Annotated in this window: 41 protein-coding genes, 1 tRNA gene, 7 pseudogenes and 1 riboswitch (2 of these 50 cut by a window edge); of the genes and pseudogenes, 25 read left to right on the top strand and 24 right to left on the bottom strand. The window is 49.5% G+C overall.

All coding sequences use genetic code 11. The features are described from left to right. Positions 1-61: the beginning of an IS630 family transposase gene (locus E3U44_RS08090; RefSeq protein WP_134357485.1), read on the bottom strand. The gene continues 599 nt to the left of window position 1, outside the view; only the first 61 of its 660 coding nucleotides appear in the window; its start codon is at positions 59-61; its stop codon lies beyond the left edge, outside the window. Next, positions 40-351 (bottom strand): annotated as a pseudogene (locus E3U44_RS08085) (helix-turn-helix domain-containing protein); the annotation flags it as partial. The pseudogene E3U44_RS08085 and the gene E3U44_RS08090, both read right to left, overlap by 22 nt. Positions 352-1083: 732 nt before the next feature. Here E3U44_RS08085 and E3U44_RS08080 point away from each other — a divergent pair. The 5 genes from E3U44_RS08080 to E3U44_RS08060 all read left to right on the top strand — a co-directional run bounded on the left by E3U44_RS08080 (position 1084) and on the right by E3U44_RS08060 (position 8266). Next, positions 1084-1365, top strand: a complete 282-nt coding sequence (locus E3U44_RS08080) for a hypothetical protein (RefSeq protein WP_134357667.1) — start codon at positions 1084-1086, stop codon at positions 1363-1365. A 149-nt stretch (positions 1366-1514) separates the two neighbouring features. Then, positions 1515-2738, top strand: coding sequence for a glycosyltransferase (locus E3U44_RS08075; protein ID WP_134357666.1), 1224 nt, complete (start codon positions 1515-1517; stop codon positions 2736-2738). 48 nt (positions 2739-2786) lie between these two features. Then, positions 2787-3473, top strand: coding sequence for a DapH/DapD/GlmU-related protein (locus E3U44_RS08070; RefSeq protein ID WP_134357665.1), 687 nt, complete (start codon positions 2787-2789; stop codon positions 3471-3473). Between the two features lie 640 nt (positions 3474-4113). After that, positions 4114-5136: an efflux RND transporter periplasmic adaptor subunit gene (locus tag E3U44_RS08065; RefSeq protein ID WP_134357664.1), complete on the top strand. Its 1023-nt coding sequence runs from the start codon at positions 4114-4116 to the stop codon at positions 5134-5136. Positions 5137-5179: 43 nt separating this feature from the next. Further along, positions 5180-8266 (top strand): efflux RND transporter permease subunit, encoded by a 3087-nt coding sequence (locus E3U44_RS08060; protein WP_134357663.1) that lies wholly within the window; start codon positions 5180-5182, stop codon positions 8264-8266. A gap of 1196 nt (positions 8267-9462) precedes the next feature. Here the strand turns inward: E3U44_RS08060 and E3U44_RS20625 are convergent. Then, positions 9463-10371 (bottom strand): annotated as a pseudogene (locus E3U44_RS20625) (ThiF family adenylyltransferase); the annotation flags it as partial. 559 nt (positions 10372-10930) lie between these two features. Here E3U44_RS20625 and E3U44_RS08050 point away from each other — a divergent pair. Together E3U44_RS08050 and E3U44_RS08045 are read left to right on the top strand one after the other, a co-directional pair. After that, positions 10931-11680: a PEP-CTERM/exosortase system-associated acyltransferase gene (locus E3U44_RS08050; RefSeq protein ID WP_134357661.1), complete on the top strand. Its 750-nt coding sequence runs from the start codon at positions 10931-10933 to the stop codon at positions 11678-11680. Positions 11681-12164: 484 nt separating this feature from the next. Beyond that, positions 12165-13049, top strand: coding sequence for a PEP-CTERM/exosortase system-associated acyltransferase (locus tag E3U44_RS08045; RefSeq protein WP_240761777.1), 885 nt, complete (start codon positions 12165-12167; stop codon positions 13047-13049). A gap of 465 nt (positions 13050-13514) precedes the next feature. On the opposite strand, the gene E3U44_RS20335 is transcribed toward E3U44_RS08045, so the two are convergent. The 9 genes and pseudogenes from E3U44_RS20335 to E3U44_RS08000 form a co-directional block, all read right to left on the bottom strand. After that, entirely contained in the window at positions 13515-13646 is a 132-nt protein-coding gene (locus tag E3U44_RS20335) for a hypothetical protein (RefSeq protein ID WP_166805038.1), read from the bottom strand. A gap of 12 nt (positions 13647-13658) precedes the next feature. Beyond that, positions 13659-14002, bottom strand: a pseudogene (locus E3U44_RS08035) (transposase); the annotation flags it as partial. A gap of 14 nt (positions 14003-14016) precedes the next feature. Further along, the gene (locus tag E3U44_RS08030; protein ID WP_134357487.1) at positions 14017-14463 is read right to left on the bottom strand and encodes a helix-turn-helix domain-containing protein; all 447 of its coding nucleotides are present in this window, start codon (positions 14461-14463) and stop codon (positions 14017-14019) included. Between the two features lie 70 nt (positions 14464-14533). Continuing rightward, positions 14534-14833: a hypothetical protein gene (locus tag E3U44_RS08025; RefSeq protein WP_206054921.1), complete on the bottom strand. Its 300-nt coding sequence runs from the start codon at positions 14831-14833 to the stop codon at positions 14534-14536. Positions 14834-14957: 124 nt separating this feature from the next. Continuing rightward, positions 14958-16313: a PEP-CTERM-box response regulator transcription factor gene (gene prsR, locus E3U44_RS08020; RefSeq protein ID WP_134357657.1), complete on the bottom strand. Its 1356-nt coding sequence runs from the start codon at positions 16311-16313 to the stop codon at positions 14958-14960. Continuing rightward, complete coding sequence (prsK, locus tag E3U44_RS08015; RefSeq protein WP_134357656.1) at positions 16310-18388, bottom strand: XrtA/PEP-CTERM system histidine kinase PrsK; 2079 nt, start codon at positions 18386-18388, stop codon at positions 16310-16312. Before prsK ends, prsR begins: the two co-directional genes overlap by 4 nt. Before the next feature lie 24 nt (positions 18389-18412). Continuing rightward, positions 18413-19810 (bottom strand): TIGR03013 family XrtA/PEP-CTERM system glycosyltransferase, encoded by a 1398-nt coding sequence (locus tag E3U44_RS08010; RefSeq protein ID WP_134357655.1) that lies wholly within the window; start codon positions 19808-19810, stop codon positions 18413-18415. A gap of 362 nt (positions 19811-20172) precedes the next feature. After that, positions 20173-20550, bottom strand: coding sequence for an EF-hand domain-containing protein (locus E3U44_RS08005; protein WP_134357654.1), 378 nt, complete (start codon positions 20548-20550; stop codon positions 20173-20175). A 124-nt stretch (positions 20551-20674) separates the two neighbouring features. Next, positions 20675-22588, bottom strand: coding sequence for a sensor histidine kinase (locus E3U44_RS08000; protein ID WP_134357653.1), 1914 nt, complete (start codon positions 22586-22588; stop codon positions 20675-20677). Positions 22589-23066: 478 nt separating this feature from the next. On the opposite strand from E3U44_RS08000, the gene E3U44_RS19285 reads away from it, so the two are divergent. Then, positions 23067-23807, top strand: a complete 741-nt coding sequence (locus tag E3U44_RS19285) for a glycine zipper 2TM domain-containing protein (RefSeq protein WP_206054920.1) — start codon at positions 23067-23069, stop codon at positions 23805-23807. Between the two features lie 221 nt (positions 23808-24028). On the opposite strand, the gene E3U44_RS07990 is transcribed toward E3U44_RS19285, so the two are convergent. Next, positions 24029-24105 (bottom strand) — tRNA-Arg (locus E3U44_RS07990). 134 nt (positions 24106-24239) lie between these two features. Here E3U44_RS07990 and E3U44_RS07985 point away from each other — a divergent pair. Together E3U44_RS07985 and E3U44_RS07980 are read left to right on the top strand one after the other, a co-directional pair. Further along, the gene (locus E3U44_RS07985) at positions 24240-24818 is read left to right on the top strand and encodes a c-type cytochrome (protein WP_134357652.1); all 579 of its coding nucleotides are present in this window, start codon (positions 24240-24242) and stop codon (positions 24816-24818) included. Between the two features lie 28 nt (positions 24819-24846). Then, on the top strand, positions 24847-25503 hold the full coding sequence (locus E3U44_RS07980) for a TIGR04211 family SH3 domain-containing protein (RefSeq protein ID WP_240761812.1): 657 nt from the start codon (positions 24847-24849) through the stop codon (positions 25501-25503). Between the two features lie 25 nt (positions 25504-25528). On the opposite strand, the gene ilvD is transcribed toward E3U44_RS07980, so the two are convergent. The 4 genes from ilvD to ubiK form a co-directional block, all read right to left on the bottom strand. Beyond that, complete coding sequence (gene ilvD, locus E3U44_RS07975; RefSeq protein WP_134357651.1) at positions 25529-27391, bottom strand: dihydroxy-acid dehydratase; 1863 nt, start codon at positions 27389-27391, stop codon at positions 25529-25531. Between the two features lie 302 nt (positions 27392-27693). After that, positions 27694-29697, bottom strand: a complete 2004-nt coding sequence (locus E3U44_RS07970) for a UvrD-helicase domain-containing protein (protein ID WP_134357650.1) — start codon at positions 29695-29697, stop codon at positions 27694-27696. Further along, positions 29684-31201: a YifB family Mg chelatase-like AAA ATPase gene (locus E3U44_RS07965; protein WP_134357649.1), complete on the bottom strand. Its 1518-nt coding sequence runs from the start codon at positions 31199-31201 to the stop codon at positions 29684-29686. Before E3U44_RS07965 ends, E3U44_RS07970 begins: the two co-directional genes overlap by 14 nt. Positions 31202-31366: 165 nt before the next feature. Beyond that, on the bottom strand, positions 31367-31690 hold the full coding sequence (gene ubiK, locus E3U44_RS07960; RefSeq protein WP_134357648.1) for a ubiquinone biosynthesis accessory factor UbiK: 324 nt from the start codon (positions 31688-31690) through the stop codon (positions 31367-31369). A gap of 584 nt (positions 31691-32274) precedes the next feature. On the opposite strand from ubiK, the gene E3U44_RS07955 reads away from it, so the two are divergent. Further along, positions 32275-33030 carry a carbonic anhydrase gene (locus E3U44_RS07955; protein WP_134357647.1) on the top strand — a complete coding sequence of 252 codons (756 nt, stop codon included), beginning with the start codon at positions 32275-32277 and terminating at the stop codon, positions 33028-33030. Between the two features lie 1211 nt (positions 33031-34241). On the opposite strand, the gene E3U44_RS07950 is transcribed toward E3U44_RS07955, so the two are convergent. Then, entirely contained in the window at positions 34242-34535 is a 294-nt protein-coding gene (locus tag E3U44_RS07950; RefSeq protein WP_134357646.1) for a hypothetical protein, read from the bottom strand. Positions 34536-34933: 398 nt separating this feature from the next. Here E3U44_RS07950 and E3U44_RS07945 point away from each other — a divergent pair, with 398 nt between their 5' ends. The 7 genes and pseudogenes from E3U44_RS07945 to E3U44_RS07920 all read left to right on the top strand — a co-directional run bounded on the left by E3U44_RS07945 (position 34934) and on the right by E3U44_RS07920 (position 41443). Beyond that, positions 34934-35812 (top strand): DUF6733 family protein, encoded by an 879-nt coding sequence (locus tag E3U44_RS07945; protein ID WP_134357645.1) that lies wholly within the window; start codon positions 34934-34936, stop codon positions 35810-35812. A gap of 401 nt (positions 35813-36213) precedes the next feature. Continuing rightward, on the top strand, positions 36214-36498 hold the full coding sequence (locus E3U44_RS07940; protein WP_134357644.1) for a hypothetical protein: 285 nt from the start codon (positions 36214-36216) through the stop codon (positions 36496-36498). Beyond that, complete coding sequence (locus E3U44_RS07935) at positions 36495-38123, top strand: IS1634 family transposase (RefSeq protein WP_134357643.1); 1629 nt, start codon at positions 36495-36497, stop codon at positions 38121-38123. Before E3U44_RS07940 ends, E3U44_RS07935 begins: the two co-directional genes overlap by 4 nt. Then, positions 38120-38905, top strand: coding sequence for an IS701 family transposase (locus E3U44_RS07930; protein WP_134357642.1), 786 nt, complete (start codon positions 38120-38122; stop codon positions 38903-38905). Before E3U44_RS07935 ends, E3U44_RS07930 begins: the two co-directional genes overlap by 4 nt. Positions 38906-38951: 46 nt before the next feature. Continuing rightward, positions 38952-39374, top strand: a pseudogene (locus E3U44_RS20620) (ISAs1 family transposase). After that, a complete protein-coding gene (locus tag E3U44_RS20615; protein WP_420812609.1) occupies positions 39316-39777 on the top strand; it encodes an ISAs1 family transposase in 462 nt (153 codons plus the stop codon). The pseudogene E3U44_RS20620 and the gene E3U44_RS20615 overlap by 59 nt, the downstream one beginning before the upstream one ends. 667 nt (positions 39778-40444) lie before the next feature. Then, on the top strand, positions 40445-41443 hold the full coding sequence (locus E3U44_RS07920) for a hypothetical protein (protein ID WP_134357641.1): 999 nt from the start codon (positions 40445-40447) through the stop codon (positions 41441-41443). Between the two features lie 212 nt (positions 41444-41655). Here the strand turns inward: E3U44_RS07920 and E3U44_RS07915 are convergent. Further along, positions 41656-42099, bottom strand: a pseudogene (locus E3U44_RS07915) (IS1634 family transposase); the annotation flags it as partial. Between the two features lie 413 nt (positions 42100-42512). On the opposite strand from E3U44_RS07915, the pseudogene E3U44_RS07910 reads away from it, so the two are divergent. Together E3U44_RS07910 and argA are read left to right on the top strand one after the other, a co-directional pair. Further along, positions 42513-43607: pseudogene (locus E3U44_RS07910) on the top strand (IS481 family transposase). Between the two features lie 40 nt (positions 43608-43647). After that, positions 43648-44964: an amino-acid N-acetyltransferase gene (gene argA / locus E3U44_RS07905; protein ID WP_134357640.1), complete on the top strand. Its 1317-nt coding sequence runs from the start codon at positions 43648-43650 to the stop codon at positions 44962-44964. Between the two features lie 52 nt (positions 44965-45016). Here the strand turns inward: argA and gatB are convergent, their stop codons facing one another. Then, positions 45017-46456 (bottom strand): Asp-tRNA(Asn)/Glu-tRNA(Gln) amidotransferase subunit GatB, encoded by a 1440-nt coding sequence (gene gatB / locus E3U44_RS07900; RefSeq protein ID WP_134357639.1) that lies wholly within the window; start codon positions 46454-46456, stop codon positions 45017-45019. A 30-nt stretch (positions 46457-46486) separates the two neighbouring features. Beyond that, positions 46487-47878, bottom strand: coding sequence for a UDP-glucose dehydrogenase family protein (locus E3U44_RS07895; RefSeq protein WP_134357638.1), 1392 nt, complete (start codon positions 47876-47878; stop codon positions 46487-46489). 275 nt (positions 47879-48153) lie between these two features. Between E3U44_RS07895 and E3U44_RS07890 the strand changes: the two genes are divergently transcribed. Next, positions 48154-49149: an XrtA/PEP-CTERM system-associated ATPase gene (locus E3U44_RS07890; RefSeq protein ID WP_134357637.1), complete on the top strand. Its 996-nt coding sequence runs from the start codon at positions 48154-48156 to the stop codon at positions 49147-49149. Between the two features lie 4 nt (positions 49150-49153). Here E3U44_RS07890 and E3U44_RS07885 read toward each other — a convergent pair whose 3' ends face one another. Next, on the bottom strand, positions 49154-49819 hold the full coding sequence (locus E3U44_RS07885; protein ID WP_134357636.1) for a histidinol-phosphatase: 666 nt from the start codon (positions 49817-49819) through the stop codon (positions 49154-49156). A 142-nt stretch (positions 49820-49961) separates the two neighbouring features. On the opposite strand from E3U44_RS07885, the gene E3U44_RS07880 reads away from it, so the two are divergent. Next, positions 49962-50510, top strand: coding sequence for an RNA pyrophosphohydrolase (locus E3U44_RS07880; RefSeq protein ID WP_134357635.1), 549 nt, complete (start codon positions 49962-49964; stop codon positions 50508-50510). A gap of 744 nt (positions 50511-51254) precedes the next feature. Here E3U44_RS07880 and E3U44_RS07875 read toward each other — a convergent pair. Then, positions 51255-51803 carry an RNA pyrophosphohydrolase gene (locus tag E3U44_RS07875; RefSeq protein ID WP_134357634.1) on the bottom strand — a complete coding sequence of 183 codons (549 nt, stop codon included), beginning with the start codon at positions 51801-51803 and terminating at the stop codon, positions 51255-51257. A gap of 827 nt (positions 51804-52630) precedes the next feature. Between E3U44_RS07875 and E3U44_RS07870 the strand changes: the two genes are divergently transcribed. Both E3U44_RS07870 and E3U44_RS07865 read left to right on the top strand, forming a co-directional pair. Further along, on the top strand, positions 52631-54070 hold the full coding sequence (locus E3U44_RS07870) for an undecaprenyl-phosphate glucose phosphotransferase (RefSeq protein ID WP_134357633.1): 1440 nt from the start codon (positions 52631-52633) through the stop codon (positions 54068-54070). Positions 54071-54475: 405 nt separating this feature from the next. Beyond that, positions 54476-55672, top strand: coding sequence for a PqqD family peptide modification chaperone (locus E3U44_RS07865; protein WP_134357632.1), 1197 nt, complete (start codon positions 54476-54478; stop codon positions 55670-55672). A 30-nt stretch (positions 55673-55702) separates the two neighbouring features. Here the strand turns inward: E3U44_RS07865 and E3U44_RS19925 are convergent. Next, positions 55703-56274 (bottom strand): annotated as a pseudogene (locus tag E3U44_RS19925) (transposase); the annotation flags it as partial. A gap of 198 nt (positions 56275-56472) precedes the next feature. Further along, positions 56473-56563: riboswitch (cyclic di-GMP riboswitch) on the top strand. Positions 56564-56623: 60 nt separating this feature from the next. Between E3U44_RS19925 and E3U44_RS07855 the strand changes: the two are divergent. Then, on the top strand, positions 56624-57671 hold the 5' portion of the coding sequence (locus tag E3U44_RS07855; protein WP_134357630.1) for a fibronectin type III domain-containing protein. Its footprint extends 113 nt past the window's final position; the window shows 1048 of its 1161 coding nt (coding positions 1-1048); its start codon is at positions 56624-56626; its stop codon lies off the right edge, out of view.

The following is a 57671-nucleotide window of genomic DNA, read 5'->3' as shown; positions in this document are numbered from 1 at the left end:
TTTTTTTCGCGTGAGGTTCAGCCGCTTCAACGCGCGGTCCATAGCACTTCGGCTCATCGATACCCCAAAGTGGCGCTCATAGCGTTCACACAGCTGCACCAGCGTTAACTCCGGCCGCGCCTTGAGCCACGCTCGGATTTGAGCCCCCCCGGCTTCATCGACCTTCGGCTCCACCCAGCCCCCCATCGGCTCCGGAGCAATGCGCTCACGTTCCTGGTAGCGCTTCCACCACCGCTTGAAGGTCCTCACCGAAACCAAAAACCGTTTCGCCACCGCCTCCTGGCTCAGTTCTCCCTGCTCATAGCAGGTGATCAGTTTTTGACGTAAATCATTCGAGTAAGGGGCGGGCATTTTCACTTCCTCCTAGCTCACTGGGTATTCAATAGATAAAAAGCTAACCTCTCCCCCTTGTCGTGTCAACTTAAACGCGCATAGCAATAATAGCCTTCACTCCTTTCATTATATTCCATTCCCTCCTTTAGCAACAAAGTACAAAGACGAACACAGTATTCACACCTGCAATGGTTGAAGGTGGCCGACAAATACCACCCGGTCAAATCATCAAAGTACCGCTTGTAGGCTGAGCAGCGATACTTTTGACGGGCTGGCTACATCTGAGCAAAACTCTTTCGCTTGATGATCGCTTTCGAGTGGCGGTGCGGGCAATCAATGCCTTCGGGCAGTGTAACTCGCGGACTGTTTCATAGCATTTGCTGTCGTTAAGCAAATTCTGAAGCTTTATTAGGGAGTTATCGGTTGGCATCTATGCTCGTTAGAGGAATCGGCACGCTATAATAACTCAGTTGACTGGAATCCATATTAAGTCTCCTGTATTATTGCCATGAGCTAATGCCTTCCCATTGAACCGGGTACGGGGGCAGGAGAGCTTTTGCACAGGGCTAAAGGAGTAGGGTATGTTCTGGCATAGGGCCTGAATATCACTGGTGGCATTCCCCGGGGCAAATCGGTTCGGTGAGGGAAACAGCTCTAGCCGTGCCCTACGTGCCCTAGAAGATGGACCGGCTAGAGCACTGGTGCAAAACCCCCCCTTACCCTTCAATGAGGCGAACGAGGTGCGCCCTCATGCGGTCGCAGAACCGCCTTCAAGCGTCTCGCCGGCGGTGGAAAAATTTTTCCGATCTCACCGTCCCACCCCGCAGTCAGCTAGCCGGCGGCGCCGCGCCGGGTTCGGGTGTGGCTGGAACTCTTTATGATGTTACGTCAATATTGGCGAGCATGGTCAAACAGACCTCTGCCCACTACCCCAAACGGGAGACGCTACCAGTTTTTATGTCCAGTAACAACAAAGCACAGTTAATCATGGGACGATTTTACAATCTGAAGCTTCTTAAGTATGAACCATAAATTAGCTGTTAGCTAACAGTACCAATTATACCCTAGTTGTCTGACCGCTGTCAGATTTGCGGCTCATTTCAACAAGCAATAGGGAATTGCTGAAACAAGCGCCCCCCTATCAAGATACCCGTTCTTAGACTATAAAACTGCGTTCTCAAATGAACATAGCTGATCATCGTAAGCGTATTCTCTTTGTAGCCGAGGCGGTAACTTTAGCGCATGTTACCCGATTGGCGGAACTGGCCGGAGGTCTCGATCTCAAACGTTATGAGATTTTTTTTGCTTGTGATAATAGTTCCAAATATTTCCATCCCCAACCAACCTTTACCCATTTCAACATCCACAGCATTTCCCCGAAGCTCTTCAGGAAGGCTTTGGAAAAGGGTTCTCCCCTCTACAATTATGAAACCCTAAAAGGCTATGTGCAGGAGGATCTCCGTATTCTGGATAAAATCAAGCCGGATTTGGTAGTTGGTGACTTTCGGCTATCGCTGGCAGTCTCAGCACCCCAACGAAAAATCCCCTACGCTGCCGTCACTAACGCCTACTGGAGTCCCTACTATATAGAGAGGTGGGCACCATTTCCGGAACACCTTTTGGGCCGTATTTTGGGCGTGACTATAGCTAGTGCCCTGTTCAGGTTAGCGCAACCGATCGTATTTGCACGACACGCCAGAGCGATGAATCGACTGCGGGAAACCAACGGGCTGCCGCCACTAGGTGATTTACGCCACGTCTATACGCATGGCGATTATACATTGTATTTGGATGTGCCTTCGTTGGTACCTATCGTCAACGCACCTTCTAACCATTACTACCTGGGTCCGATCGTAAAAGCGCCATCGATAAGCCTACCAGACTGGTGGGATGAAGTACCGGCCGATCAACCCTGTGTTTATGTATCATTCGGCTCTTCCGGAGCAGTAGAAAAGCTATTGGAAGTAATCAAAGGTTTGTCAGAGATACGCCCCCCGCTTTTCTTGATGATATCAACAGCAGGGAGAACTGAAATAAATTTTACTTCGAAAAACATCCGGGCAGCATCATATATTCGGGGCTCAGACGCAGCACGGCTCTCTCAGTTAGTGATCAGCAATGGCGGCACTACGGCTGGCTACCAAGCGCTAGCTGAGGGGGTGCCCGTACTGGGAATTCCCTCGAATATGGATCAATATCTAGCGCAGATGGCCATTACTAAGGCAGGCGCAGGCAGACTGCTACGGGCTGGTAAAGTAAACGCACTTGCCGTGCGCAATGCGTCATCGGAAATACTCAACTCAACAGGTTATTACACTACCGCCCGCCGCCTCGCTGCCGAATTCACTCACTACGATGCGATAAAGAATTTTTGTGCATTTGTCGATAAAGTGCTGACCAAATAATACATAGAAAAAACTATTCCACCAAATTAAGAAGGAAGATTCTTCGTAATGCGCAAAATTACCGCTGGTCCAATCATGGTATTTTTAGGTCTACTCATCCTAGCGCTAGTTCCGGGAGTGGGAATCGTGAACCTGCTCTTCAACCGTTTACCTCTGGGTGATTTCCGCGGCATCGTCCTGTTTTTTGCAAGCATCTTTCTTGTTTATGCATTTGCTATCTTGCTCTACCGAATCTTTTTGCATTACATGCCAATCAAAGAAGGTTATATAGAAGAAGGCTCGCCCGAGGAGTTTAACTATCATGTCTACGTGCTATTCTACCTTATTCTATTTTATCCTCTAATCAGAAATTATTTCATACCAACACCTCTCATGCGCATACTGTATCTAGCTTTGGGCACTAAGCTCGGCAGCAATACCTATAGTGCTGGCGTGATTCTCGACCCGCCCTTGACCGAGGCGGGTACCAATACTATTATCGGCCACGATGCCGTTTTGTTTTCCCATGCCATTGAAAGTAGACGCCTGTCACATGCTAGGATTAAAATTGGTAATAATGTTACCATCGGTGCCAAATCGATCATCATGGCCGGCGTAACCATTGAGGACGGAGCTATCGTGGCGGCTGGTGCGGTAGTTAAGAAAAGCACCCATATCGGCCCTGGCGAGCTCTGGGGGGGTAATCCCGCCAAACGGCTACGTACTCAACAGAAGTTTGATACCTCCAGCATATAAGATAGAAACATTTATTCTAGTTTCTCTTAACCAAGCAGTGATAAATCAGGAAGGCGCCCAACATACTGCCTAGCGATGGAAGTGATGTTTCACGCTGTATTTAGCCGTCCTCGCTGACAACAAAAGGCCCGCTAGTTGATCTTTCAATAATCGGGCAGGACTCGCTGATGCAGCAATATCAAAAAATTTGACACTTATAGTCTGCTGCCATTCCACGTTTTTTGGATTAGGCGCTACGCCACCACACCTATCAGCAAAACCCAACGTACACTGTTATAGACAAACTCCTTAGCGACCGTTTAACATGCCCTTAAGTACGGACATCTGGCCGCTGCCTCAAAGCTTATAAACTCAATAATACGTTTTCAATCCCTTCGTTTTCCCCCCACGGGAGTAAGATTAAGTATCTATTCTTCTACCGAATTGAGAATTAGGAACAACCCCCGCAGCCCACCTTAAAGGTTTTTTGAACATAAACACCTTTTCAATCCTATTCCTATCAATCATGGCGGACGATAAACCCTTATATCCAATCTAGCACAGCAATGATTGGCATTGAACTTCCACTCTCAAAAAAATTAGTTACTGTGTACCAACATATCATCATTTACATCAACCCATGAAAGCAAGGCTATCCGAAATGCCTATTAAATATTTGCTGCTCCTATTAACTCTATTGCTCGGCAATATGCCGGAATTACAGGGAGCAACCAGAGAGTCGGTCACAGTAAAACCTTTAGTAGAATTGACAGAGTTTCCTGAGGTCACCGCACCAGCAGAAGTTATTACCCTAAACGATAGCCGCATCAGTGCTGAGGTGACCGCTGTTATCGTCGGTTTTTCTGCTGAGGTGGGCCAAATAGTAGATCCAGGAACCCCTTTAGTACAGCTTGAAAAAGCGGATCTAGAACTCGCACTCAAACGGGCTGAGGCGACGCTGGCATCACTTGAGGCCAGACAGGCTTTAGCCCAACGCCAGCTAACCCGCGCGCAATCCTTGGCCAACCAAAAGTTAATCACGGAAGAAATGCTTAATCAGCGCCAAACGGAGCTAAAGGTTAGCAAAGCTGAAATGGCGGTCCAGCGCATTACTGTAGAGCAGCTGCGGCTGGATCTTGAAAAGACGGTGATCCACGCTCCGTTCAAGGCCATCGTTGTGGAACAGCTAAGTCAAATAGGCGAGCTAGCGATGCCAGGTACTCCACTTATCCGCATTCTAGATGCAGAACGAATCTTGGTCTCCGCTAAACTACAACCCCGCGATACTCTCTCCTTACGCAATGCGGGTACCGTGGAGTTTGTAAATGGGAATGACCGCTACCCAGTTAAGCTCCACAGGATGATACCTGCCCTAGACCTCCGTCAGCGAAGTCAGGAAGTACGTCTACGCTTCATCGATATGCCGGCCCTTATTGGTACGACGGGGAATCTTATTTGGCGCCCTCAAGCTCCCCATCTACCTGCCGATCTGCTAGTTCGACGCGGCGGCATGATGGGGATCTTCGTATTAGCTAATGGACGGGCAAAATTTGTAGCTTTACCTGGTGCCCAGGAAGGCAAACCCGCTAAGATCGACCTGCCCAGGGATACGCCTGTCATCGTAGATGGTCGCTTTATTGTCCAAGATGGCGATACTGTTCGAGTCCAAAATCTTTCCGATTGAAATAGACTCTAGCTTGGCTTAGCAAGGAATATTCTCGACAAAAATGCTTGCCCGTTTCTTCCATAATCATGTATTGGCCAATCTGACCTTTACGCTAATACTCACTGCAGGTGCCCTTGCCTACATCCACCTGCCTAAGGAACAAAATCCGCCGGTGAATTTTAACTGGGTACACATCAGTACAGCCTTCCCAGGGGCCTCCGCGGAAGATGTGGAGAAACTGATTACCGAGCCGCTGGAAGAGGGGCTTCGCCAAGTCCAAGACATCCGGTTTTCCTCCAGTACTAGCCGAGAAGGTTTGTCGCTTATCCTGGTGCGATTTCAAGACATCGATAACCGTACCTATGATAAACGCCTCAATGACCTGCGCCGGGAAGTGCAGAATAAGGCGGATCAAGAACTGCCAAAAGCCGCTGAAGAACCTGAATTCTTCGAGCTAACCACGGCCAACATGTTTCCTGCCGCCATGATCTTGGTCAGTGGAGCTGCTGATGATGAGGTGTTGCGGCGCAATGCCCGGATCATCCGCGAAGACTTAGAGCGCATCCCTGGCATAGAAAACGTAGGTACAATAGGCCTGCGGGAACCGGAACTGCAGGTGGAGTTTTCGCCAGAGCGACTACGGGCCGTGGGGGTGACCCCTGCCGACTTAGCTGAGACGGTCGCTGCCTATTTTCAAGACATTGCTGCAGGAAACGTCCGCCAAGCCAATCAGCAATGGCTAGTGCGAGTAGTCGGCACCCACAGTGATCCCCATGATTTAGGTCAGTTCCCTCTCAAAACGGCTCATGGCCAGATTTCCATTGATAGCGTCGCGACTGTGAGCCGGGGGCGGGAGAAACCGGAAGAATTAGTCCGCCATCACGGCAAGCCGGGGGTATTGCTAATCATAGACAAGAAGAGCAGCACTGGCTCTCTGGAATTCATTAAAAACCTTAAAGCTTACATTACTTCCCATAATGAGATCAGCCGCGAGAGCGGTGTCAAACTGGTCTTGGTGGATGATCAGACGCCCCGCACCGAGGCCGCATTGCGGATCATGGAGAACAATGCGGCGTTAGGCTTAGTACTCGTAACACTAACCACCTGGGTATTTTTCGGATCACGCATCTCGTTTTTCATCGGAATCGGCATTCCCTTTACCCTGGCGGGGACCTTTTTGGTGCTTTATGTTCTGGGAGAAAGCCTTAATATCTCTGTATTTCTGGGGGTAGTCATTGCTCTCGGCATGCTGGTGGACGATGCGGTGGTGGTAGTCGAGGCTATTTATTATTGTTTGCAGCGGGGGGCAGCCCATATGGCTGCGGTGGTCCAGGGGCTTTCGGAAGTCACCGCTCCCGTGGTGACTTCGGTATTGACTACCATCGCCGCTTTCCTCCCTCTTATGCTAACCCCAGGGCTCCTAGGCAAATTTATGTTTGTCATTCCACTGGTAGTGACTGTGGCCCTGGCCGTCAGTCTGCTTGAGGCCTTCTGGATGTTACCAGTACATATCATGGGCTCGAAAATCGGTACCCACAACCCTTCTCCTCTACAACATTACCGGGTACGTTTCACTCACTATTTGCGGGTTAAGTATACTCAGGGCCTGATCCACCTCCTAAGACGACCTAAGCGTTCCCTGCTGGCCATACTATTGTTTATCGGCGCTTTCGGTGTATTGGCAAGCAACTGGGTACGGGCTGATTTCTTTGCAGCCGACCCCATTCGATTATTTTATGTGAACGTGGAAATGGCACCCAATACTCCCTTGGACGAGACTCTTCGTTTAATCGAAGTATTAGATACAAAGGTGAGAAGACATATCAAGCCAGAGGAATTGCGCCAAACCGTAGGCTATGCAGGCATGATGTTCACAGGCACAGAAGTCCTATCGGGCGACCAGTATGGCCAAGTCGTCGTCAGTTTAAAGCCACAGGAGGGACAACTACGCAGCGTCGACGAAACGATTGAAACCATGAGAAAAGACCTCGTTAATACACCGGGACCGGTGCGGGTTTCCTTTCTCCGCATCTCCGAGGGGCCTCCAGTTTCTAGACCAATCAGCATTAAGGTGCGCGGTGATGATTTAGAGAGGCTTCACCAAGCGGTAGCTGCCTTGGAATCGATTTTGCGTAACCTCCCCGGAGTGAAAGACATCACCAGCGATAACATTCCTGGCAAGCTGCAACTTAACTTGCATCTGGATGGGGATGCTATCAAGCGTTCCGGTTTAGACCCTGCTTCCGTCACCCATATTATCCGACTACTGTTTGATGGGGAGATTGTAGCCAGCACCCGCAAACAGGGTGAAAAACTGGAAGTACGCGTGCGCGCCAAGCGAACGTCAGTACCCGATATCGATACCGTACTCAGGCAACCAATTGCCTTACCCGATGGCGGCGAAATCGCCTTAGGTCAGCTAGTCAAGGTGGATAAAGGTCTAGGGCAGGTAGCGATTCGGCACTATAATTTTCGACGCACCATCACCTTGGAAGCCGACATTGACCGGAAAGTGACGGATATAGTGGCCGTTAATCGCCATATTCAACAAGAATGGGAAAACCTGCGCGCCCGTTTTCCCGGCATCGACCTGGATTTCTCCGGAGCATTTGAAGATATTCAAGAAAGTATACAGGCTCTCGCCCTGCTGTTCCTGTTAGGTATCGGGTTGATTTACATCATCCTAGGGACCCAGTTTCGCAGCTACTGGCAACCCCTGATGATTCTCGCCGCCGTGCCTATGGCTTTTACCGGTGTATTGTTTGGGTTAATAGTGACGAATAATCCGCTGAGCCTCTATACTCTTTATGGCGCTGTAGCTTTAACCGGCATTGCCATAAATGCAGCGATCGTGCTAATCGTAGCGGCCAATGACCGCTTAAATCAGGGTATGAGCGTATTGCATGCTGCAATTTATGCCGCCCGCCGGCGCCTGATTCCCATATTGATTACTAGCCTTAGCACCATCGCCGGTTTGTTTGCCCTCGCCATCGGTCTAGGTGGCCAATCATTGCTATGGGGGCCCATGGCCTCAGCTATCGTCTGGGGCTTAGGAATCTCCACCTTGTTAACTCTTTTTGTAATTCCTCTGTTATATCGAATGTTTATGACCAATAAGGACAAAGGCAAAGCGGTTGCTGGTACCTGAGAATATCTAGACCTCAATCTCACCTTCTCCCACCAGGGGAAAAAGAGCTATAATTCCTGAAATTGGTATAAGTATAATGCCGCCGAAACATACCCTCAGCTCACCATCAACCGCTCAATAGGCAACCGCACCGACCGGGCTTTGGGGGCAGACCCTGCCCCTATCCTTCCCATCACCATAGCCCGCTGACTGATTTCCGGTGAAATTAATTGTTCCAATTGAGACGAAAGCTTCTCAGCTAGGCGTAGGCTAGACTCATTTTTTGAAAACTCCACTCCATCTCGGATATAGGTGCTAAAAATGAGCGGTGTCATCTCCGGCTGAAGCCGTAAATTCAGCTGGGTAGCTGTAAGCCAAAAGCGCTGCCAGGCTCTTCCAGCGGCAATATAATCGTCAATGGATTGGGGCGTTTTTTTAGCAATAATCAGAAAATGGGCAGCGCAGGCAATACTGGGAATAAAATCAAGCTGTACCCGTGGCAATAGCGTCCCTCCCAGATAAGTGTTTAAAAACTTTACACGGCTCCAGCTTTTCATTGCCCAGCGCATAAGCTGTACCCCCACGGGATCGAGGCCCACGGCCTGGTCTGGAATGCGGTCCTCGCTGAACTGGGTATTCCATTCGATTACCTTTCGATGGACCTCATAAGCTTCGGGCGTTGTTAGCCGCAGTTTCCCATTCATAAACAGCAACTGGGCGACCTTCAGCCGGATTCCTAAGCCCCCAAGCCAGTAAATGGAAAACGCAGGTTTCGCCGAGTCCTCCAGGGCATTCTTCTCCCGAGGGGTGAGGGAACGCATGGACAGGGCTCGGCGCTGGGTAGCACGGACAGGAATATAGGGCCACAGGGGATCCGGGCGAATGGTAGCGTCAGGAACAAAACGAACCTCGAACTTGGGATGGGTTTCGGCAGCCTCAAGCTCCCGTTGAATATCCGTGCGAAAACCATATCGGGTCGCCGCAATAGCCATGCTCTCCAGCAACGCGCCGACGGAGAGCTGGCTGGCATGACCTTCCAAGTCATACACACAGTAATCCCGAGTATCAAAGCCATGGATAACGACATGATGCGGATCTTTAATTTCAAAGCGCCAGGGTTGGGTGTTATCGCCACTGGGTGCCCACCGGGCCATATCCAAAATGGCTTCAATCTCAGTGTTGCTTTTAGGCGACGCTGCAGTTGGCATTTCATGAGAGAGCTGGGTGAGCATTCGATAACCCATTTTACGCTTGAAGACCTGGATCGGATTGCGATTGCCAGCAGGAAGCCATCCCAGATGCCACTTACCCCGATAGGCGTCATACTGATGATAGCGGGGAGCTGACCGTATAGGCCCTCTTCCAAGGAGGATCTTCAATGCTTCTGCTCCAGTGACTCCTGCACATAGTTGGCAGCCCATAGCTGTCGAGGGACCGCGACGAGCAGCCAAGTCAAGTCGTGAAGGATCCACTAGATAAGAGCGATGGAATGCTTTGGGCGCTAACCCAACGAGGAAGTTTACATATTGCTGCTCAATGGGTATGCCTTCTAAACGAAAGTATTCCTCAAAGGTCATGTGCCCCGGCATAAACACTAAATAGGCTGTCCCCATTCCAATGGGTGCCGCCGTGATTGCTGGTATGCCAAGCTCTGCACAGCGAGCAAAAACCAGAGCCCTCATATCCAGCACAAAGAAATCAAAACCATCGACGAAAAGGTCCACACCCTTGAGGAAGGCATCCATATTGTCCTGATTAATGCCTGCAGGAAATAGGGCCAGATCTAACTCTGGATTGATATCTCGTGCCAGCTGAGCCACTACATCAACCTTGGGTTGGCCTATCGTGCTTACTGTGGCACCCACTTGACGATTGAAATTAGGAAGCTCAAAGGTATCAAAATCAGCAACATGGAAAGCACCGATGCCTAAACGCGCAAGGGTTAATAGGTGAGCGCCCCCCACCCCTCCCATCCCCGCAATGGCTACTTTCTTAGTACGGAGTATCTGCTGTTCCCATTCGCTTAGCCAACCGATATTTCGGCTGAAGGCTTCTTCAAACACAAATGAGGAGCTTTTATCCTGATCTCTACCGCCCACTTCAGTCAAAATTTCATCTTCTTCCATATTTGTTATCTGCCAACTTATGATGGTCTGGCTAGCCCAGGTAATTCATGAGATCACCACAAAAACAAGGAATACATTAAAGGATCAAAAACTTAATAGATAAAAATAATCGGATTCATTAGCAATCAGTCTCTCCATTAGCCTCTCTCCATGGACTCAGATTCCTTCACTTTCGTGCCCTTGGTATCTTATAACGAAAAAGCCAAGCCAAGAAATTTTTAACCTATAGCGTTTCCCGAACAAATGAGATACGAATTCAATCTAGCAGAACCTTGCATTCTCAATATAAAGGAAACGCTATAAGCGACAAAAATATGACTTTTTGCTCATTCTATTTTTTTGACCACTTTTGGATTTCAAAAACGTGCTGCACTTCTCTATAACGCGCCATTGGAATGCCTAAATTATAAGTGAATAGCAGTGGGGTTGGTTGCACTGTAAAATAAGCCACTCTACCCATAAAGGGTTTTTTCCAACTACTTCTGCGTTCTTTAATATTACCGCCGAAAATTGCCCATTTTAATGAGACCTCTTAGTAAAGGGAGTTGGAGGATTTATTATGCACTCTTCTTGCGCAGGTAGCACGAGCACCGAAAGCAGGCTAGTTGATGTATTTTCGAACTATTTTGAAGTCACCCCCGCAAACACATCTAAACTTCTTGAAACCGTATACCGTTTACGGTACCAAGTTTATTGCGTAGAAACTGGATTTGAAAACCCCTGGCAGTTTCCGGATAGATTGGAGAATGATGAATTCGATAAATACTCAGCCCACAGCCTTCTCAGACATCAGCGGACAGGGAGCTTTGCGGGTACCGTTCGCCTAATCCTGCCCCGAAAAGACGTCGAAAAATGTTTTCCTGTCCATGAGATAAGCTCTCTTCCCTTATTCCTTAATCATAAGCAGTTTCCTCGGGCAAAAGTAGCCGAAGTTTCTCGCTTTGCGATTTCTAAAGAATTTAGGAAACGTTTTGGAGAATTTATTTCACCAAGTGCCGCTTCTGATTACTATGAGACTTACATAGATGAGCGTCGGATTATACCGCATATTACCCTAGGGTTAGTTGCCGGGGCAGTAAAGATGAGTGCTGAAAATGGAATACAACATTGGTTTTGCGTGGTAGAGCGCTCTTTTCTACGTCTTTTATCAAGATACAGTTTATATCTAATGCCATATGGACCAGCCATAGATTATCACGGCAAGCGTCAGCCTTGTTATGTTCACCTGGATCAATTTCTGGAAAGGGCACGCAAAGAACGTCCCGATGTTTGGGAATTAATTACTCACAATGGCAAAAACTGTCCTTAAGACAGTTTTTGCCATTCAAACTCGTCTCTATATGCCGACAATGAAATTGCTTTTAATACATAAACCGATTTTTTTTGGCCTCATATTTTTAAGTTATTAATTTTTAAGTGTTTTTATATTCCTGCCTTAAAACTGGCACGAATTTTAACTTGGAATTTTCAAAAGGTTACGAAGGGGTCATCGGAAAGTGGGATAAATAATACATAAGCCTAATATTTTAACAAAAAAATAACGTCTGCATTTAGAGACATATTTTATGACTATAAAACTTAAATTACTTAATATTCCTGTTTCCTAATTATATAATTTAATAATTTTATTAACCTTAATCAATAATGGCATTATATTTGCTTTGCTTAGCCGGATATTTATAAAAGTAGTAGAGCTGCACTACATATCAACAATCTTTATGCATACCTGCGGACTATAAGCAGCGAGTTCCATTGTTTCCATGCCACGCATACCCTCAAGGGGAAGGATGCCAATGTCACTTTTTACTTACTGCCCAAGTGCATATCAACCAAAATTTGATAATGAATCCGAATTGCTTCATGTCCACAAGCTCTTTCAAAAATACTTCGAAGTTTTAGAAGCAGACACTCCAAAGCTTATTGAGCAGGCCTTTAATCTACGCTATCAAGTTTATTGCCTTGAAAACCCGTTCGAAAATGCATCCTGTTTTCCAAACAAAATGGAAATGGATCACTACGATCAATATTCTATCCATGCCCTCATCCGCTATCGCGATACGGGAGAAGCGGTAGGCACTGTCCGATTAGTTCGGCCGAATTCTTCTGGCCATAGAAATGGATTTCCCATGGAACCCTGCTGCAGCACATTGCTTACTAATATTCCTAGAGAAATGCAAATTTCATCACATCATTCACCTGCAGAAATTTCTCGATTTGCAATATCTAAGAATATTAGACAGCGAGTTATAAAAATGGCATCTGCAACAAAAGCTGGACACTCCAAAGAAGAAAAGTACAACAACACTCGCCTAGATCGCCTATTGTATTCCCATCTCACCCTAGAGTTAGTTGCCGCTGCAATGCATTTGAGCGATAAGCATGGAATTACACACTGGTATTCTTTGGCTTCGCCAGCTCTATTTAGAACTTTGAGACGCTTTGCAATTCGCTTGACACCGATTGGTTCGGCAATCGAACATCGCGGGATCCGACTACCTTGTATCGATAATCTTGAAACGCTGTTAAGAAGGGTCTATAAGAACCAACCTGATGCTTGGAAGATTTTAACCAATCATGGAGCGATTTGGCCGGAGTCTAAACGTAATTACATCGAGGAATATACGAAAGTAGCAAGAAAGCTCACTATGGTGCCCCAACCTCAAATTGCTAGCGCATAAGATAACTTTTATTAATCATGGCGCAACTCATGAAAAGGGGCTTTTAGATTTTAATGGAGTTCCATCTAAATGAGAACCGCTAAAAAAACTCCATAATTACGTAAGTTAATATTTTGTATACGTATTTTTAGATAATCAGTCATCAGTAGTCGAGGTGGTACAGAGGCTGTTGATTAACATTCTCCTTAGCCTGAAACCCGGAAGTTTCCTGTGGCAGACAGACAAAGATCATGCAGAAGAATATACAGATTAAGGTGCTGCCGGCGGCCATATTTTCAATACCGTGATCACGACCCCCACTGCTGTCACCGTAAGCCCAAAAGACCAAATCATAAAACGGTCAATACGTCGGGTCAGTGCCTCTAGGCGCTGATCGACTTGCTCAAAGCGTTTACAGCATTTCCCGTTTATGTCGACACTTTAGTCTGGAGAATAAAGAAGCCCATCGCGCCTTTGCGTATGAGGTTAGTCCCGGATGCCCACATGCCCCAAATAGGCTTTGGCCTGCTCTGGCGTAAGGGTGTGGAGGGCCTGAGCGAGGGCCTCATATAAGGCTTTTTTGGTTCGCGCTTGGGCTTTTCGGAGCCGGTGTTTCACCTGGGACCAGGCCATTTCAATGGGGTTAAGATCAGGGGAGTAGGGAGGTAAATAAAGGAGTCAGCACCGGTTTGCTCAATGAGTTCAGCGACCCCCTCGACGTGATGGGCGGCGGCATTATCCAAAATCACACACTGGCCTGGTTTGAGTTGGGGGCACAAGAAATGCTCTAAGAAATAGAGAAAGACGGCCCCGTTTAAAGTGCCCTCAAAGCACATGGCCGTGACCAGCCCCGGGGAGGAAAGCGCCCCGAGGGTGCTAATGCGTTGCCCCCGAGAAGTGGGTTTTTCCCCATAGGCCCGCTGACCTTTGGGAGCCCAACCGTATTCTAAAGTCAGGTTTAACACCGCCCCCATTTCATTGAGAAAAATCAGCTCTTCGGGGGCATACGCGCAGAGGCGTTCTTGATGGGCGGCCCGCTGTCGTTGGACCGGCTCGCTCTCGCGCGTGGGCTCATAGAACGTCTTTTTTTTCGCGTGAGGTTCAGCCGCTTCAACGCGCGGTCCATAGCACTTCGGCTCATCGATACCCCAAAGTGGCGCTCATAGCGTTCACACAGCTGCACCAGCGTTAACTCCGGCCGCGCCTTGAGCCACGCCCGGATTTGAGCCCCTCCGGCTTCATCGACCTTCGGCTCCACCCAGCCCCCCATCGGCTCCGGAGCAATGCGCTCACGTTCCTGGTAGCGCTTCCACCACCGCTTGAAGGTCCTCACCGAAACCAAAAACCGTTTCGCCACCGCCTCCTGGCTCAGTTCCCCCTGCTCATAGCAGGTGATCAGTTTTTGACGTAAATCATTCGAGTAAGGGGCGGGCATTTTCACTTCCTCCTAGCTCACTGGGTATTCAATAGATAAAAAGCTAACCTCTCCCCTTTGTCGTGTCAACTTAAACGCGCATAGCAATATTCATGGCCTCCTGGAAGGCCTCAAATCGCTTATCCATTTGCTCTTGTTGGGCTTCAAAACGCTTGTCCATGTGCGTCTGAAGGGTCTCAAAACGCTTATCCATCTGCTCAAGCACAGTTTGAATAAGCGCTCGCTGGTGTTTGAGTTCCTCCTCCACCCGTACCATCCGCTCCAGCAGTTCCTTGTCCCGCGGCGCTGAGGGCGGGGTAAGTTCCAGTTCATCCAGCCACTCGCGCAGGTGGTCTTTAATGAATTCGATGTCTTCCTGGGCCAGGGTCATGGCAATGTCAATTTAAATTCGGCTTTTAGCCGCAAATGCACGTTAATAAACGCTCATAAAACCATAAGCTTCAAAGCATAACATGACTTCAGGGATCAAACATGTCGGAGGAGATCAAGGATCCTCAATTACGCATTTCATATTTATCGAGTAAGGCATATAAGGTAGGACGGGTCACCCCCAGCAGTTCAGCTGCACGGGATAGATTGCCGTTTACGAGCGTAACGGCTCGGGTTAGTGCCTCGCGCTCAGTATGCTCCCGTATTTGGCGCAGGTTTAGAGACATAGTCTTCTTTTCCGAAGGAGTGGGGAGATCCAAATCTTCTACAGTGATACGGTTCTCCTCTGCCATAACCACCGCCCGTTTTATGCAGTTTTCCAGTTCTCTGACATTACCGGGCCACGTATAGGCCTCGATAGCCCTAAGGGCATCGTCCGAAAAACCCCGAACTGCTTTACCATGGGCCTGGGCAAAACGGTCGAGCAACGCCCGCCCAATAACCGCCGCATCACCTGGGCGTTCACGTAGAGGTGGAAGAGTTACCGTGACTTCAGCGATTCGATAATAAAGATCTTCCCGGAAGCGGCCCTGGAGAATGAGCTTCTTCAGATCCTGGTTGGTCGCACAGACCACCCGTACATCTACAGGGATTTCTTCACGGCCACCCACCCGTTCGATTACCCGTTCCTGGAGAAAACGTAGCAGCTTAGCTTGAAGGCCTAGAGGCAGATCCCCGATCTCGTCCAGAAATAATGTCCCCCTATTGGCATATTCAATTTTGCCCCGGGTCTGCCGCACAGCCCCGGTAAAGGCACCCTTTTCATAACCGAAAAGCTCACTCTCTAAGAGGTTCTCCGGAATAGCGGCACAGTTAATAGCCACGAAGGGTTGACTGCTGCGCTGGCTCAGCTGGTGTAAGGCCCGGGCAATGATTTCTTTTCCTGTACCACTTTCACCCAAAATAAGGGTGGTCACATCCGTAGGGGCAATCTTTTCAACGGCACGGCATACCTTTCTCATCTCAGGGCTAACCGCAATCACTCCTTCCAAAGAGGAAGAGTTGACCTGCCGTAAGCGCCGGTTTTCCATCTCTAGCTCATAGAGCCGATAAGCCCGGTCAATGGTTAGCTTGAGAATGTCAGGGTCGATAGGCTTGGAATAAAAATCGTAGGCACCTTCTCCCACCGCCTGCACCGCATGTTCCCGGCTATCATTTCCGGTAATCACAATAATCTTGGTATGGGGCGCTAAGGCCAAAACCTCCCGCAGAATGGCCATACCTTCGCTAACTCCACCGGGATCGGGAGGCAGGCCGAGATCTAAAGTCACTACCGGAGGTTCATGACGGCGCACCAAAGCAATCGCTCCCTGGCGATCTTCGGCAGTTCCAATTTCATAGTCACAAAAGGACCACCGCAGTTGGCTTTGCAAGCCAAGATCATCTTCCACGATCAACAGATTCTTCTTCTTGCTGCTCATGAAACCGCCTCTTTCACCTCCTCTATCTGAGTTCTACCTACTTCGCCCTGGGGTATCCGCAACACGAAACAGGTTCCTTTCCCCGGCGCGCTTTGGACTTCAATATCTCCACCTATCGTCTGGATATATTCCCGCACTTCAAAAGCTCCAATCCCCATCCCCGTAAGCCCTTTGGTACTATCAAAAGGGCGAAATAACCGTTCTCGGACAAAGGTAGGGTCCATCCCCTGCCCGGTGTCCTCGACCTCGATCCGGGCTAGTCCCTGTTCCCTGCTGACTCGCAAAATAACACGCCCCTCAGGGGGGGTGGCTTCCTGGGCGTTTTGAATCAAATGCCCCAAAACGGTACTAAACCGTTCTCGATTGGCCCATATCCTAATGGAACCTTCATCCTTTCCCTCCACCTCCGGCGGTGGCTGGTAGGCAGCATAGCGCTTTGCCAATTCGTGGGCCAATGTCACCACCTCAAAACTCTCCCGCTGTTCACTCTCCCCGGCACTGCGGAGTTGCCCCATCAGCCGCTGCATACGCTTGACGGCATGATCGATGGTCTGCACGGCATCATCGATAAATTCCGGGTTATGCTTATGCTGCGCTGCATTACGCACCAACAAGGATAACTGAGCGATGAGATTTTTCAGATCATGGACTACATAGGCAGAAAACCGATGAAACGCTGCAAACTGCTGGGCCTGGACCAGTTGTTCGGCCGCCTCTTGGTAGGCCAAGTAGCTTGCCGCCTGCCGGCCGGTGGTACGCAGTAGGTCCCGATCTTCCCAGTCCAAAGTGACCCCAACCCGGGAACGGGCCAACACGAGGAAACCCACTAATGTTTCCCTGTGAACTAAAGGAACGATAAGCCAAGGGTCTTTGAGCTTACCAAACCATTCTGGCACCGTTATGGGATGAGCCGCCATTCCTTCCCCTCCTTCTTCCACAATCCATTCTTGTTCCTGCAGAAAACGAAGAAACGGTGATTGCTTCGGTTCTACAAGCCCTTCCGGAAAAGGGAGATTCCAAGCAAAAGTCGGCACATAATGCTTTTCCTTTAGTTGCCATAGCATGCCCGCGGGGCTCTCCACAAGCTGAGCCATGGCCCGGGTCACCCGCTCTCTCAAAGGGAGCGAGGAATCCTCCGAAAGCATGCTAATAAAGTGCAGCCATTGTTCGCGATAGTCATATTTATAATTAAAAAAATGCTTGCTTATAAAAACCCGCAATTTAGCCTTTAGCTGGCCAGAGGAAAGAAGTGATAGAAGCAGTAAACCCGCCGCAAACAGAAAGACAGCCTGGGCCATGATTCCCCATGAGCCGCCAAAATAGCGCAGGTAATAGCCGGCACCCGCCATGGCCAATAAATACAGTCCTGTCCCCAAAAAAGTGGCAGTATGAAACACCATCCGCCGAGAGACATAGACATTTGGCGACCATTGGGGATTCCGTGCTGCTGAAACGGCAATGAAGGGAACCACCATGGCATTAACCAAACCCCGGGCAGACCAAACTCCGGGATTGATCATTTGCAGTAGTAAAGCATCAGCGTAGAGGAAAAAATCATAAATGAACAGCCCGGCAAGCCCGAGACAGAGGTACTTAATGGCCCACCGTTTTTCCTGAGGAACGGAGCGCAGTAGCTGTTCCACCAGCATCAAGCCAATAACCGCCAGTAGGACTTGTCCTGCCAACATAATCTCACGGCTTGGTTTGGCACCAAGCACTGCTTCTAGCCAGGAAAATCCGAGTAGTAACCCTCCCTGCAAAAGTACTAAGGTAAAAATTAGCAAGGCCAGTCTGCGAATAAGACCTTGAGCCTTAAGATTAAAGCCTAATATCTGAAGGAGGAAGGCATACCAAACCCCGTTTCGAAGGGTTTCCGATAACTGGACTCCAAGTAGCGGGAAACTATCGACGTATAACGCATAGGCAGAAACAGCCAGCCAACTTGCATTTACCGCAACCGCAAATAGCAACAGCCCTCCCATGGGACGGCTGCGGTAACCGATAGCGAGTACAAGGAGAAGTGCTGAAAAGGTGGCCGCACCAGTGCCATAGCTAATCAACCCCAAATCATTCATAGGGTGCGCTTATCAGTAAGAGGGTCAACGGGCTCCTTTCCCGAGCACCACCACTTCCACTGTTTGCAACAGGATCATCAGATCTAAAAAAAGGCTATAGTTTTTAATATAGTAAAGGTCATACTGGAGTTTTTCAAAAGCGTCTCTTTCAGTACTGCCATAGGGATAGCAGATCTGTGCCCAGCCTGTTAGCCCTGGTTTGACTCGGTGGCGTTCACCATAATAAGGAATCTTTTCAGCTAAGGTTTCCACGAATTCCGGCCGTTCAGGGCGCGGCCCTACAAAGCTCATATCGCCTTGAAGGATATTAAAAATTTGTGGCAATTCATCAATCCGGGTACGCCGCAACCATCGTCCCACCCCAGTAATACGGGGATCGCCGCTTGCCGCCCAACGGGCCTTTCCATCCGCCTCAGCATCCTGGCGCATGGTACGGAATTTAAAGATATCAAAGGGCTTGCCTTTTGCGCCCACTCGGCGTTGGCGATAAAGCACCGGACGGCCACTTTCACTTAAAATGGCGAACACGGCAAATAACATCAGCGGAGAACAAAAAATAAGCAACACTAAGCTGACGGTAACGTCAAAGACCCGTTTGCCCACCTGCCGTAAGAAATGGCGGCGAAAACCCACGGAAAATAAGAGCCAACTGGGATACATGACATCAATCTTAAGCTTACCTGTCGTCTGCTCGAAAAAATCAAGCAAATCAGTAACTTCAACCCCAGCCATGCGACAATTCAGTAACTCATCGGAAGGAAGCCGTCCCCGTCGCTCATCGGCGGCAATCACAATTTCGTCAACACCTTCGCGCTCCACATACTCCTGAAGAGAAACATCCACCTCCACTAATTGATCTTCGGGAATCTGAATAGCCTCACCGGGCAAAGGAACGTAGCCCACAATATCAATGCCGAGCCGGTCAGATCGGCGCCGGAGAGTGCTTACTGAGGTGGCCCATTTTCCAGCACCAAATATGAGCAACCGCCGTTGTAGACCCTGTAACCCCATGAGGTAAAGAAAAAAACTTCTGGAAAGTAGTAGTGCCAAAAAAGAAATAATGATGCTAAGAACGAGAATGCCTCGCCCAAAATAGAGTTCAGGCACTAGGTAGAAAATGACGGCCATCACTGGCCCCGCCACTACCATTGCCACTACTAAGCGGTTGAAGATCCCGAACAACCCATAGCGCTGATGATGGCGATAAAGCCCGGCGGCAATAAGGGCCATTACCACGACGATGGCATAAACCATTGCCTTCGGCCATAAAAGTCCCAGATCTTCCTGGATGAGCTGGCGATCTCCTGTAAAACGGATAAACGCAGCTAGCCAGACACTGGAAAGCAAAATAACCGCCTCACAAAAAGCGAGAATCAGAAAAGCGCGTTTAATATAATGGCTAAAGAAACGAATGGTGCCCACTTGTGCTCCCTATTATGGTTATAGTCTACTGTATTTATTTTTGGCTATCGCACTTAAAAACAAAATAGGATCTCGACAATAGCTTCATCTTTTTTGCACCCCATAGAGGAAAATTTAATTCACCGAGATAATGAGCAGGCCTAACAACGAAAAGTATAGTAGCCGCACTTGTTGACCTCCATATCGACGAGTATTTTTATGGTTTTAATCCCTTTGCCTATTTATTGCGCCTCTATCTACAGGGGGTAGAGAGTCGTTGGGCTTCACGGCTCATCAACTGCTCTCTACAATCGGAAACAAAGAAGAGGATACCTGTCAGCTTAAAAAAGACTTTTTCACAGACATCCCCTTCTTCTCGCCAGCTACATTCCTTCCCTCTGCTGCCCCTCGCTGCCTTCCTGTGTTTCGCCTCGATGATACTCTTTCTTATGTTCCTTCTTATGCTCTTTAGCGGCGGCTTGCCACTCTTCCTGAGTTACATAATCGTCATCATCCTTATCCATGCGTTCAAACTTCTTTTCCATGGCTTCTTCAAATTCATCTTCACTGATCTTTCCATCACCATCTTCATCTAGCTTCTGGAACATCTTTTTGTGCATTTCCTTGTGCATCTCCTGCTTTCCTGCTGTTCCCTCTTCTTCACTACCATAAGGGTTTCCTGCAAAGGCCGGGGTTAAAACCAGCGATAAGACCCCGCCAAGCAAAAGGGAATGGCACATCACCTTGTATTTCGTAATCATCCTGAAGTTCCTCCTTTCAATTATCACCTTACAGGAAATGACGTAAATTACGCCTTACCATTAAAGCGTAGAAGCTTCTGCAAACATAACAAGGAGAAGCACCCTAGCGGATCACCAGCATCCGCTACCAGGATTCTGCGCCGTTAAAATCCCTTTCCCCCTCATGCTTATCTATTAAGGGAAGCCTTACCGTAAAGGTACTCCCTAGGCCGGGACCCGCACTTGCCACCTCCACCCGCCCGCCGTGCAACTCCACCAACTTCTTGACTAACGATAAACCTATCCCCAGCCCTTGGGACGGCGTAGCCTGCGCAAACATCTCGAATAGATGGGGAAGAAATTCCTCCGCCATTCCCATCCCGTTGTCTTGTACCCGTAGCACTACTTCCTCTCCCGCCCGGTGAGCCGTCAGCTTAATCTCCCCCCCTAACGGCGTGTATTTAGCGGCATTGATGAGCAAATTCGACAGCACTTGGGCCAGCCGGGTTAAATCCCCCTCCACCCATAAACACTCCTCGGGCCACACTACCTTCAGCGTATGTGCCCCCGCTTCTATCATCGCGTTGCTGGCCTCCAGCGCACTTTGTATCATCGCCTCTACGCTCAGCCGCTCTCGATGCAGTTGAATCTTCCCCCGCGTAATCCGCGACACGTCCAGTAAATCATCCACCAGCCGCACGAGCTGCTGGAGCTGGCGCTTGGCCCCAGGCATCACCTTGGCCATCATCGCCGGATCGTCGCCCGCCGACTGCCATAGTTCTATGGCCGTTGAGATCGCTGTCAGCGGATTCCGAAGCTCATGGGCCAGGGTCGCTAAAAATTCATCCTTGTGCCGATTCGCCTCCTGCAGCTTCTTCTCGCTCTCCCGTAGCGCCGCTTCGGTCTGCTTGTGGAGGGTGATATCAATACAGGCACCGGTCATGTAAAGCGGCTGCCCAGCCTGATCACGGAACATCTTACCCCGGTCCAGCAACCAGCGCACCGTCCCCTTCAGATCGATGATCCGGTACTCCAAGCTGAAATCGGCGCCGGTGGTGACACAGTATTCAATATGGCGATGAAAAGCGGCGCGGTCCTCGGGGTGAATGCACGCTATAAAGCCTTTGAGGGTGGACAGCCGCGCCCCTTCTCCAGGGGCAAGGTTGAAGAAGGGCTCGACGCTCTCATCCCATTGCAGTGTATTGTCGAGAACATCCCAGCGGTAAGTGGTGGTGCCAGAGACCATCAGCGCCATGTTTAAGCGCTCTTGTTGCTCTCGCAGCGCCGCCTCGGCGTGTTGACGCTCGGTGATATCCCGGGCCACTACTGAAATACCCGTGAGCTGCCCTTGAGCCTCTTTAATCGGGGAGATCGTCAACGACACCGGCACTGCCGTGCCGTTCTTATGGAGGCGTGTCGTCTCGTAGGTGGTCACCGGCTGACCCTGCCGAATCTGCGCCAGAACCTGTGCCGTCTCCGCACGGCAAGCGGCAGGAATGAGACGGGCCATCGACTGGCCCACCATCTCCTCGGCCCGATAGCCATACAACCGCTCCGCTCCCTGGTTCCAGATCTGCACGATCTCCTCTAAATCATAACTGATAATGGCATCCACCGAGGACTCCACCAAGGCCGAGAAGTGGGCTTGGCGCTTGGAAAGTGCTTGGAATTCGCTCAGATCGGTGGCCACGACGGAGTAGCCTCGCACCTGTCCTGCCACCGCGTCGGGGATGAGTTGAACGTGCACATAGCGCGGACCCAGTCTCTGGAAAGGCAACTCTTGGGCATACACCACGGTCTCTCCGCTCAGGACCCGTTGGATATAGGGCTTTGCAGCGGCAAAAGTCGTCTGCCCCAGCACTTCCCAAACGGGCCGATCTTGAATCGCCTCCAGCGGCCGATGAAACCATTTTTCATAGGCGGGGCTGGCGTATCGATAGCGTAAAGTCCGATCCACATAAGCGATAAGCACCGGGAGGGCTTCAGTCACATGGTGGAGTAACTGCTCGCTAGGCGGCGGAGCCGTTATCTTCTGATTACTCTTCTTATCTTTACTCATCACTCATCAACAGAATTTACCCGTTTCCAGCAAGCGTTGGACCGCTTAGTTTCTTATCTCCTTGATTCCGAGGAAGTAATATCGCTTTGAAGGGTAAACACCAAAACAGAAGGCTATTTTATATTGGGTAGCCCTTTAGTCTATCAAATTCTTAAATTTGCCCCACCCCCACCCGCTCACTCGCTAGAATTAGCGCGCATTAGTTGGGTGGTCAAACGCTCCTCGGGTTCACACCGAACCCTGTCCGGAGAAGGGTATACAAATTACAACCGCTCGGTTAACAATCCCTGCTCGCAACACTTGCAACCAGCGTTGGGGGGTATAGTGCCAAATCTTTTCTTTCCAGTGGTGCTTTGCAGGGCTATCGGGAGTGTGGTCAGAAAGGCAAAGTACCTTCCCCGGCCCAGAAATGGTGTATCTTCAAAACTGTCTTCGCCCCATGCTATGGTACTTACACATTTAAAATGGAGACAACCAAATGGTCCGAATTGGATACCTCGTGGCACTTCTTTCTGCCGTGGCGTTGGCGACCCTGCCGATGCTCACAGCCGCCGATCCCTGGAAGGATGAATCGGGTCATGGCCGCGACAGGGGCGGCTACAAGTACGAAAAAAAGTACGAGCCCGGTGGCCATGTGAAGCGCGAGTGGAAGTCCAATGACTGCAAGTACGAATACAAGGCCGGCCCGGGTGGATTAAAGGAAGAGTATAAATGCAAAGGTAGAAGGCGCCATGCGGGCCCGCCTGTCTGGGTACCACCTGGACATCGGGGGCCTACCTATCCGACCGGCGTTCCGAAACTGCCCCTAGACTTGAATGTTGGGCGCTGTAATCGCGAGCTGATCGGCCAGCTCCTAGGCGGTGCGACCGGCGCGGCCGTAGGGTCGCAAATCGGCGATGGGCGCGGACGAATCATTGCCATTATCGGGGGTACGTTGGCTGGCTTCTTCCTCGGCGGCGAGATTGGACGTACGATGGATGAGGCCGACCATCTCTGTGTTGATCAAGCGCTAGAATATGCACCTGACGGTAAGACCATCGAATGGCGCACCCCAGGGGAAAACCAACGTCATCAGGTGATTCCGCACGAGACCTTCCAAGCGAACGATGGGCGCTATTGTCGGGAGTATACGGCAAAATCCATCATCGGCGACAAGACCGTCCAGACCTATGGCACCGCCTGCCGCCAACCGGACGGCTCTTGGCGGATCGCAAACTAGCGCCAGAGAATGTCCGAGCTGCCGTGGCGCGGCTTGATGAGGAGTCACGATCCGGTCACGTGGTGGATATTTACTCTTGCGGATAATTAAGGCAAGCCATTGTTTTGTGTGGCGCGCCCGAGAGGGTGAGCGGCGATATAGGAGCCGCGAGCGCAAGGCAGGGAGGCCGCGCTGGAACTACGCACCAGGGACGGTTTAGAACCCCTGCGTCGAATGAACCTTGGCGCGCCCGAGAGGATTCGAACCTCTGACCTTTGGCTCCGGAGGCCAACGCTCTATCCAACTGAGCTACGGGCGCCTAAACTGTAAAAGCATACCTGCTTCTTGCATGGGCGTCCATGCCTATACTAAAAAATCTTGTTAAGTTGTTAAAGTATACTAATACGATTCCAAATCACACCTGCAAACAAGCGAAGATTAGCCAGGATAATCATGAGTAAACAGATCCGTAGAATAAACTTTCTTTTTTCCCAACCTGTAGCTTCTATTGCCAGTATGGGGATAGTGACCTTTTCCATGCTAGTGGCTGGATGCACCGAACAAAATACGGAAACCAGCGAGGCCATGTCTCCGGAAGCCGTGGCTAAGCGTATTGAACCCGTAGGGAAGATAAACATCATCCAACCAGAAGAAGCCAGCGCAACAGTGGGTACTCCTGAGAGCGTTGAGGAAGAAACCCCAGAAGCACCTGCGCCAGACACGGGGGAAAGCTCCCTGAATACAGGCACTGAGGAGGGACCACCCCTGGCCAGCGAAAAAGAAGCTCAACTCCTCCATGGCAAAACAGTAGTCGAAAATAGCTGCGCCGCTTGCCATACCGGCAAAGTACCGGGGGCTCCAGTGATTGGCAATGCGGAGGACTGGAGACCTCGCCTCGTCCAGGGTGAAGAGGTTCTGATCCAACATGCCATTCAAGGTTATAAGGCTATGCCGCCCAAGGGCGGTAACTTCAATCTCAGTGATGAAGACATCGCCGCTGCTGTCGCCTATCTCATTTCCCAAGTACGCTAATAGAGTAGGAACAAGCCTCTTGAGAATTGTGCTATTTGTGATCTCTTGCTTGGCGCTTACCCCTACTCCTGCCCAAACAATCCGTTATATTACCGACCAAATCGAGGTCACACTACGTACTGGACAGGGGATTGAGCATCGGGTTTTACAGACGCTGGAAAGTGGCGTGGCCGTTAAAGTGCTAGAGACTCGTTCCGAGGGTTATTCACGAATCCAGACCGAAGAGGGTGTCGAAGGGTGGGTCTTGAGCCGCTACTTGGTGAGCACCCCTAGTGCCAAGGAACAGCTGAGTATAGCCAAGCAGCGGATCGCTAACCTAGAGTTAAAAACTGCTCAGCTCAAGGAAGAAATTCAGAAAATTTCCCAACAAAGAAAGACCACTCAGGAGAAATCTCAAACCCTCTTAGAAGATAATCAACGTCTGGGTAAGGAATTGGAGTATATTCGGCAGACCGCAGCTAGTGCGCTGGCTATCGACAGCGAGAATAAGCGCCTTAAGGATCAATTAATAAACTTAGAGCGTGTTGTTCAAGGGTTGCAACAGGAGAATGTCGCCCTCAGAGATCGCACTGCCCGCGAGTGGTTCTTGCTTGGGGCAGGTGTTATTCTGATCGGCATGCTTATTGGGCTCGTTATTCCCAAGATTCGCTGGAAACGGCGCTCTACCTGGAGCGATTCACTTTGAGGGGGCGCCCCGCGCCGCGCCCCTACTAGCTGCTGTTTCTAGGTTCAAGCTGTCCCAAGTCACGTACCGCCCCTTTTGCCGCCGAAGTGGCGAGTGCTGCATAGGCCTGGAGCGCCAGGGAAACAGGGCGTTTCCGGTCGACCGGTTGCCAAGCCTGGTGGGCCTTTGCCTCCATGTCCATTCGGCGCCGCGCCAGTTCCTCTTCGCTCACCGCAAGATGAATACGCCGATGGGGAATGTCGATCTCAATCCTATCGCCTTCCTCTACCAGACCGATAGTCCCTCCTTCAGCCGCCTCAGGAGAAACGTGGCCAATGGAAAGCCCCGAAGTCCCCCCCGAGAAGCGGCCATCTGTGATGAGTGCACAGACCTTACCTAACCCTTTAGATTTCAGGTAGCTAGTGGGATAAAGCATCTCCTGCATTCCTGGCCCCCCCTTGGGACCCTCGTAGCGAATAAGCACTACTTCCCCCGGCTGGATGTGGTCACCCAGAATAGCCTCCACCGCTGCCTCCTGGCTCTCGAATACCCGGGCCGGACCGGAAAACATCAACATCGATGGGTCTACCCCGGCAGTTTTGACGATACAACCTTCCTCAGCAAGATTGCCATAAAGAACCGCCAATCCCCCATCCTTACTGTAAGCATGGGCGATGTCACGGATGCACCCTTGCGCCCGATCCAAATCCAGACTCTCCCAGCGCCTCTCCTGACTAAAAGCTATCTGAGTAGGAATGCCACCTGGAGCAGCGAGGTAGCGATTCTGGGCGGCCTCATAGCCAGAACGGATAACGTCCCATTGGTCAAGGGCCGCCCCCAAGGTCGGGCTATGAACGGTGGCAACTTGGCGTTGGATCAACCCGGCCCGATCGAGTTCTCCTAAGATACCGATTACTCCCCCTGCCCGGTGAACATCTTCCATATGGTATTGCTGAGTTGCTGGAGCCACCTTACATAAGTTAGGTATCTTACGGGACAAGCGATCGATATCGGCCATGGTGAAATCCACCGCTCCTTCCTGGGCTGCCGCCAGTAAATGAAGCACGGTATTCGTGGAACCGCCCATGGCAATATCTAAGCTCATGGCATTCTCAAAGGCTTCGAAGGTGGCAATTGAGCGAGGTAAAACGGTCTCATCGTCCTGCTCGTAATAGCGTTTCGCTAATGTCACAATCAAACGACCCGCTTCTAAAAACAATTCTTTCCGATCGGCATGAGTTGCCAGCAAGGAACCATTACCCGGCAACGCCAATCCCAAGGCCTCGGTCAGACAGTTCATGGAATTGGCAGTAAACATCCCAGAACAAGAACCGCACGTAGGACAGGCCGAACGTTCGTAGGCCATTACATCAGAGTCGCTTTCACTGGGGTTAGCTGCTGCCACCATGGCATCCACCAGATCTAAGCTTAAGTTCTTGCCATGAATTTTAGCCTTACCCGCCTCCATGGGACCCCCTGAGACAAACACCACCGGAATATTCAAACGTAAGGCGGCCATCAACATACCAGGAGTAATCTTGTCACAATTGGAAATACAGACCAATGCATCGGCACAATGGGCATTGACCATGTACTCTACCGAATCGGCAATGATCTCCCGGGAAGGCAGGGAATAGAGCATTCCACTGTGGCCCATGGCAATTCCATCATCCACGGCAATGGTATGGAACTCCTTGGCCACCCCACCTGCCTTCTCTATCTCTCGGGCCACCAACTGGCCGAGATCCTTGAGGTGAACATGGCCGGGCACAAACTGAGTGAAAGAGTTGGCAATAGCAATAATAGGCTTACCAAAATCGTCTTCTTTCATACCGGTAGCCCGCCACAAAGCCCGGGCACCGGCCATATTGCGGCCGTGGGTTGTCGTTCGGGAACGATAAGGGGGCATTAATATCTCCAATAGCAAAATTAGTTTAATCTAAAGCTTAACCCGGATAACTCATGAAATCACCACAAAGACAAGCAGAAATCAAAAACTGAAGTGATAAAAACTCCAGGTTAGCCCTTAATATTACCTTAGGACTTACGCAAAAAGCTCGGTGTTGCCATACCCGCGAAGGCGGCTAATCATTTTTTCAGGCAGTTATTTAGATTCCCACCGACGTGGGAATAGCCAATTGCGTAAGTCCAAACCTATTCTTTCTTCTTAGGCGTTCATATTGAAGAGAGGTTCCTCTCAAATAATGATTACTAACGGAGCATCTCCCGCAAATTGGCGAGATGGACTTGACCTCTTTCCATCCGCTCAGCGGGGTCGCGGGGAGCCCCTTCCCGCTCCCACTGAAGGTCTGCAGCAGGCAACTCTGACAAAAATCGGCTAGGCTCACAGGCGATAACTTCCCCATACTGTTGGCGCTTTGCTGCCATGGTCAAATAAAGGCTTCTTTGGGCCCGGGTAATCCCCACATAGGCCAAGCGCCGTTCCTCCTCTAAGGCGCCCTGTTCCAGGCTAGTCCGGTGAGGCAGCAACTCTTCCTCCATACCCACTATGAAAACATGGGGAAACTCTAGCCCCTTGGCGGCGTGGAGAGTCAGTAAGTTAACAGCGTCCCGGTCTTTTTTCTCTTGCGTTCGCTCTAAAATATCTTGCAAGCTGATTTCCGCCACCAGATCGCCGAGGATCCGTCGTTCATCTCCCCGCTGGTAGAGGCGTTCCAACCAACCCACCAACTCCTCCACATTAGCCATTCGCCTTTCGGTAGTGCGTCGATCGTTACAGATTTCGTCAAGCCAGGCCCGATAATCCATTTCATCAATAAGATCTTTAATCACCGCGATGGGATCACCACGCCGCCCCCGATCGGCCAAATCTACTATCCACTTGCAAAATCGGCGCAGTCGGGCCAAGGCCTCACCAGAGAGGTACTCGCCTAAACCCAACTCGAAACTTGAGGCTAATAGGCTTTGTCCCCGACGAGCCGCATATCCCGCCAGTTTTTCTAAGGTTGCCGCACCAATACCCCGACGCGGGGTATTGGCCACTCGTAGAAAAGCATTATCATCATCCTCATTGGCCAACAGACGCAAGTAAGCCATAATATCCTTGACTTCGCCCCGTTCGAAAAACGAAGTCCCCCCACTCAAAACATAAGGAATTCCGTGGGTCCGCAAAGCCCGCTCAAAGGGCCTAGATTGGTGGTTGCCCCGGTAAAGGATGGCATAATCACGACACGCTGTGCGGTATTTAAAGCGATGGTACATCAGTTCGGCAACGACCCTCTCCGCTTCATGGTGTTCGTCCCGGCAACTCAGCACAGGTATGGGGTCGCCTTCACCTAAGGCGCTCCAAAGCCGTTTTTCAAATACATGGGGATTATGGCTGATAAGCCGGTTAGCCACCCGCAAAATACGCCCATTAGAGCGGTAGTTTTGCTCTAACTTGATGACGGTTAGCTGGGGGAAATCTTCTCTGAGATGGCGTAGGTTTTCCGGTCGGGCCCCCCGCCAAGCATAGACCGACTGGTCATCATCCCCTACCACCGTAACAGCACCTCGCACTCCGGCCAAATGTTTAACTAACTGATATTGGGCCTCGTTGGTATCCTGATACTCGTCCACCAGCAGATAGCGGAAACGAGTTTGCCAACGGTGGAGGATATCCGGGTGCAGGGCAAAGAGGGTCACGGGCAACCCGATAAGATCATCAAAGTCGACCCCATTATAGGCCCGCAGACGCCGATTATAGGCGGCATAGAGTTGGGCGGCTTGGAGTTCCTGGTCATTGCCCGCACGGCTCAAGGCTTCTTCAGGGGTCACCAAAGAACTTTTCCAGGCAGAAATCTGCCACTGCAAACTGCTCTCCTCACCGCCACCACTGAATTCATGGTGACAGAGATCACGGATCAGGGCTTGGCTATCTTGAGCATCCAATAAAGAAAAACCCGCTTTGAGGCCGAGAACTTCCCGCTCACGGCGCAAGATATTGAGCCCAAGGGTATGGAAAGTGGAAACTACCAAGCCCCGCCCCCTACCCTTGGGCAGTAACTGGCCAATGCGGGTCTTCATTTCCCGGGCCGCTTTATTAGTGAAGGTCACAGCGGCAATGGAGCGGGCCGGCAGGTGGCACTGATCGATAAGATAGGCAATCTTATGGGTAATCACCCGGGTTTTTCCGCTGCCAGCGCCTGCCAACACCAACAGGGGGCCGTCAATATGGCGTACTGCCAGGCGCTGTTGGGAGTTAAGGTTTGCCATGGGAACGGTCTAATCGTCGATAACCAATCGCCTCAGAAAGATGGGGAGTACGGATAGCCTCGCTTCCTTCCAAATCGGCAATAGTCCGGGCTACCTTCAATATCCGGTGGTAGGCTCGGGCCGAAAGCCCCAATTGCTCCAAGGCCTGGTCCAGTAAACGGTAATCCTTATCACTAAGGCGGCAAGTGCGCTCTATCTCCCGATTGCTTAACCAACTGTTAGGTTGTCCCGAACGGGTTAATTGGCGCCTTCGCGCCGCTTCCACCCGAGCTTGAATCTGGCGACTGGTTTCCACAATTCCTTCAGGTTCGGTCCGTAACTGCTTCAGGGGCACAGGCGGTACCTCGATTTGCATATCGATGCGGTCTAACAAAGGCCCGGAAATCCGCGCCCGATAACGCTGTACTTGTTCCATAGTACACCGGCAACGCCCCTTGGGATCTCCTAAATAGCCGCAGGGACAGGGATTCATGGCCGCGACTAATTGCACACAAGCGGGAAACTCTACCTGCTGGGCGGCCCGGGAAATCATAATACGGCCCGCTTCCAAAGGTTCTCTGAGAACCTCCAATACGCGACGCTCAAATTCTGGCAACTCATCAAGAAATAATACCCCGTGATGGGCCAGGGAGATCTCCCCGGGCCGGGGCTGGCCGCCTCCTCCCACTAAGGCTACCGCAGAGGCAGTATGATGGGGTGCTCGGAAAGGACGCTGACGCCAACGGCTAAAATCAAAGCCTCGGCTGCTGATAGATTGCACAGTGGCACTTTCTAGCGCTTCGGCTTCGCTCATTCCAGGCAAAAGGCCTGGTAAACGACTGGCTAACATCGTCTTGCCCGTTCCCGGGGGCCCGATCATTAAGAGGTTATGAGCTCCAGCCGCTGCCACCTCTAGCGCCCGTTTGACATGATACTGACCCCGAACATCAGCAATATCCATCTCCTCTACAGGAACCGTCTTGAGGGAATTTCCGCTAAAGGGGGCAAGTAAGGATTCCCCCCGGAGATGCTGACAGACTGCTAAAAGGTGGGAAGCCCCTAATACCTCAACCGTAGACACTAGGGCCGCTTCGGGGGCATTTTCTTCTGCAACAACTAAGGTGTGCCCCGCTTTTGCTGCTTGCAAGGCGACGGGCAGCACTCCACGAATGCCCCGTACCTCGCCGCTTAAAGCAAGCTCGCCGACAAATTCATAGGCCTTTAACACCGGTGGTGAGATCTGCCCTGAGGCAGCTAAAATGCCTAAGGCGATAGCCAAATCAAAGCGCCCTCCTTCCTTGGGCAAATCTGCAGGCGCCAAGTTTACCGTAATACGACGAGCTGGAAACTCAAAATGACAATTAAGCAATGCACCGCGTACCCGGTCTTTGCTTTCCTTAACCGCAGTTTCCGGCAGGCCCACAATTGAAAAAGCAGGGAGACCATTTGAGAGGTGGACCTCCACGGTCACTAAGGAAGCATCAACTCCTGCCTGAGCCCGACTGTAGGCAATCGCCAGCGACATCTATTACAAGATATTTCTTATACCCATGTAACCAATCCCTGCTTTAGTCCTTAAATAACTCAATACCCCGGCATCCAACAGACAAAGAGGAGCACCTCTCGGCATCATGGACCATAACCGCTTGATACTCCTACAGATGAAGAAAATCTAATGATGTCCAGCAAGCTAGGGCTGGGGCCCGGTATCATCGGGCTCTGACGATTTCTCCCCTAACGCTTCCTGCTGTTCTTGTGGTTCTTTCTTTAGACCCGCTTGCGCTTCCAGTAAAGCAACCTGCTCCGCTAAGGCTTCTAGCTTCATCCGCGTGCGCTCCAACACCGCTTGCTGAATATCGAACTCTTCTCGGGTAACCAAGTCAAGCTTAGCGAACGTGCTGGTCAAAACGGCACGAAAATTCTTTTCCAGATCCTTTTGAAAATCCTGGAGACTTGGGGGAACGGCACCTGCTAGCTTGCGGGCCAGCTCATCCAAAAGCTTTGGTTCAATCATTGACTTATCCCTCCGGCCTGGTGCAACACATATGGAAGGTAAGTATACTCCATATCATCTTTCACTTCTGCTCGATTAAAATCAAATCACTACTGCCGTTATCTGCCCCACTAAGGAGCAACGAAAAAGGCCTGAAAACCGACTTGTTTTTGATACAATAAAATCATGTCAAGTCATTGAATAACAAGAAGTAGCTCAGGCCTTGGCGCATCATAATACAGTATTTATTGAGTGACTCAAATGGGTCCCGAGACATGAATTCGAGGCTCTGGCAAATCAACACCACGAGGGCGGAAACTACACACACGGTATTCCATCGGAGCTATACCGAATTATTGCCTGGTATCACCAACTCAATACAAAAGACATCTTCTTTGTCAGGCACCAACATAAGAAATCCTCTCATAACCCCCTCTGGATCGCCCTTTGAGCCTCTTCGTGAAATTTTATGGAGCAGCAGTAATCAATGGTTGATCTTTAGTGGATATGCTCCTAGAATGCTTTTTGTATTCATGTATATTAGATATATATTTAAAACCCCACAATAATTGCTGAAATCTAGATATAGCAATGAGGAGGTAAGAATGAAAAAACAATGGTATGCTGTGTTGGCCGGCGGCCTATTAGCCACTTCTACTGCCTATGCGGCGGGACATACCCCTTTTTGGGACTATGTGGGGAATGCGGGTCCGACGCACTGGGCAGAGCTAAATCCCGAATACGCCCCTTGCCAATCGGGCAAAAACCAATCCCCCATTAATATCACCGGCACCACCGCCGCAGAGACCCAGCTACCCCCGCTACGCTTCCACTACACGAATGAACCCAACGAAATTATCAACGACGGCCATACTATACAAATTACCTTCCCTCCTGGCAATACCATGGTAGTGAGGAATCATACCTTTGAACTAAAACAGGTCCATTTCCACGCACCCAGCGAGCATCACATGGAAGGAAAGGAATTTCCTATGGAGGGACATTTGGTCCATGCCGATGAGCAGGGCAACTTAGCCGTGATCTCCATCTTCTACAAGGGAAAAGACCCCAACCCCGCTCTTGCTAAGCTCTGGGAAATTATGCCTCGGCGAAGGGGCGAGCACCATCGGGTAGAAGCCCATATCTCGGCCGCTGAGCTATTGCCCTCTGATAAGAGCTATTATCTCTACAATGGATCTCTGACCACCCCCCCCTGCACAGAAGGCGTATGGTGGGTAATCCTCGAACAGCCGGTTCATATCTCTCCGCAGCAGGTAAGTGCTTTTCTAGCCGTAATGCACCATCCTAATAACCGGCCAGAACAACCTGTTAATGCTCGAGTACCTCTCCACTCTCAATAAGTCTTAGGTCTAAATGCAATAGGAGTTAAAGCAGGCTAGCAGCTTTGATTTTGTGAACACAGAGCGGCTCCATTTTTATAAGGAGTCGCTCTGATGGCCTTGCCCGCGTTGCAGATTATCGCACATTAAGAAAAACCGACCTCACCTGATCAGGTCCTTGAATTCCTTTGTCTGGAAGCCCAAGCCAATGAATTGTGGAGCTTTGTGGGCACAAGCAAAGGCTCTTGCTAGCGCTCTATCCACGCTCATGCCAAGTATTGGCCTTCTATATCGGCGACCGCTCACGGGGCAGTACCCGTGAGCTATGGCAGCGCCTCCCGGTAAGCCATCGCCAGTAGGCCCCTTTTTCCACTGGAAGGTCTAGCGGGGCATTATTCCCCCGGCGCAGCATCAAATTTGTCCCAAAGGCTCGGGGCAAACTCATGCCATCGAACAGTTTAACTGTATCTCGCGCCAGGCGTCTCGCGCTGGGTTCGTCCCACCCTTTCGTTTTCGAAAAAACTAGCCAATCCTATCGGAGCAAGCAAATTTTTCATTTGTCATTACCACCAAGAAATCATACGACAATCCTGAGCAGCATTACTTTTTGAGTAGTCCTACCAAAAATGCCGTAAGTTGCCTTGCTTTCCGACTCCGTCTGCCACCAGAAATCCGGCGGGGGGCAGATAAATCACAAAACCCTTCTCCTCAAAACATGGAATTATATAAGAAGGAATTCTTTCATTTAATACAATTATTTAAATGAGAACATAGTTCAATTATCAAATTAAAGCAATTGATTCATTTAAAAATACTTGATAGACAGCTTCTGCTATCTTATTATCCCCAATCTGGGGACAAAGTTAGAATCTATAGTGCTCGTTCCATTAGCAGGAATAAAAATTATAAGAATTACGCAGTTGGATTTGTAACTTGTTGATGGTTTAGAAGCCTGCGTAACTCCTAAACTAAAGGGATAAAATCACTACTGTCCCACTAAGGATATTAACGAAAAAAGCCTGAAAACCCACTTGTTTTGATGCAATGAAATCATGGCAAGTCATTGAAGAACAAGAAGGAGTTCAAGCTTTGGCGCATCATATATACCGTATTTTCTCAGTGACTCAAACGGGTCCCGAGACATGAATTCAAGGCTCTGGCAAACCGGCACCATGAGGGCCGGAAGCTATGTAACAATCGGAGCTATACCGATTACGCTTGGTATCATCAACTCAATACCACGGGCATCTTTCTTTATCACACGCCAACGTAAAAAGGCCTGCTATCGCGTGGTTGAACGCCGTAAAGTCGATAAATCCAAGGGTCTGACCAGCGCTCAGACCATCGAACTGACGAGCGCCAAGGGCCGAAACCGCCTCGTCGCTCTGTGCCGCACCGGATTCAAAGACATAGACCGCAGCCTTCAGATTATTCGACTGCTCCCGTGTAATCGGTTTGAGCAGCACGACTTCAAACATTACTACGAAGCGAGGCAATAAAACCGGAAGCTCTACTTCTTCAGGCATCCTTGCAGCTTTCGTGGAAATTTATGAGACAGCAGTAGGATAAAACAAAAGAACTAGAGGGGTCTTCGCTGTTTTAATCTATCGAGAATAAATTTATATTTCAGGGGAGTGCCTCGCAGTCTCGAAAGGCGGTGAGGCATTTTGATAATAAAAATACAGAGGAGATCTAAAATCATTAATTTAAAGATTATCAATTAGAAACACAATACTTCGGACTGTTTTGGGCGAGCTTGTTGCCAACAATCATAGACTTACCGGACAAAATGTGGCTTAAGGGCAGTCTTAACCTGCATTTCACTCGTTCATGAATAATAGCTCATTGAATGTTTTTAAAAACTGTCCGAACTATTAGGAACAAGCGAAATTTAAAATATAAGCTTAAAGAGGCATAAAAAGCCATGAGAAAACTAAAAATATATTTTGCATTTCTCACTATTACCAGCATCTCAACCACAGCTTTCGCTCAAACAGACAGCGAAGAGCTAAGGCGCACCCGGGCGCAATTAGAAGCGCTAGAAGCCAAAGTCGCTGCCCTTGAAGAGCAAAACGAAAGCAAAAGCGGCGGTTTTGAAATGGAGAAGTTCCACGGCGGCGTTACCCTCAAACAAGATACCTTTTTTGGTTTTCAAACCATTCTCGATGCCGGCTATGAAATTGCCCCTAACATCGACTTTTCCTTCTATACCTGGCTCTGGACCAATCCCAATTTTGGCCAAAGCTCAGTAGTTGCAGGACCAGACGGAACCCAAGTCACTGCAGGCGGCACCGGCTTATGGACCGAAGTAGGCGCAGGTCTGAATTTCCGCTTCCTTAATGATGCCCTCAGCATCGCCCCTCAAATTGGTATGCTGAACGGCGCCTTACTCTCCAGTAATGTGGTCGGCGAAAATATCCGGGCGGGGGAAGGCGTGGTGCCCAATATCACCGCCACCTATGACGATGATTTTTTCAGCGGGCAGATTTACTTTGCCTACTATATGGCCACCCGGGGCGATCGGCCGAGGGACTTTATCCATAACTGGGTAAATGCCGGCGTTAAACCGGCCCTGTTTCAGCTTGACAATGTCCCGGTTAATTCCATGGGCGTCCACTGGGAGCATTTGCGGCAGCATAAGAATCGCCTCACTGGTGACACGGGGACAGTCTACAATTGGATCGGCCCTTATATCGAATTTGCATTGCCCATGCACATCGCCTTGCGCTTTGCCGGGGGGTTCGATCTCAAAGATCAGGTGTCCGGCGATTTTTACCAAGCTAGCATCAAATTGGACTTCTAAAGGAAATTAGGGGCACTGAGACTCTGTTGATGAGAAGAGGGTGTAAGTTCAGGGGCTGGGGTAACTCTTTAGTCCCTCGCTGAGATCAACACCTGGACTTATGCCCTCAACACCTTACTCCTTTGCCATTGAAGCAAAGCGAAAGCGGTTTGAGTGACCTCAACTTGACGCAGGATTCCCTCCGCAGAACGTGGGCAAATAATTCCTTGAACGCCACCCGGCGACAATGCCCCTTCCGTTTTGATAGCAAGCATGCTGGCAAAATTTTTGCTATTTTTTTCAAAGAGGCGGCCGGTTTCCCCTTGTCCTGCTTGCCTCTGCGATGACGAGCAACTCTGCTGCAGATAGAGCCATATAGTTAGGAGTTACGCAGTTGAAATGGATTAAGGATAAACTATCGAATGAATCCAGCCAAATGCGACGATTATTCTTACATCGATTTTCTGATAGCCACCCCTCGTACCTACACATACACGGAGGCAGCTCGCGTGCAACCTGAGCAAACCAATCGACCGGCTCATGATGCGTTGACGCGCTTGCTGCATCGCTTGGAGCCCTCGCCCGAGCAACTGTGGAAGGAGGTTAAGCCCCATGTGCAACTGAAGAGGGGGTTATTAGTCATCGATCCGACTTTCCGACCCCTCCCTTTGAGAATTTCAAGTTTCAGTGCCATGCTAAGAGCATGAGCACGACTTATGAAACGAAAACGATAGAGCACTTGGGCTTGGTGGCCGGGGTGTTTGATGAGCTCGGCATTGGCGAGCTGCTCGATCAAGTCATTGCTCAAGATTTTGAGCAACGCCAAGTCACCGTAGGGCAAGCCGTCAAAGCGATGGTTCTCAATGGTCTTGGATTTGCGAACCGCCGGCTCTACCTGACGCCCCACTTTTTTCGAAACAAACCCACAGAGAGGTTGATTGGAGAAGGGGTGAGGGCTGAGCAACTCAATGACGACACGTTGGGCAAAGCCCTGGATGCCCTCCATAACGCTGGGGTGAGTGAAGTGTATAGCTTGATTGCCGCGCGGGCAGTGAAGCGCTTGGGACTGACCCCCAAGGTGGGGCACCAGGACATCACGAGCTTTCATGTGGATGGGGAATCTAATAGCGATAATCCGCCCTTACCCGAGGCTGGGATCGTGCACATCACTCGAGGATATAGCCGCGACAGTAAACCGGATCTCACTCAGGTGGCACTGGAGCTGATTCATGAGCACCAGGGCTGTCTGCCGGTGGCGATGCAAGTGCTTGATGGGAACCAGAACGATACTCAGACGTTGTGCCGTTCGGTGAACACCCCCATCGAGCAGCTGTGCACTGTAGGTATCGGAACGCTGGTTAAGGATAGCGCGGGGTATAGCGCTCCGGCCTTACAAGCCCATGAGCATGCCCGCCTCAAATGGGTCATGCGTGTTCCGGCCACGCTGACGGAAGTCAAAAAACGTTTGGAGGAAGTCGACCCCCAGGCGTTATCTCCCCTCGTTGAGGGTTATCGATATGCCGCGCTGAGCAGTGAGTATGCCGGCGTGCCGCAGCGTTGGTTACTGATCCATTCTGAAGCAGCTGAGCTACGGGCTGGCAAAACGCTGACCCGGCAACTGATGAAGGCCACGGAAGCCGAACGCAAAGCCTTCGAAAGCCTTTGTCGTCGAGATTTTGTTTGTGAGCCGGATGCCAGAAAGGCTCTGGAGGCCTTCCAAAAGGGGCTGAAGGTGCTGAAGGTCCATGAGGCCAGTGTCACGGAACGTGTGCATTACACTCAGCCTGGGCGACCCCCCAAAGACAGCCCTTCCCAAAGAACCCGTTACCGCCTCCAAGGGAGTCTGGCGGCGCCTGTCGCCTATTACCAAGAACGTCTTACCCGGGCTTCTTTATTCATCCTTGCGACCAATGAGCTCGATAATAAAACCCTCAGTGACCAGGAGATACTCACAACTTACAAGGCGCAGGCGATCGCAGAAAACGGCTTTAAGTTCCTCAAGGATCCCATGTTCCTCGCCTCCACCCTCTTTCTCAAAAAGGTCGAGCGCCTCATGGCGCTTTTGATGGTCATGACGGTTTGCCTCCTGGTTTACTCGGCCCTGGAACGCCGTATCCGTACCACCCTCGCCGCTCATCAGGCCAGCGTGCCCGATCAAAAGGGCAAACCGACCCAGAAGCCGACTACCCGCTGGGTATTTGAACTCTTTTTAGATGTGCATCTACTCTTGATCACCCAAGAGACCACCCAACTCTTGACCATCAATCTCAAAGAAGAACTCAGAACACTGCTGTCCTTGCTCGGCTCGCCTTATCAGGAGGCTTATCCGTGAAAAATCTCAAAGGGGGGTCGGAAAGTCGGTTCGATGACTCTAGGTTGGATAAACCCTACGCTAAAAAAATGGGATTGGTGAGCCGACACTGGTCGGGCAAACACCCTGCCGTGGTGAAGGGCATCAACCTGATAAGTCTGCTGTGGACCGAAGGGGATAGTCATCTACCCTGCGATTATCGGCTCTATGACAAGGTTCACGATGCCCTGACCAAAAACGATCACTTCCTGGCGCTGCTCCAGAGTGCGCGGGAGCGCGGTTTTGAGCCTGAGGGCGTTGTGTTTATAGCGGGTATGCCCAGCCTGGCCAATCTGAAGGCGATTCGCGGCTACGGCTGGATTTGGCTGACCCAGCTGAAAGCCAATCGCTTGGTCAGTCAAAATTATCAAGGCAAAGTCCCCGTCAGTCGTTTGGCTCTGGATGAAGCCGGAAGCATTGTCCATCTCAAGGGCTATGGGTTAATTAAAGTGTTTCGGGGGGTTACCCCAGACGGTGACACGCCACACTGGGCAACCCATGCCCTGCAGATGACAGGCCTGCTACGGCTGTCGCTGGCTGAGCGCGTCTGGACAATTGAGGAATATCACCGCGGGATCAAGCAATTTTCGGGATTGAGCGTTGCCAAGCTCGGGCCGCCAAAGCCCAACGCAATCCTATTGGGTTGGGCTTGCGCGCGTTTTTGCGCTTGGAGCGCTATAATTATAGCAAATTTATCGGCATTTGCATCGGTTATGAGAATGACGACTTGGCTAAAAGCAGAGCAATCGCGCTATGTGGTTTAAGCGTTAAACTATTTTCTCCCTGTTTGATCGTTAGAAGGTGACCGCAATGCTTCCCAACCCGCAGCCCTATTTTGAGAGTTTGCCTGACCCGCGTCGAGAAACGAAAAACAAGCTGCACAAGCTCCAGGACATTGTCATGATCACGCTCTGTGCGCAGCTCAGCGGGGTCGAGGACTGGGTAGGGGTGGAGCTTTTTGCCTAAGAACGGGAAACGTGGTTGAGGGGTTTTCTGGAGTTGCCCAACGGCATTCCCTCGCACGATACGCTCAGCGAGGTGATGGGTCGAGTTAACCCGGGGGCGTTTCGTGAGGCGTTCATGAGGTGGGTGGAGGTGGCGCTGCCGAGTCTTGGCGGTGAGCACATTGCGGTAGATGGAAAGACGATGCGGGGCGAAGGGCCCGGTGCATCTGATGAGTGCTTTTGCCAGTCAGGCGCGGTGGGTATTGGCGCAGCTGCCGGTGGCGGATAAGGCCAATGAAATCACGGCGATTCCGCAGCTGCTCGCGCTGCTGGATCTGAGCGGGGCGAAAATAACGATTGATGCGGCGGGCTGGCAGAAGAAGATCGCCGGACAGATTATCGAGGGTGGGGCGGACTATGTGCTGGCGCTCAAAGAAAATCACCCCCAGCTTTATGAGGACGTGAGCCTGTGGTTGAGCAGCGAATTTGACGCTGGGCATTTGCAGACCCTAGAGACGGTGGAAAAAGACCACGGTCGCATCGAGACGCGCCGTTATGCGTTGAGCGATCAGCTCGATTGGTTGGAGGGGCGTCAGGAGTGGGCGGGCTTAAGCGCATTGGGGTTGGTTGAGAGCCGACGTGAAAGGGGGGGGATAAGGTCAGCTATTTTCTGTGTTCAGGCACTGACCTAGAGCGCTTTGCTCACAGCGTACGCGCCCATTGGTGCATTGAAAATCAACAGCATTAGCTCCTGGATGTACACTTTGGTGAGGACGCTAACCGCACCCGCATCGACCCTGCCCCGGAGAACCTGGCGTTGATCCGACGCATGGCACTGAACTTGGTGCGCCAAAATGGCAAACTCCGCGAAAGTACCCGCTGCCGGCGACTGAGAGCGGGGTTGAACGTATTGGTAGCGTTATTACCTGCGAATTTTCCAATTATCATTGCCGTTGACAAAACGCTGGAAAGGCGCAAAGGGAAAATGATAAAGGCTAAGAGGTGTTATAGGGATGCTGTTCGAGCAACCGAGAAAAGAGTGGTTAAATTCTTTTACCAAATTAAGTAAGCATGTCTCCTTAGGTATTATTTGCGCCAAAATATATACAAATATCTGATTTCAATTACTTAGTTAAATAAAAATTATTTTTTATTAATTTGTCTCTTTTTAGAAACATTTTTGTTTGGTTTATTTTAATTGGTACTCCTCAATAAATAAAAATGTGAGATACCAAGGATAAGGTAATGGTTAGTTTTTTTTAGGTTAATAGGAGGCTTAAAAAAATTGTCGTTAGATAGCGACAAATGATTGATTAAGGGCTATATAAATGTATTTCTTCATCCGTGGGAGCAGCGTTTATGAATGAGTCGAAGATCCCCATGCCAGCGCCAAAAACACTGTGGTTTATTGCTGCAATTCTCTTTGCTTTGGCTATTGGACTGACGCCGGATATGCTTATCGATCTTGGACCGATGCGAAGAAGTTTGACTTCATCGAATCCAATGACGCGAAACACGGCTGAGACCACGATCCTTATAACACGGCTGCTCTGCGCTCTGGGGGGGGGGGTCCTCATTGGAGTTATTGCTCGGTGGCGACGTATCCGAGAGAATCGGCTTTTTCAAGCTATTCGACACCATGAGCTACCGCATGGCCTTGCTGCCCGTTTACAGCAGCTTAGTAATTCCTCCCTTTATATGTCCTGCACAGCGGTCCTGACCGGTCTCCTGTATGTGGCGGTTGGTGAAAATCTCCTCTCATCTGACTTAATATACCTTATTAATGGTGAGGATGGTATTATCGAGTATGGAACTGCTCTTCTGTTCCTTGCCGCTGCTATTGTGGCTATCCGGACGGCAGTCTTAAAGCGCAGTAACGCCATTCGTCATGCAGGGGCGAGGCGTATGATCATGCGACGTTCCGCGGTCTGGCATGCCCTCTTAGGGCTGTTTTTCTTGCTCTGTGTGGGGGAAGAGGTGAGCTGGGGACAACGCCTCTTGGGCTTCGAAACCGTAGATCTCCTGGAGGATCTTAACGTTCAGGATGAAAATAATCTGCACAATCTGTTGGGCTATTTTGCGGACCACCTCTTCATTGCGGGAGTGTTTGTATACGGGGCCCTCTTCCCTTTACTTGGTCACTATTTTCCTTTCTTGTGGAAGGCGATGGACTGGTTGGGTCTCCCTGTGGCTAGCCTCGGCTTAGCTGTCGGTTTCATGATAGTCTTGATGCTGCACGACTGGACGGTCTATCAAATCTTGCCTCAATCGAGCTTGCGTATCGCGGAGCTGCGGGAGTTGCTGACATCGCTGTGCTTCTTGTTGCTTGTAGTCGAGACTTCGCGTAGAAATGGTTAACTAAAAAAATAAAATGACAGTTTCGAGGAATCCGTCTTCTTTATTGTTGCCAGGTTGGGATGGGGTGCAATCCCCATCCCTATTAATGCCTGGTTTTTAAGCAAAGGCTTTTGGCTAATCGATAGCCCAAAGACTACATAGCCGACGGTTTCATCGCAATGCCAAGTTTCTTCATTCCATGATCCGACTTTCCGCACCCCTCTGGCCGTTTTTTAGGAATAAATCGCTTCATAGGCTGTTCCTAATAGTGCCAAGAGGCGTTGATGATGCTCATCGAGATTGAGTACGAGTTCCTGGAGCTCATTTACCATCAACACGTGAATGCCGACAAAGCACTGAAACACCCAGCGTGCGGTGGGGTTAGAGATAGGATTGCCCTTTTGGTCCGGGAAACTCTGGCGGTGGGCGGAAAGGACCTGGCGCATCCGGTATTCCAGCGCGGAATAGACCAAAAGGCACAAGGTCATGACCATGAGAAGTGCCATAATGCGCTGAGGTGACTTGAGAAACAGGGAAGAAGCCAGGAACAGCGGATCTTTGAGACACCGAAAGCCCTTCTCCACTTGGCTTTGCTGCTTGTAAGCTGCCAAAAGCTCCGCAGGAGGCAACTTCTCAGTGTCGAGTTCGTTGGTCGCTACAATAAAGCCGATATTCCGCACCCCTATGGTGGATTTTATAAGAATAAAGGGTTTCATAAGAGGGTCCTAAGAGCGCCAAGAGGTGTCGGTGGTGGTCGTGGAGATTGAGGACGTAGGTCTGGCTCTGGTGCATAATTAATACTAATTTGCATTATAAGGAGTAATTTTCATATAGGGGAAGTCAATGAGGGAACGGAGGCGGTGGGGTTCATCCACGAGTTGATTGAGGCTGGTGCAGAGTGTGTTTTCTAGATCCTCGAGCGAGGCCAAGGAAGTGTTAGATAATACTTTCTCCCGTAGCTCTTCCCTAAAGATGTTCGACGGGGGGGATTGTAAAACACACGATTTGATCTGACATTTTGCTGAAAAAAGTCTATTCTGGGGGCATGCCCCCAGAATAGACTTAAAACGAAAAAGAGGAGTGTCAGAAGATGAGCACCTATCAAGAAAAGCTCATCAAACCGAAATTGGACGTGTTGGAGCTAGCCAAGCAACTGGGGAATGTCTCGCAGGCCTGCAAGGTGATGGGCTGACAGCTTTTACCGGTTTAAAGAACGGTATGAGACCGGCGGGGAACAGGCGTTGGTGGAGATCAGCCGCCAGAAGCCGATGATCAAAAACCGTGTGCCGGAGCCTATAGAGCAGGCGGTGGTGGATTTAGCCATCGAAAACCCGGCGCTAGGCCAGCGGCGGGCCTCGGCCCAATTGCAGCAGCGGGGAATTATCGTCTCTTCCTCAGGGGTGCGCTCCATCGGGTTGCGCCATGATCTGGAGACCCTGAAAAAGCGTCTCAAGGCGCTGGAGGTCCGCTCGGCCCAGGAGGGGCTGGTGCTGACTGAAGCGCAACTGGCCGCGCTGGAGAAGGCCAAAGACCAACGCGAGACCAAAGGGGAGATCGAATCGGAGCATCCCGGTTATCTGGGCTCACAGGACACCTACTCTGTGGGGACGATGAAAGGCGTGGGGCGCATCTACCATCGTGGAGACCTATTCCCGCGTGGCCCTGTGCAAGCTCTACACAGAAAAAAGCGCCCTCACCGCAGCCGATATGCTCAACGACCAGGTCCTGCCCTTCTTTGCCGAACAGGATATTCCTCTGTTGCGGGTGCTCACCGACCGGCGCGCCGAGTACTGCGGACGTGTCGAAAGCCATGCTTATCAACTCTATCTAGCCGTAGAAAACATCGACCACAGCAAAACCAAGGCGCGGCCCGCAGACCCATGGGATTTGCGAGCGCTTCCACAGAACCATCAAGCATGAATTCTACGACATCGCCTTTCGCAAAAAGCTTTACCGCTCACTGGAGGAGCTACAAACGGATCTGGAGCACTGGCTCATGAACTATAATGAACAAAGACCGCACTCGGGCCGGTATTGCTATGGTAAAACACCCATGCAAACCTTCAGGGAAACCGTGCATGTGGCCAAAAAAAAGTGTCTCTCTTATCATCATAGGGGAGAAAAGGGAGAGGAAAACACCTCCCTCGCACCAGAATTATCGGACAACAAAATTTTCGTCGTCTGATAGTGTGTCTGTCAGATTAAGTCTAGAGTTTTACAACCACTTGAATACAGACTACCCCTTACCTGAAGTCCATTGGTTCAGGAATGCCGCCCCCTATATTCACGCCCATCGTGGCCGAACATTTGTCATCGCTTTCACGGGAGAAACTATACAAGGGCCTACTTTTCCTCACCTTATTCATGACATCGCGCTGTTAGGCAGTCTTGGAATCCAGCTGGTATTAGTGCATGGTGCCCGTCCCCAGATTGAAACTACCCTTGCGCAGAGGGGGCTAAACCTACGTTATGTCAATGGCCTCCGAGTCACCGATGATGCCGCCCTATTCTGCGTTAAAGAAGCCGTAGGTGCAGTCCGGGTTGAGATTGAAGCCTTGCTTTCCATGGGCTTGCCCAATTCCCCTATGGCAGGGGCCCAAGTTCGAGTTGCCGCTGGTAACTTCATTACGGCCCGGCCCCTGGGCGTGAGGGCAGGAATCGATTATTGCCATACCGGCGAGGTCCGCAAGGTGGATATCGAAGCAATACGACAGCGCCTTAACAGCGGCGCTATTGTCCTGCTCTCTCCCCTGGGTTACTCTCTTACCGGCGAGGTCTTCAATCTCAGTGCAGAAGAAGTGGCCACTGTTTCGGCTATCGCCCTTGGGGCGGATAAACTCATCTTTATTGGCACGGGCCTACCCGCAGCAACGCCTTCTCCCCTGCCCCGGGAACTGACTCCCCAAGAGGCGGAACAGCTACTAGGGTCAACATCCAAGTTGCCCGATGAGCTCATCTGCCACCTTCAAAGCGCTATTCATGCCTGCCGCTCTAGAGTCCCTCGGGTCCATATTATCGACCAACATCTGGATGGTGCCCTATTAATGGAGCTATTTAGCCGCGATGGTATCGGCACATTGGTAACAGCCCTTGCCTTCGAGGACATCCGGGGGGCAACCATTGAGGATGTTGGCGGCATTCTGGAGCTGATTGCTCCTTTAGAAGAAAGAGGCTTCCTGGTGCGGCGGTCACGGGAGCGGTTAGAAATGGAAATCCACCACTTTACAGTCATGGAACGGGATGGGGCTATCATTGGCTGCGCGGCATTATATCCTTTTCCAGAAGAAAAAATTGGTGAACTCGCTTGCCTTGTGGTTCATCCCGATTATCGCCAATCTGGACGGGCTACGGCCCTTCTTTCAGACATAGAAAAGGTAGCCAAACAACAGGGGCTTAGCCGCCTGTGCGTCCTGACCACTCAAACCGCTCACTGGTTTCGGGAACGGGGATTTGAGCCCTCCCCCCTCGAAGCTTTGCCGGAAAACAAACGAGCGCTCTACAATTACCAGCGTAATAGCAAAGTTTTTATAAAACGCCTCTAACTTAAGCATCCGGGAAAATCTTTTGTTGTTGCAAAAAGGCCTGCTAGGTGCGTCACTCACCACTCAGCTTCTTTTTCAATAGGTCATTGACCTGCTCAGGATTGGCCTTACCCTTAGAAACCTTCATCACTTGGCCGACAAAGAAACCAAAGAGTTTGTCCTTACCCGCTTGGTACTGTGCCAACTGCTGGGGATGAGCTGCTAATACTTCGTCAATGAGCTTTTCAATGCTTGCAGTATCCGTTACCTGCTTTAAGCCTTGACGCTCGATTATCTCATCGGCACTGCCTCCTTGGGTATATATTGTTTCAAACACGGTCTTGGCAATCTTGCCGGAGATGGTTTTATCAGCCATCCGTTTAATCAATTGGCCAAGCTGCTCTGGAGTAACAGGACTACTTTCAATGCTTTTCCCTTCCTTGTTAAGAGCCCCTGCCAAATCGCCCATGACCCAGTTAGCACACAGCTTTGCTTCTCCACCAGCAGTTTTGACCACCGCCTCATAGTAATCAGCTAACTCCCGGCTAGTGGTCAGCACACTGGCGTCATAGGCGGAAAGGTTATACTCTGCCATGAACCGCTTACGCTTGGCATCCGGAAGCTCCGGCAAAGTGGCTTGAACCTCTTCGATAAAGCTATCCTCTAGCACCAACGGCAGTAAGTCCGGATCTGGGAAGTAGCGATAATCGGTCGCTTCCTCTTTGGTGCGCATGGGGCGGGTTTCATTTTTGTTTGGATCAAAAAGGCGGGTTTCCTGGATGACATGGCCGCCTGACTCCAGCACTTCGATTTGCCGTTCGATTTCATATTGGAGTGCCCGTTCTACAAAGCGGAAGGAATTTATATTCTTAAGTTCCGTGCGGGTACCGAAGGTTTCCTGCCCCTGGGGGCGGACGGAGATATTAGCATCGCAACGGAAAGATCCTTCCTGCATGTTGCCATCGCAAATGCCGAGATAGCGCACCAAAGTATGGATCTTTTTCATGTACGCTACGGCTTCCTTGGTCGAGCGTAAGTCCGGCCCAGAGACAATTTCTAGCAAAGGGGTACCGGCCCGGTTGAGGTCAATACCACTCATGCCATGGAAGTCCTCATGTAAAGATTTCCCCGCATCTTCTTCCAAGTGGGCTCGAATAATAGTGATATGTTTTTCAACCCCCTCTTCTAGCTCAATGATTGTGTGGCCATTGGCGACAATCGGGAGTTCATACTGGCTAATCTGATAGCCTTTGGGTAGATCGGGATAAAAATAGTTTTTGCGGGCAAAGATGGAGCGCTCAGCAATTTTGGCTTGGATAGCTAGCCCAAATTTGACCGCCATGCGTACGGCTACTTCATTGAGTACTGGCAATACTCCAGGTAGCCCCAGGTCAATGGCGCAAGCCTGGGTGTTAGGTGGCGCCCCGTAGGCAGTCGGCGCCCCTGAAAAGATCTTAGATTTTGTTGCTAGTTGGGCATGAATTTCCAACCCAATTACTGGTTCCCACTGCATGTGTAAGCCCCGATTAATGTGAGATCAAAATCATATGTTAGAGACATCCGATAAGGTGGGGTGGGCTGCTGAGATCTCAGCGCGGGATTTAGCCGTCACCACCGGTCGACCAATTGAATAATGGATAATACCCTGGCTAGCCATGAGAACAGGATCATAAAGGTTGCGGCCATCGAATACGACTGGCGCTTTGAGCGAGGTTTTAACCATTTCAAAATCCAAGCTGCGAAATACGTTCCATTCTGTGACCACGGCTAGCGCATCAGCGCCTTGTAAGGCTGCTTCGGGTGTCTCACAGAGTATCAATTCCTGCCGGTTGCCATAAATACGCCGCGTTTCCTCCTTAGCCACTGGGTCATAGGCCTGGATTCGAGCTCCGGCCTGCCAGAGTGCTTCCATCAAGGTACGGCTAGGCGCCTCGCGCATATCGTCGGTATTGGGCTTGAAGGCCAATCCCCAGAGGGCGATAGTGCGCCCCGATAGCTGTCCCTCAAAATGATGCTGGATTTTGTGGAAAAGGCTTTGTTTCTGTCGGTTATTTACCGTTTCTACCGCATTAAGTAGCTCAGCATTATAATCTACTTCCCGGGCAATTCGCTCTAAGGCTTTAACATCCTTAGGAAAACAGGATCCCCCGTAACCGCACCCGGGATAGATAAAATGATAGCCAATTCGTGGATCGGCACCTATCCCCAAGCGTACTTGTTCGATATCAGCCCCAAGCTTTTCAGCTAGATTGGCCATTTCGTTCATAAAACTGATTTTAGTCGCTAGCATAGCATTAGCTGCATACTTGGTGAGTTCTGCTGAGCGGATATCCATCGCCACTAGGCGGTCATGATTTCGGTTGAAAGGCGCATATAACACCCGCAGCAGTTCAGTGGTACGAGGGTTATCCGTACCAATGATAACCCGATCAGGTTTCATAAAATCTTCAACAGCCGCCCCCTCTTTGAGAAATTCGGGGTTAGAGACAACGTCGAATTCCAGATCTACCCCTCGTTTTTGCAACGTTTTGCAGAGGGCCTCTCTAACCTTATCGGCGGTTCCCACAGGCACGGTAGACTTATTGACTACAATACGATAGTCCTTCATATGCTCTCCAATACTGCGCGCTACCGCCAATACATACTGGAGATCTGCAGAACCATCTTCATCAGGGGGGGTGCCTACCGCGATAAACTGAAATAGGCCATGGGCTACCCCTTGGGTGACATCGGTGGTGAAGTTAAGCCGTTTACCCTCTATATTCTTTTGCACTAAAGCGTTAAGTCCCGGTTCATAGATAGGCACTTTCCCTTGCTTGAGCATGGCAATCTTTTGCTCGTCGATATCGACGCAAAGTACTTCATTGCCGACCTCTGCCAGACAAGTGCCGGTCACAAGGCCCACATAGCCCGAACCAAAGATGGTGATTTTCATTGGTTTTTTCTCCCTGCAATTTTCCCTATAAACGGATCGGCCTATTCCCAATAAAGCATATATCGGAAATGAATAAACTCCTACCTTGCACTATGCCTAGGCGATGATACTGATGTTGTTTTTATAAAAATATTGGCTGGTGTTTTTCAATAAAGATTAATTTATTTGCTATTGTATTTAGAAGTATTCGTGCCGATATAGAAAGTAAAATTTAATCAGTCATCAAGTCGAGGCCGGCCCAGAGAGAGCAAATTTAACATTTAAAGATAACCGCAATGTATCAAAAATTTTACAAATTGACAGGAAAACCGTTTCAACTTAGTGCTGATCCTTGCTTTTTTTATGGCAGTACGGTTCACAAGCGGGCCTTATCTTATTTACGTTATGGTCTCATGCAAGGAGAAGGTTTTATTGTCATTACAGGTCCTATTGGCGCCGGTAAAACAATGCTGGCCCGAACCTTGGTCTCTGAACTTGCCGAGAATAGCACCATAGCCGCCCAAGTCGTCACTACGCAGTTAGAGGCCAATGACATGCTGCGTCTTATAGCCGCTTCCTATGGACTTACCCATGAAGGCGTGGCTAAAGCGACCTTACTAAAAGCCATTGAATCCTTTCTAATAACGCGGGCGCGGGAGGGTAAACGAGTCCTGTTGCTGGTGGATGAAGCCCAGAACCTACCCCCTGACTCTATTGAAGAGCTGCGTATGCTTTCTAATTTCCAAGTGGGAGAGAGAGCATTGCTGCAGTGTTTCCTGCTAGGGCAAGAGGAGTTTCGACAGACCTTAGCCCTGGGAGATATGGAACAACTGCGGCAGCGGATTATTGCGGCTTATCATCTCACTCCGCTAGACAAGGATGAAACACAGGGCTACATTGAACATCGCCTCAATCTGGTTGGATGGGATGCTGATCCGCTGATCACGGACGAGGCTTATGATGCGATCCATGACCATACCGGAGGCCTACCTCGGCGGATCAATTCTCTTTGCGACCGCCTATTATTATACTCTTATGTTGAGGAAAGGCATACCATTGATGAGCAGGAAGTCAATGTAGTTACTAAAGAAATGGACGTGGAAGGTATGCGCTCTAAGGCGGGAGAAAAAGTAGCAATGGAAAAAAGCCATGACTTCGAAGAGCGCCTTACCCGGTTAGAGGAAACGGTCGCCGCATTGGGGAAAGCAGTAGGCAGTCTCTCTGATGAAGAAGTTCAGCCTGATTTGCCCCCTTCGAGGCTGCGACAAATCTCCCCAGGTAAGGAAAATTAAATTTTTAGCTGGTTTTTTCTCGAAGACTGATCACGGTCCAGCCGTTGGTGCGGGCATGGGCATTTAGCGTCTCATCAGGATCCACAGCTACCGGATGAGTGACCTGCTCTAGGAGTGGTATATCATTATGGGAATCGCTATAAAACCAGCTTGTTTCTAGGGTTAAGGCCTGCTCTTTGAGCCATGCTTTTAATCGAGTCACCTTGCCATCCCGGTAGGAGGGAATACCGCTAACTTGTCCGGTGTAACGGCCGCCCCGGATTTCAGGTTCAGTCGCAATGAGGCCATCAACTCCGAGTATTTCGGCGATAGGCCCAGTAATGAAACGGTTGGTCGCCGTGATGATGAGCAATTTGTGGCCCCGGGATCGGTGCGAAGCAAGCAGTTCCTGAGCCTGAAGTAAGATAATGGGGCGGATTTTTTCTTCCAGATATTGTGAACGCCAGATCTCTAGTTGGCGAAGGGAATGTTGCTTAAGGGGCGCTAGTTGAAATGCTAAGAATTGATAAATATTTAGCGTACCCTCTTGGTATTGCCGATAAAAAGCTTCATTAGCCCGTTCATAGGCTTCGCTATTGACAATCCCCTGCTCCACCAGGAATTGCCCCCATAAGTAGTCAGAGTCCCCAGCGAGTAGCGTATTATCCAAATCAAATATAGCTAGCCCCATATTTTGAGTATTTCTCTACCCCTTAAAACTTTTAAGCATACCATAGAAGAAAGTGAGGGAATTAAAGTTTGCGCTAAGGGGTTAATTTTAGGTATCTTTGTAGGGTTATTTTAAACGATTACTAATAGAGCGTGAACAGGCCGTGATTGATAAAGACGGCTTTAGGGCGAATGTGGGGCTTATCCTTTGCAATGAGGATGGCAGGGTATTATGGGCGCGGCGAGCCAGGGAGGAGGCCTGGCAGTTTCCCCAGGGCGGGATCAAGGGGAATGAGACAGCTGAGGAGGCTGTCTACCGGGAACTAGCAGAGGAAGTGGGGCTAGGCCCGGAGCATGTCAGCATTGTAGGCTGCACCCGAGGTTGGTTGCGGTATCGTTTGCCTAGTCGTTATATCCGCTATGGCAGTAAGCCCCTGTGTATCGGCCAAAAGCAGATCTGGTATTTACTTCGTTTTGTGGGTGAAGAGCAAGATGTCCGGCTTGATGTGACGGATAGGCCGGAATTTGATTATTGGCGTTGGGTCAACTACTGGTACCCGCTGCGAGAAATTGTGTATTTCAAGCGCAAGGTGTATCAGCGGGCGTTGAATGAGTTGGCGCCTTTGATATTTCCGGGCTATCGACCGCCCTCTGCGGCCCGTTCGAGCTACGGGAAGCGGCGCCGTTCTCAGAGGACAAGGCCTTGTTATTAGGAGAGACGTGCTCTGAAACGCAGCTCTAGCATCTGTTGGGGATCATGGACACTGTTATTCTAAGGGGTACATGGAGCGGCGAATCCAAGAGCGTGACTACTCCCCTGCCTTCAGGCAAGGGTTCTTAACTGTTAGATTAAGTTTATGATTTTCCCTAAAAATATCCATTTTTGCCGCGCCCTTGACATGTCTAAATCCTCGCGTTTATCATGTCTCCGTGCTCTTAAGCACCGTCCCGACAGGCTACGGCGAGACGTTAAATGCGCGCAAGAGCTATATAAGACCACAGTTTTCAAGCCTGGCAATGGCAGAGACGGCGCGAACGAACCTATGAGGTTTTCATAGATTGTTAGTAGCAGCTTCTAAGGACAAACCCCAGGGACTGTAGCCCCAGTCCCAAAATATTGAGAGTACTATTTTGATCGCGATACATTTCCAAACCACAGCAGGAACAGTACTCTCGCCGGTTTTTGATGCGTTCGTGAATCCGGGCTTCCACTTTTCGGTGTTGGGCCCGTTTAGGCGTTCCCTTCCCGGCTTTAGAAAACCAGCATTCTCCAAAGAAGAACGTTCCTGCTAGAGTTTGGGAATCGAAACCGCTTGCGCATGATAGTTCACCGATTCCTGACCTTCTTCCCAAGCAGACTTGCGCTCCTCAAGAAAGTGGTTATAAAAAGAGGGATCTTACGGCGCACTTTGATGAGCCCCAACAGATGCTAGGCTGCGTTTCAGAGCACGTCTCTCCTAATAGCAAGGCCTTGTCCTCTGAGAACGGCGCCGTTTCCCATAGCTCGAACGGGCCGCAGAGGGCGGTCGATAGCCCGGAAATATCAAAGGCGCCAACTCATTCAACGCCCGCTGATACACCTTGCGCTTGAAATACACAATTTCTCGCAGCGGATACCAGTAGTTGACCCAACGCCAATAATCAAATTCCGGCCTATCCATCACATCAAGCCGGACATCTTGCTCCTCACCCACAAAACGAAGTAAATACCAGATCTGCTTTTGGCCGATACACAGGGGCTTACTGCCATAGCGGATATAACGACTAGGCAAACGATACCGCAACCAACCTCGGGTGCAGCCTACAATGCTGACATGCTCCGGGCCTAGCCCCACTTCCTCTGCTAGTTCCCGGTAGACAGCCTCCTCAGCTGTCTCATTCCCCTTGATCCCGCCCTGGGGAAACTGCCAAGCCTCCTCCCTGGCTCGCCGCGCCCATAATACCCTAGCATCCTCATTGCAAAGGATAAGCCCCACATTCGCCCTAAAGCCGTCTCGATCAATCACGGCCTGTTCACGCTCTATTAATAATCGCCTAAAATAACCCTACAAAGATAACTAAAATTAACCCCCTAGCGCAAATTTTAATTCCCCCACTTTCTTCTATGGTGTGCACTGATGTAAAACCTGAATCACCATCAATGAATAACCGCCAGCCCGCTGGTCAATCCTCGACCAGCAGCTATCCCTTGCAGCTCCTTTTTCTTAGGTAATAGTGGCCGTAACCCCCAGTCGCCCCATCAGCCGGTAGACATACTCTCGCCCGATCTGAATGTATTTGACCCCTAATCGCTCGTGCACCCTGGCAATAGCCATAAGCTAATGCCCTTTATTTCCAACAAATTTTACAGTATTTGATCTACCCAAGCCTCTGATGTAGCGAGGTAATTATTCTCAGAATATATACCAGGTACTTATCCTTATAAGAGCGATACAAATGACCTTCAGCTTATATCGAACTAACATTTAATTAACAGCTTGACAAGACGATATCACCTCCTATTTTTTAATAATGTGATAGTTAATTTTGATTTAGGGAAAGCCACTCCTGAAGAACCGCATAAACGCGTAAATCGATAATAGATTTACCCTTGCAACTTGGAGGAAATGGCTCAGTAGGAGGTGGGAGCAAAAAGTCAAAAGGAGGAAGAGGAAAATTAGGAAAATCTGTCACGCTGCCCTCAGCGGCTCAGGGTAAAGAAAATCCCAAACGGTCGGAGCATAACCAGGGAATAGGGAGTTGGGGTGTCATCAGGCGCCTGCCGAAAAGGAAACTACGGCAACGATTGAGATACGGCTCAATGCCATGACGTAATTATAGTACTAAATTAATTATGAAAAATCAACCCACTCCAAAAAAAGTTACTGTATCGCGCACTTATTATGGAGAGCATACAGGAGTTATTTTTCTACAACGATTAACAAACACGGCTATTGCGAGTGCCTCCCTCTACCCCATCGGATTAATCTATGGCGTTGACCTAGAAAACCCCTATTATTTAGGCCTATTCATGGTAACGCTTATGCTTGCCCTCGGCATGTTTGAGGCTGTCGGTATCTATCAAACCAAGACTAGGCCATCCCTGCAGTCGCTTTTTCACAGCTTTACGCTAGCCTGGATAGTCGTCGTTTGTGAGCTTTTATTTCTAGGCTATGCCCTCAAGCTATCAGAGATCTATTCCCGGAAGGTATTATTAACTTGGTTTATAGTTACGCCTATTCTCACTGTATTGGCACATGAAACTGTTCGTTTTCTTTGCTACCGGATATTTAACATCAAATATAAGATACGCCATGCAATTATCATAGGTATTAATGAATTAAGCAGACAACTTTTAGAAACGACAAAGCATAATAAACGTTTGGGAATAGAAATAGACGGATTTCTCGATGATCGAGCAAGAGATCGTACGGGGGATCTGATAGAGGGAGATTTTTTGGGAAGATTATCAGAGTTACCAGTCCTCACAAGGCAGAGAAAAATCGACATTGTATTTATAGCTTTACCATTGACGCAGCAACAACGTATTGTTGATCTTATTGATAATCTTCGAGATACCACTGCTTCCATTTATTATGTGCCTAATGTGTTGCTTTTTGACCTAAACTTAATACAAGCACGCCTAGATGATATCGATGGTGTTCCCGTGGTAGCACTATGCGAAACCCCATTCTGTGGAATGCAGGGGTTCATTAAACGTCTAAGCGATATTATTATAGCTACCTTTGCACTGTTATTGCTATCTCCACTCATGCTACTAATCGCAATAGGCATCAAATTAAGCTCTCCCGGTCCCATTTTATTCAAACAACGCCGATATGGCCTCGATGGACAAAAAATCATGGTTTACAAATTTCGTTCTATGACGGTTTGTGAAGATGGAGAGACGGTCACTCAGGCTACCCGTAATGATCCACGAACCACCCCTTTGGGGCACTTCCTCAGACATACCTCTTTGGATGAATTGCCACAATTTATCAACGTGCTTCAAGGATCGATGAGTGTTATCGGCCCAAGACCCCATGCTGTTACTCATAATGAACAATACCGCAGAATAATCAAAGGATATATGATTAGACATAAGGTGAAACCTGGTATTACTGGATTGGCACAAGTTCGTGGCTTTAGAGGAGAGACAAAAATCTTAGAAGAAATGAAGGCTCGGGTAGAATCAGATATTGAGTACATGCGTAATTGGTCGCTTACTTTAGATTTTAAAATTTTTATAAAAACATTTTTTGTGTTGTTCTTCAAAAATACTAAAGCTTATTAACCCTCTTCTGTCAAATTAGGTTTGGGCTTTGAATAAAAGTGGGAGCCAATCACGTGTTCAAGCTTACACCATACCCCGTGTTTTCCGGCCCCGTGCTAACAGGGTTAAGTACCTATGCATATACTCTGATAGTAATTACCTCGATATATTAGAGGCTTGGGTAAATTAAACACCACAAAACTTTTGCTGAGGTACTTACCACCCGCCGTAGACCTTAGTGCTTCGTTGTAGGCACGCTAGTTCTTGATCTAATAACCTTATCTATGACTTACTCATATCCTACTTGAGCATACTACCAAACCCGCACTGAAAAAAGCAGTGCAAATGCTATATTTATGATGAACGAGATGAGCCTGGGTGGTACCCTTAAATGGCTTTTATATCTTTAGTGCCCTAAAACGCAATATGAAACCAAATAATCAACATAAATCTTATGTTGGCATACATGAGTTTTTCCTGGATAAAGAGTTGCTTTTATTTTCTGACCTGAACGGCAATCTGTACCGCCTCAATACCAGTGCAGCTTTTATTTGGTGCCACCAGGCCGAGGGGTTTTCTACCCAAGAGATTATCCATGCTATGGTCGATACCTTTGGGATTTCAGCCGAGAAAGCCCAATCTGATGTGCGAGCAAGCCTTTCCGAATGGCGTCACCTCGGACTACTATATGACCACAACACTGTACCAGCGACGGAAAATTTTCTTCCTAGGATGGAGAACTCCAAACCAGCCGGTGTCGGACACCATCCACAACGGCTTACATTAACCCATGCTTATAAACACTGCTACCGCTTTGGCAGCGTATGTTTCCAAGTACGTTTTGCGAATCTAGAGACAAAACAAATTGTACATCCTATAATCGCCCACTTAGAAATTGCTTCTAATACCCCCTGTAACAGCGTCTTTGATATTACCAAAGAATCTGAAGGTTATTTGCTATCGCGCAACTTTATCCCATTAGCTACCTGCCAGGACCTGAGAGAAGTTGGCCCGTTAGTTCATGGCGAGTTGCTTGTAACGGCTTGCAAATCTTCTGAATGCCTAGCTATCATCCATGCAGCCGCAATGGCAAAGGGCAATTATGCCATCTTATTCCCAGGAGATTCAGGGAGTGGTAAATCAACATTGGCAGCGGGTATGATCGCAGCTGGCTATAGATATCTCAGCGATGAAATCGTGCTGCTTACTTCTCACCCATACCATGTTCTCCCTATATCCCTTAGTATCGGCCTCAAGGAGGGCGCTTGGCCTGTGCTCTCTCCCTTTCATCCTATCATAGAAAAATTGCCTATTTATCACCGGCAGGATGGTAAAAAAATACGTTACCTTGCTCCGCATGACATTTCAAACCAAGTAACAATTAGCTACCCAGTTAGGCAAATAATATTTCCCTGCTACATTGCTGGTATAACAACCTATGTACAGCCTATCGGTCGCGCTGAAGCACTTAACCGAATTGCGGAAGGGGGTTATGATGTTAACAGCCGTTTAAATTCAACTACTATTTCAGAACTAGTAAATTGGATCTCTAATATTGAGTGCTGGGAATTACGCTATTCTTCCCTACCCGAAGCTATCAACCATATACAAAAGCTAACTTAAATCCATTAATGAATCATCCAATAGCGCCAGATGAGGTATGGCCGGATAGCATTTCGACAGACTCTTTCCAGAAACTCAGTGCACCATCGCCGATCGCCAGCTTCGAACTACTCTGCAAACCTCGAGCGCGGAACCCATAGATCAGCTCTGACCCGCTAGCCCCTGACTCCCGGTAGCCCTCTCTTCGGCTGCCACCAGTTCTTTGCGGCCATGTTCAGTCACTCCAATATATAACCAGCAGACAAAGACAGTCATCTATCTGCAAGTTGCTGTAGGTGCCACCAGCCCACCAATACACATGGCCTAGTCTGGCTCAGATCATGCTGCCTCCACAATGGCTCTTCAGACGATTTGAGAGTATCGGCCGAGAGTTCTTTGGCCTGCTCGCCCAGCAGAGCGGCCAATACTTTCTGATAGTCATCCGTTAAAACCCCTTTTAGATATAGGTGGGTTAGCCACTCATCAATACTACGGGCTCGCTTCAGATAGGGTGGCAGGCAGGTGCTGTTGAAACAGATACTCGATCCACTGCGCTCGCACACCTTGGACACCTTCACTTCAGTATCACCAATGCCTATCTGGACAGTACGCTCTGGCAGGTACCATTCTGTATCCCAGCCATAGCTTATCAAAGTGATATCAACTGAGCCGGTACCACTCTGTTATGCCTTCATAATGTGAACTAATTCTCATTTTTACACATTCCTACCAAAAAAGGATGAGGCTTTACCGATATGATAACCAAGAAAACATCCAAAGTAAGACGGATAATAATTTTTCTTAAATAGCAAATTTCTAAAAACCGAAAAAGGCAAACTATCCGAAAGGATGGGACGCAAAGCCTCCGGCCTAAGTCCATTATATTAAGGATAAGGTAGCAAGGCTACCGTAACACGTGCATCTTCTAGATGCTGTGTAAACGGCATTCAGATTTAGAGGAGATGCTCTACAATGTATATTGCAGAAGAATATGCTACGTTTCATTTCATTCACAAAATTAAAGTCCTCCTTTGTAGAATAATTGTACTCACTACCCCCTCAATTGTTAATGCCGCCACTATTACTATTGCCTGGGATCCCAGCACTAGTCCTGAGGTCTCCGGCTATAAACTTCATTATGGAAAAGTTAGCGGACAATATACAAGCAGTGTTGATGTAGGTAATAAGACAAGCTATGCCTTAGATGGCTTTTTAGCTGGGGAAAAATACTACATCTCAGCTACCTCTTATTGTAATTGCGATAATGTCCAAGAAAGCGATTTTTCTGAAGAATTAGTAGTAGCAATCCCTGAAAACACCGATGATACCGATTTAATTTTACCACCAATAGAGGTTGGAGAAGTTATAGCGGATCATAAGTGGGTGCGGGTAAATTTCAAAGAGAGCTTTATTGATCCAGTCGTAATTGCGCCGTCTATGAGTTATTCAGGAGGTGATCCAAGTATTGTTAGAATCCGCAACATCACCAGTGACGGATTCGATATCCGTGTCCAGGAATGGGACTATCGTGATGGCTGGCATACACAAGAGAAAATCCACTTTATCGCCATGGAGAAAGGCCACTATATATTACCAGATGGGACAAAAATAGAAGCCGGCAGTACCTGGACAAATACCACCTCTTCATTTGACACCGTAAACTTTCAGCAGCCGTTCAATGTTTCTCCTGTCGTGCTTACATCCGTCACCAGCGATAATGAACCAGATGGAGTTACTGCCAGGAAAAAGGACATTAGCAAAGAAATGTTTAAGCTATTGTTGCAAGAACAAGAAGCAAATAGCGACGGCCATGCTTATGAATCCGTAGACTATATTGCCGCAGAACCCTCTGTTGGAATGGCTGGCGCCATCCCCTTTGAAATAGGTAGAACTGAAGACAACATGGACCATAAATTCCGCCTAGTTTCATTCCTTAATTCATACGCTAATAATCCAATCGCTATTTTAGATCTCCAAACAAGTGATGGAATGGATACAGCTAGCCTAAGATGGGATAACT

The organism is Nitrosococcus wardiae, from assembly GCF_004421105.1.
GTDB classification, from domain to species: domain Bacteria; phylum Pseudomonadota; class Gammaproteobacteria; order Nitrosococcales; family Nitrosococcaceae; genus Nitrosococcus; species Nitrosococcus wardiae.
Note: the sequence above shows the minus strand (reverse complement) of the source record. Positions and strands in the feature narration are given on the sequence as shown.

What these genes read in the sequence shown, in the direction of transcription:
- E3U44_RS07865 (WP_134357632.1), top strand. Translation starts at nt 54,476, where the DNA reads ATGAAACCAAATAATCAACATAAATCTTATGTTGGCATACATGAGTTT.
- E3U44_RS08060 (WP_134357663.1), top strand. Translation starts at nt 5,180, where the DNA reads ATGCTTGCCCGTTTCTTCCATAATCATGTATTGGCCAATCTGACCTTT.
- E3U44_RS08075 (WP_134357666.1), top strand. Translation starts at nt 1,515, where the DNA reads ATGAACATAGCTGATCATCGTAAGCGTATTCTCTTTGTAGCCGAGGCG.
- prsR (WP_134357657.1), bottom strand. Translation starts at nt 16,313, where the DNA reads ATGAGCAGCAAGAAGAAGAATCTGTTGATCGTGGAAGATGATCTTGGC.
- E3U44_RS07895 (WP_134357638.1), bottom strand. Translation starts at nt 47,878, where the DNA reads ATGAAAATCACCATCTTTGGTTCGGGCTATGTGGGCCTTGTGACCGGC.
- E3U44_RS08045 (WP_240761777.1), top strand. Translation starts at nt 12,165, where the DNA reads ATGTCACTTTTTACTTACTGCCCAAGTGCATATCAACCAAAATTTGAT.
- E3U44_RS07950 (WP_134357646.1), bottom strand. Translation starts at nt 34,535, where the DNA reads ATGCCTGAAGAAGTAGAGCTTCCGGTTTTATTGCCTCGCTTCGTAGTA.
- E3U44_RS08050 (WP_134357661.1), top strand. Translation starts at nt 10,931, where the DNA reads ATGCACTCTTCTTGCGCAGGTAGCACGAGCACCGAAAGCAGGCTAGTT.
- E3U44_RS07985 (WP_134357652.1), top strand. Translation starts at nt 24,240, where the DNA reads ATGAGTAAACAGATCCGTAGAATAAACTTTCTTTTTTCCCAACCTGTA.
- E3U44_RS08025 (WP_206054921.1), bottom strand. Translation starts at nt 14,833, where the DNA reads ATGACCCTGGCCCAGGAAGACATCGAATTCATTAAAGACCACCTGCGC.
- E3U44_RS08080 (WP_134357667.1), top strand. Translation starts at nt 1,084, where the DNA reads ATGCGGTCGCAGAACCGCCTTCAAGCGTCTCGCCGGCGGTGGAAAAAT.
- E3U44_RS20615 (WP_420812609.1), top strand. Translation starts at nt 39,316, where the DNA reads ATGAGTGCTTTTGCCAGTCAGGCGCGGTGGGTATTGGCGCAGCTGCCG.
- E3U44_RS07965 (WP_134357649.1), bottom strand. Translation starts at nt 31,201, where the DNA reads ATGTCGCTGGCGATTGCCTACAGTCGGGCTCAGGCAGGAGTTGATGCT.
- E3U44_RS07935 (WP_134357643.1), top strand. Translation starts at nt 36,495, where the DNA reads ATGAGCACGACTTATGAAACGAAAACGATAGAGCACTTGGGCTTGGTG.
- E3U44_RS08065 (WP_134357664.1), top strand. Translation starts at nt 4,114, where the DNA reads ATGCCTATTAAATATTTGCTGCTCCTATTAACTCTATTGCTCGGCAAT.
- E3U44_RS08005 (WP_134357654.1), bottom strand. Translation starts at nt 20,550, where the DNA reads ATGATTACGAAATACAAGGTGATGTGCCATTCCCTTTTGCTTGGCGGG.
- E3U44_RS07870 (WP_134357633.1), top strand. Translation starts at nt 52,631, where the DNA reads ATGAAAAATCAACCCACTCCAAAAAAAGTTACTGTATCGCGCACTTAT.
- ilvD (WP_134357651.1), bottom strand. Translation starts at nt 27,391, where the DNA reads ATGCCCCCTTATCGTTCCCGAACGACAACCCACGGCCGCAATATGGCC.
- gatB (WP_134357639.1), bottom strand. Translation starts at nt 46,456, where the DNA reads ATGCAGTGGGAACCAGTAATTGGGTTGGAAATTCATGCCCAACTAGCA.
- E3U44_RS07920 (WP_134357641.1), top strand. Translation starts at nt 40,445, where the DNA reads ATGAATGAGTCGAAGATCCCCATGCCAGCGCCAAAAACACTGTGGTTT.
- ubiK (WP_134357648.1), bottom strand. Translation starts at nt 31,690, where the DNA reads ATGATTGAACCAAAGCTTTTGGATGAGCTGGCCCGCAAGCTAGCAGGT.
- E3U44_RS08030 (WP_134357487.1), bottom strand. Translation starts at nt 14,463, where the DNA reads ATGCCCGCCCCTTACTCGAATGATTTACGTCAAAAACTGATCACCTGC.
- E3U44_RS07940 (WP_134357644.1), top strand. Translation starts at nt 36,214, where the DNA reads ATGAATCCAGCCAAATGCGACGATTATTCTTACATCGATTTTCTGATA.
- E3U44_RS07970 (WP_134357650.1), bottom strand. Translation starts at nt 29,697, where the DNA reads ATGGCAAACCTTAACTCCCAACAGCGCCTGGCAGTACGCCATATTGAC.
- E3U44_RS07945 (WP_134357645.1), top strand. Translation starts at nt 34,934, where the DNA reads ATGAGAAAACTAAAAATATATTTTGCATTTCTCACTATTACCAGCATC.
- E3U44_RS07955 (WP_134357647.1), top strand. Translation starts at nt 32,275, where the DNA reads ATGAAAAAACAATGGTATGCTGTGTTGGCCGGCGGCCTATTAGCCACT.
- prsK (WP_134357656.1), bottom strand. Translation starts at nt 18,388, where the DNA reads ATGAATGATTTGGGGTTGATTAGCTATGGCACTGGTGCGGCCACCTTT.
- E3U44_RS07890 (WP_134357637.1), top strand. Translation starts at nt 48,154, where the DNA reads ATGTATCAAAAATTTTACAAATTGACAGGAAAACCGTTTCAACTTAGT.
- E3U44_RS08000 (WP_134357653.1), bottom strand. Translation starts at nt 22,588, where the DNA reads ATGAGTAAAGATAAGAAGAGTAATCAGAAGATAACGGCTCCGCCGCCT.
- E3U44_RS19285 (WP_206054920.1), top strand. Translation starts at nt 23,067, where the DNA reads ATGGTCCGAATTGGATACCTCGTGGCACTTCTTTCTGCCGTGGCGTTG.
- E3U44_RS08070 (WP_134357665.1), top strand. Translation starts at nt 2,787, where the DNA reads ATGCGCAAAATTACCGCTGGTCCAATCATGGTATTTTTAGGTCTACTC.
- E3U44_RS07885 (WP_134357636.1), bottom strand. Translation starts at nt 49,819, where the DNA reads ATGGGGCTAGCTATATTTGATTTGGATAATACGCTACTCGCTGGGGAC.